General features: G+C 64.5%; 50 protein-coding genes and 1 tRNA gene. 41 read left to right on the forward strand and 10 right to left on the reverse strand.

Annotation, left to right across the window (positions count from 1 at the left end; all coding sequences use genetic code 11):
• The 20 genes from ABWO90_RS13295 to ABWO90_RS13390 form a co-directional block, all read left to right on the forward strand.
• On the forward strand, window positions 1-309 hold a 309-nt coding region (locus ABWO90_RS13295; RefSeq protein WP_353191711.1), incomplete at its 5' end, for a citrate/2-methylcitrate synthase.
• 281 nt (window positions 310-590) lie between these two features.
• Entirely contained in the window at window positions 591-2,000 is a 1,410-nt protein-coding gene (gene leuC / locus ABWO90_RS13300) for a 3-isopropylmalate dehydratase large subunit (RefSeq protein ID WP_353191712.1), read from the forward strand.
• Window positions 2,001-2,055: 55 nt separating this feature from the next.
• A complete protein-coding gene (locus ABWO90_RS13305; RefSeq protein WP_023596599.1) occupies window positions 2,056-2,184 on the forward strand; it encodes an entericidin A/B family lipoprotein in 129 nt (42 codons plus the stop codon).
• 120 nt (window positions 2,185-2,304) lie between these two features.
• A complete protein-coding gene (leuD, locus tag ABWO90_RS13310) occupies window positions 2,305-2,955 on the forward strand; it encodes a 3-isopropylmalate dehydratase small subunit (RefSeq protein ID WP_353191713.1) in 651 nt (216 codons plus the stop codon).
• A gap of 35 nt (window positions 2,956-2,990) precedes the next feature.
• Complete coding sequence (gene leuB / locus ABWO90_RS13315) at window positions 2,991-4,058, forward strand: 3-isopropylmalate dehydrogenase (RefSeq protein ID WP_353191714.1); 1,068 nt, start codon at window positions 2,991-2,993, stop codon at window positions 4,056-4,058.
• 60 nt (window positions 4,059-4,118) lie between these two features.
• Window positions 4,119-5,249 carry an aspartate-semialdehyde dehydrogenase gene (asd, locus tag ABWO90_RS13320; RefSeq protein ID WP_353191715.1) on the forward strand — a complete coding sequence of 377 codons (1,131 nt, stop codon included), beginning with the start codon at window positions 4,119-4,121 and terminating at the stop codon, window positions 5,247-5,249.
• Between the two features lie 201 nt (window positions 5,250-5,450).
• Window positions 5,451-8,399: a motility hub landmark protein FimV gene (locus tag ABWO90_RS13325; RefSeq protein ID WP_353191716.1), complete on the forward strand. Its 2,949-nt coding sequence runs from the start codon at window positions 5,451-5,453 to the stop codon at window positions 8,397-8,399.
• 83 nt (window positions 8,400-8,482) lie between these two features.
• The gene (truA, locus tag ABWO90_RS13330; protein WP_353191717.1) at window positions 8,483-9,283 is read left to right on the forward strand and encodes a tRNA pseudouridine(38-40) synthase TruA; all 801 of its coding nucleotides are present in this window, start codon (window positions 8,483-8,485) and stop codon (window positions 9,281-9,283) included.
• On the forward strand, window positions 9,250-9,945 hold the full coding sequence (locus ABWO90_RS13335; RefSeq protein WP_353191718.1) for a phosphoribosylanthranilate isomerase: 696 nt from the start codon (window positions 9,250-9,252) through the stop codon (window positions 9,943-9,945). Before truA ends, ABWO90_RS13335 begins: the two co-directional genes overlap by 34 nt.
• A 55-nt stretch (window positions 9,946-10,000) precedes the next feature.
• Window positions 10,001-11,203, forward strand: a complete 1,203-nt coding sequence (gene trpB, locus ABWO90_RS13340) for a tryptophan synthase subunit beta (RefSeq protein WP_353191719.1) — start codon at window positions 10,001-10,003, stop codon at window positions 11,201-11,203.
• Between the two features lie 76 nt (window positions 11,204-11,279).
• The gene (locus tag ABWO90_RS13345) at window positions 11,280-12,209 is read left to right on the forward strand and encodes a DNA-methyltransferase (protein WP_353191720.1); all 930 of its coding nucleotides are present in this window, start codon (window positions 11,280-11,282) and stop codon (window positions 12,207-12,209) included.
• Window positions 12,163-12,987 (forward strand): tryptophan synthase subunit alpha, encoded by an 825-nt coding sequence (trpA, locus tag ABWO90_RS13350; protein ID WP_353191721.1) that lies wholly within the window; start codon window positions 12,163-12,165, stop codon window positions 12,985-12,987. The genes ABWO90_RS13345 and trpA overlap by 47 nt, the downstream gene beginning before the upstream one ends.
• 193 nt (window positions 12,988-13,180) lie before the next feature.
• Window positions 13,181-14,056: an acetyl-CoA carboxylase, carboxyltransferase subunit beta gene (gene accD, locus ABWO90_RS13355; protein WP_353191722.1), complete on the forward strand. Its 876-nt coding sequence runs from the start codon at window positions 13,181-13,183 to the stop codon at window positions 14,054-14,056.
• Between the two features lie 188 nt (window positions 14,057-14,244).
• Window positions 14,245-15,543 (forward strand): bifunctional tetrahydrofolate synthase/dihydrofolate synthase, encoded by a 1,299-nt coding sequence (gene folC / locus ABWO90_RS13360; RefSeq protein ID WP_353191723.1) that lies wholly within the window; start codon window positions 14,245-14,247, stop codon window positions 15,541-15,543.
• A 114-nt stretch (window positions 15,544-15,657) separates the two neighbouring features.
• Window positions 15,658-16,629 carry an SPOR domain-containing protein gene (locus ABWO90_RS13365; protein ID WP_353191724.1) on the forward strand — a complete coding sequence of 324 codons (972 nt, stop codon included), beginning with the start codon at window positions 15,658-15,660 and terminating at the stop codon, window positions 16,627-16,629.
• Window position 16,630: 1 nt separating this feature from the next.
• On the forward strand, window positions 16,631-17,572 hold the full coding sequence (locus ABWO90_RS13370; protein ID WP_353191725.1) for a CvpA family protein: 942 nt from the start codon (window positions 16,631-16,633) through the stop codon (window positions 17,570-17,572).
• Between the two features lie 55 nt (window positions 17,573-17,627).
• A complete protein-coding gene (purF, locus tag ABWO90_RS13375) occupies window positions 17,628-19,151 on the forward strand; it encodes an amidophosphoribosyltransferase (RefSeq protein ID WP_353191726.1) in 1,524 nt (507 codons plus the stop codon).
• A 288-nt stretch (window positions 19,152-19,439) separates the two neighbouring features.
• Complete coding sequence (locus tag ABWO90_RS13380) at window positions 19,440-20,630, forward strand: O-succinylhomoserine sulfhydrylase (protein WP_353191727.1); 1,191 nt, start codon at window positions 19,440-19,442, stop codon at window positions 20,628-20,630.
• Between the two features lie 14 nt (window positions 20,631-20,644).
• On the forward strand, window positions 20,645-21,718 hold the full coding sequence (gene hisC / locus ABWO90_RS13385; RefSeq protein WP_353191728.1) for a histidinol-phosphate transaminase: 1,074 nt from the start codon (window positions 20,645-20,647) through the stop codon (window positions 21,716-21,718).
• 175 nt (window positions 21,719-21,893) lie between these two features.
• Complete coding sequence (locus ABWO90_RS13390) at window positions 21,894-23,327, forward strand: NAD-dependent succinate-semialdehyde dehydrogenase (RefSeq protein ID WP_353191729.1); 1,434 nt, start codon at window positions 21,894-21,896, stop codon at window positions 23,325-23,327.
• A gap of 205 nt (window positions 23,328-23,532) precedes the next feature.
• Here ABWO90_RS13390 and ABWO90_RS13395 read toward each other — a convergent pair whose 3' ends face one another.
• From ABWO90_RS13395 to ABWO90_RS13410, 4 genes are all read right to left on the reverse strand, one after another.
• Window positions 23,533-24,834 carry an MFS transporter gene (locus ABWO90_RS13395; protein ID WP_353191730.1) on the reverse strand — a complete coding sequence of 434 codons (1,302 nt, stop codon included), beginning with the start codon at window positions 24,832-24,834 and terminating at the stop codon, window positions 23,533-23,535.
• A 111-nt stretch (window positions 24,835-24,945) separates the two neighbouring features.
• Complete coding sequence (locus ABWO90_RS13400; RefSeq protein WP_353191731.1) at window positions 24,946-26,598, reverse strand: phosphoethanolamine transferase; 1,653 nt, start codon at window positions 26,596-26,598, stop codon at window positions 24,946-24,948.
• 214 nt (window positions 26,599-26,812) lie between these two features.
• Entirely contained in the window at window positions 26,813-27,151 is a 339-nt protein-coding gene (locus ABWO90_RS13405) for a tRNA-binding protein (RefSeq protein ID WP_353191732.1), read from the reverse strand.
• A gap of 98 nt (window positions 27,152-27,249) precedes the next feature.
• Window positions 27,250-28,029 carry a helix-turn-helix domain-containing protein gene (locus ABWO90_RS13410; protein ID WP_353191733.1) on the reverse strand — a complete coding sequence of 260 codons (780 nt, stop codon included), beginning with the start codon at window positions 28,027-28,029 and terminating at the stop codon, window positions 27,250-27,252.
• A gap of 351 nt (window positions 28,030-28,380) precedes the next feature.
• On the opposite strand from ABWO90_RS13410, the gene ssuE reads away from it, so the two are divergent.
• From ssuE to gltX, 6 genes are all read left to right on the forward strand, one after another.
• Entirely contained in the window at window positions 28,381-28,983 is a 603-nt protein-coding gene (ssuE, locus tag ABWO90_RS13415; protein WP_353191734.1) for an NADPH-dependent FMN reductase, read from the forward strand.
• 14 nt (window positions 28,984-28,997) lie between these two features.
• Window positions 28,998-30,149 carry an FMNH2-dependent alkanesulfonate monooxygenase gene (gene ssuD, locus ABWO90_RS13420; protein ID WP_353191735.1) on the forward strand — a complete coding sequence of 384 codons (1,152 nt, stop codon included), beginning with the start codon at window positions 28,998-29,000 and terminating at the stop codon, window positions 30,147-30,149.
• Between the two features lie 112 nt (window positions 30,150-30,261).
• Entirely contained in the window at window positions 30,262-31,137 is an 876-nt protein-coding gene (gene ssuC, locus ABWO90_RS13425) for an aliphatic sulfonate ABC transporter permease SsuC (RefSeq protein ID WP_353191736.1), read from the forward strand.
• Complete coding sequence (locus tag ABWO90_RS13430) at window positions 31,134-32,183, forward strand: ATP-binding cassette domain-containing protein (RefSeq protein ID WP_353191737.1); 1,050 nt, start codon at window positions 31,134-31,136, stop codon at window positions 32,181-32,183. The genes ssuC and ABWO90_RS13430 overlap by 4 nt, the downstream gene beginning before the upstream one ends.
• 49 nt (window positions 32,184-32,232) lie before the next feature.
• Window positions 32,233-32,448, forward strand: coding sequence for a TOBE domain-containing protein (locus ABWO90_RS13435; protein ID WP_010807342.1), 216 nt, complete (start codon window positions 32,233-32,235; stop codon window positions 32,446-32,448).
• A 275-nt stretch (window positions 32,449-32,723) separates the two neighbouring features.
• Window positions 32,724-34,115 carry a glutamate--tRNA ligase gene (gene gltX, locus ABWO90_RS13440; RefSeq protein WP_353191738.1) on the forward strand — a complete coding sequence of 464 codons (1,392 nt, stop codon included), beginning with the start codon at window positions 32,724-32,726 and terminating at the stop codon, window positions 34,113-34,115.
• A 180-nt stretch (window positions 34,116-34,295) separates the two neighbouring features.
• Here the strand turns inward: gltX and ABWO90_RS13445 are convergent, their stop codons facing one another.
• Window positions 34,296-35,150 carry an inositol monophosphatase family protein gene (locus ABWO90_RS13445; protein WP_353191739.1) on the reverse strand — a complete coding sequence of 285 codons (855 nt, stop codon included), beginning with the start codon at window positions 35,148-35,150 and terminating at the stop codon, window positions 34,296-34,298.
• A 384-nt stretch (window positions 35,151-35,534) separates the two neighbouring features.
• On the opposite strand from ABWO90_RS13445, the gene ABWO90_RS13450 reads away from it, so the two are divergent.
• A complete protein-coding gene (locus ABWO90_RS13450; RefSeq protein WP_353191740.1) occupies window positions 35,535-36,365 on the forward strand; it encodes an RNA methyltransferase in 831 nt (276 codons plus the stop codon).
• A gap of 299 nt (window positions 36,366-36,664) precedes the next feature.
• Window positions 36,665-37,441 carry a serine O-acetyltransferase gene (gene cysE, locus ABWO90_RS13455; RefSeq protein ID WP_353191741.1) on the forward strand — a complete coding sequence of 259 codons (777 nt, stop codon included), beginning with the start codon at window positions 36,665-36,667 and terminating at the stop codon, window positions 37,439-37,441.
• 80 nt (window positions 37,442-37,521) lie between these two features.
• On the opposite strand, the gene ABWO90_RS13460 is transcribed toward cysE, so the two are convergent.
• The 4 genes from ABWO90_RS13460 to ABWO90_RS13475 form a co-directional block, all read right to left on the reverse strand.
• A complete protein-coding gene (locus ABWO90_RS13460; RefSeq protein WP_353191742.1) occupies window positions 37,522-38,358 on the reverse strand; it encodes a UDP-2,3-diacylglucosamine diphosphatase in 837 nt (278 codons plus the stop codon).
• Between the two features lie 59 nt (window positions 38,359-38,417).
• Window positions 38,418-38,912: a peptidylprolyl isomerase gene (locus ABWO90_RS13465; RefSeq protein WP_353191743.1), complete on the reverse strand. Its 495-nt coding sequence runs from the start codon at window positions 38,910-38,912 to the stop codon at window positions 38,418-38,420.
• Window positions 38,913-38,956: 44 nt separating this feature from the next.
• A complete protein-coding gene (locus ABWO90_RS13470; protein WP_502922610.1) occupies window positions 38,957-39,544 on the reverse strand; it encodes a peptidylprolyl isomerase in 588 nt (195 codons plus the stop codon).
• Window positions 39,545-39,627: 83 nt separating this feature from the next.
• The gene (locus ABWO90_RS13475; RefSeq protein ID WP_353191745.1) at window positions 39,628-40,332 is read right to left on the reverse strand and encodes a tetratricopeptide repeat protein; all 705 of its coding nucleotides are present in this window, start codon (window positions 40,330-40,332) and stop codon (window positions 39,628-39,630) included.
• A gap of 292 nt (window positions 40,333-40,624) precedes the next feature.
• On the opposite strand from ABWO90_RS13475, the gene cysS reads away from it, so the two are divergent.
• From cysS to ABWO90_RS13515, 8 genes are all read left to right on the forward strand, one after another.
• Window positions 40,625-42,028 (forward strand): cysteine--tRNA ligase, encoded by a 1,404-nt coding sequence (gene cysS, locus ABWO90_RS13480; protein WP_353191845.1) that lies wholly within the window; start codon window positions 40,625-40,627, stop codon window positions 42,026-42,028.
• 24 nt (window positions 42,029-42,052) lie between these two features.
• Window positions 42,053-43,132: a DNA-3-methyladenine glycosylase family protein gene (locus ABWO90_RS13485; RefSeq protein WP_353191746.1), complete on the forward strand. Its 1,080-nt coding sequence runs from the start codon at window positions 42,053-42,055 to the stop codon at window positions 43,130-43,132.
• 154 nt (window positions 43,133-43,286) lie between these two features.
• The gene (locus tag ABWO90_RS13490; RefSeq protein ID WP_353191747.1) at window positions 43,287-44,255 is read left to right on the forward strand and encodes an acetyl-CoA carboxylase carboxyltransferase subunit alpha; all 969 of its coding nucleotides are present in this window, start codon (window positions 43,287-43,289) and stop codon (window positions 44,253-44,255) included.
• Window positions 44,256-44,370: 115 nt separating this feature from the next.
• On the forward strand, window positions 44,371-45,837 hold the full coding sequence (gene tilS / locus ABWO90_RS13495; protein ID WP_353191748.1) for a tRNA lysidine(34) synthetase TilS: 1,467 nt from the start codon (window positions 44,371-44,373) through the stop codon (window positions 45,835-45,837).
• A 239-nt stretch (window positions 45,838-46,076) separates the two neighbouring features.
• Window positions 46,077-47,327 carry an aspartate kinase gene (locus ABWO90_RS13500; protein ID WP_353191749.1) on the forward strand — a complete coding sequence of 417 codons (1,251 nt, stop codon included), beginning with the start codon at window positions 46,077-46,079 and terminating at the stop codon, window positions 47,325-47,327.
• Between the two features lie 237 nt (window positions 47,328-47,564).
• Window positions 47,565-47,658 (forward strand) — tRNA-Ser (locus ABWO90_RS13505).
• Window positions 47,659-47,787: 129 nt separating this feature from the next.
• Complete coding sequence (locus ABWO90_RS13510; RefSeq protein WP_353191750.1) at window positions 47,788-48,129, forward strand: FKBP-type peptidyl-prolyl cis-trans isomerase; 342 nt, start codon at window positions 47,788-47,790, stop codon at window positions 48,127-48,129.
• A gap of 132 nt (window positions 48,130-48,261) precedes the next feature.
• On the forward strand, window positions 48,262-49,491 hold the full coding sequence (locus ABWO90_RS13515) for an MFS transporter (RefSeq protein WP_353191751.1): 1,230 nt from the start codon (window positions 48,262-48,264) through the stop codon (window positions 49,489-49,491).
• 105 nt (window positions 49,492-49,596) lie between these two features.
• On the opposite strand, the gene ABWO90_RS13520 is transcribed toward ABWO90_RS13515, so the two are convergent.
• Window positions 49,597-50,460: an aspartyl/asparaginyl beta-hydroxylase domain-containing protein gene (locus tag ABWO90_RS13520; protein ID WP_353191752.1), complete on the reverse strand. Its 864-nt coding sequence runs from the start codon at window positions 50,458-50,460 to the stop codon at window positions 49,597-49,599.
• 257 nt (window positions 50,461-50,717) lie between these two features.
• On the opposite strand from ABWO90_RS13520, the gene ABWO90_RS13525 reads away from it, so the two are divergent.
• From ABWO90_RS13525 to ABWO90_RS13545, 5 genes are all read left to right on the forward strand, one after another.
• Complete coding sequence (locus tag ABWO90_RS13525; protein WP_502922607.1) at window positions 50,718-52,742, forward strand: extracellular solute-binding protein; 2,025 nt, start codon at window positions 50,718-50,720, stop codon at window positions 52,740-52,742.
• 49 nt (window positions 52,743-52,791) lie between these two features.
• Window positions 52,792-53,850, forward strand: coding sequence for a microcin C ABC transporter permease YejB (locus ABWO90_RS13530; protein WP_353191753.1), 1,059 nt, complete (start codon window positions 52,792-52,794; stop codon window positions 53,848-53,850).
• 1 nt (window position 53,851) lies between these two features.
• Window positions 53,852-54,961, forward strand: coding sequence for an ABC transporter permease (locus tag ABWO90_RS13535; RefSeq protein WP_353191754.1), 1,110 nt, complete (start codon window positions 53,852-53,854; stop codon window positions 54,959-54,961).
• Window positions 54,958-56,553 carry an ABC transporter ATP-binding protein gene (locus ABWO90_RS13540; RefSeq protein WP_353191755.1) on the forward strand — a complete coding sequence of 532 codons (1,596 nt, stop codon included), beginning with the start codon at window positions 54,958-54,960 and terminating at the stop codon, window positions 56,551-56,553. The genes ABWO90_RS13535 and ABWO90_RS13540 overlap by 4 nt, the downstream gene beginning before the upstream one ends.
• Window positions 56,554-56,861: 308 nt before the next feature.
• Window positions 56,862-57,572, forward strand: coding sequence for a C40 family peptidase (locus ABWO90_RS13545; RefSeq protein ID WP_353191756.1), 711 nt, complete (start codon window positions 56,862-56,864; stop codon window positions 57,570-57,572).
• The last annotated feature ends 99 nt before the right edge of the window (window positions 57,573-57,671 follow it).

Genomic DNA, 57,671 nt, shown 5'->3' on the forward strand with positions numbered 1-57,671 from the left:
AACGAACTGGGCCTGCACGACGACCCGCTGTTCAAGCTGGCCATGCAGCTCGAGAAGATCGCACTGGAAGACGAATACTTCGTGTCGCGCAAGCTGTACCCGAACGTCGACTTCTACTCGGGTATCGTTCAGCGCGCGCTGGGCATCCCGACCTCGATGTTCACCTGCATCTTCGCACTGGCTCGTACCGTGGGCTGGATCGCGCAGTGGAACGAGATGATCGGCGAGCCGGATCAGAAGATCGGTCGTCCGCGTCAGTTGTTCATCGGCGAAACGCCGCGCGACGTGACGGCAATCGACAAGCGCTAAGCCTGTCGAGGCACCCGGCACGGCCCCCGCTTGCCGTGCCGGCACCGCAACCTTGCTGAAACGGCAAGGCGGTGCGCCCCGCAACGAGCCTTCGTTGCGCTATATTCGAACTCACGGCACAAGCTGCCGTGATTCGCACAAATCCCCGGTTGATCGTGCGTTTACCGCCCGGTTTCCCGGGGATTTCGTATTCCGCCGGCGCGAAAGCGCTATGGCATAATCAAAAGTTCACAGAACGATAGTCTTGTTCTCAGAACGATATATAGCCCCGCGTTTTTATCATGGCCAAGACCCTGTATGACAAATTGTGGGATGCACACGTTGTGCATACCGAGGACGATGGCACCACGTTGCTCTACATCGACCGCCACCTGCTGCACGAGGTGACCAGTCCGCAGGCGTTCGAGGGGCTAAAAATCGCGCAGCGTCCGGTCTGGCGTTTGTCCGCCAACCTCGCGGTGTCGGACCACAATGTGCCGACCACCGACCGTACACAAGGCATCGCCGATCCGATTTCGCGTCTGCAGGTCGATACGCTCGACAGCAACTGCGACAAGTTCGGCATCACCCAATTCAAGATGAACGATCTCCGTCAGGGCATCGTGCACGTGATCGGCCCGGAGCAGGGCGCCACGTTGCCCGGCATGACGGTGGTGTGCGGTGACTCGCACACGTCGACGCACGGCGCATTCGGTGCGCTGGCCTTCGGCATCGGCACGTCCGAGGTCGAGCACACGCTCGCCACGCAGACGCTGCTCATGAAGAAGAGCAAGAACATGCTCGTGAAGGTCGAGGGCACGCTGCCGCGCGGCTGTTCCGCCAAGGACATCGTGCTCGCCGTCATCGGCAAGATCGGCACGGCAGGCGGCACGGGCTACACGATCGAGTTCGCCGGCTCGGCGATCCGTTCGCTCACGATGGAAGGTCGCATGACGGTGTGCAACATGGCGATCGAGGCGGGCGCACGCGCCGGTCTGGTCGCCGTGGACGACACCACGATCAACTACGTGAAGGGCCGTCCGTTCGCGCCGACCGGCGTGGAATTCCAGCAGGCGGAAGCCTACTGGCGCCAGTTCCACACCGACGCCGGTGCCGCGTTCGATCACGTCGTGGAAATCGACGCCAACACGCTGCGCCCGCAAGTGAGCTGGGGCACGTCGCCGGAAATGGTGGTGAGCATCGAAGACCGCGTGCCCGATCCCGAGAAGGAAAAGGACCCGGTCAAGCGCAGCGCCATGGAGCGCGCGCTGGAGTACATGGCGCTCACGCCGGATACGCCGATGGCCAGCATCAACGTCGACAAGGTGTTCATCGGCTCGTGCACCAATTCGCGCATCGAGGATATCCGCGCAGCCGCCTACGTCGTGAAGAAGCTCGGTCGCCGCGTGGCGTCGAACGTGCGTCTGGCGATGGTGGTGCCGGGTTCGGGGCTCGTGAAGCATCAGGCCGAGCAGGAAGGGCTGGATCAGGTCTTCAAGGCCGCCGGCTTCGAATGGCGCGAACCGGGCTGCTCGATGTGCCTGGCGATGAACGCCGACCGTCTGGAGCCGGGCGAGCGCTGCGCATCGACCTCGAACCGCAACTTCGAAGGCCGACAGGGCGCGGGTGGCCGTACGCACCTGGTGAGCCCGGCAATGGCGGCCGCAGCTGCCATCGAAGGCCATTTCGTCGACGTGCGACGCCTGGTCTGAGACCCACGCATCGATTTATCCGTCGTTTGACACTTTCTTTGATAGAGACAAGACCATGAAGAAACTGTGGATGCTGATCGGTGCGGTGCTGCTGTTGGGCGTGGCGGGTTGCAACACGATGGCGGGCCTCGGCAAGGATACGCAAGCCGCTGGCTCGGCGCTCGAAAACGCCGCGAAGAAGTGATGCGACGGTGCGTGTGCCCGGACGATGTCCCGGCACGCGCACCCACGAAATTTCCGGTTTTCGCGATTGTGGCTCCCGAGAGCCGGTCGCAGCCGAACTGTTTTGATCAGGTGGTTCGTGATGGAAAAATTTACTGTCCATACGGGGTTGGTGGCACCGCTGGATCGCGAAAACGTCGATACCGACGCGATCATCCCCAAGCAATTCCTGAAGTCGATCAAGCGCACGGGTTTCGGCCCGAACCTGTTCGACGAGTGGCGTTACCTCGATGTCGGCCAGCCGGGCCAGGATTGCAGCACGCGTCCGCTCAACCCGAACTTCGTGCTCAACCAGCCGCGCTATCAAGGCGCGACGGTGTTGCTCGCACGCAAGAACTTCGGCTGCGGCAGCTCGCGTGAGCATGCGCCGTGGGCCTTGCAGCAATACGGCTTTCGCGCCGTGATTGCGCCGAGCTTCGCCGACATCTTCTTCAACAACTGCTACAAGAATGGGCTGCTGCCGATCGCATTGAGCGAAATGCAGGTCGATCACCTGTTCAACGAGACGGCCGCGTTCAATGGCTATCAGTTGACGATCGATCTCGACAAGCAGGCCGTGATTACCTCGGACGGCCGTGCTTATGAGTTCGATATCGCGCCGTTCCGCAAGTACTGCCTGTTGAATGGTTTCGACGACATCGGCCTGACGCTGCGTCACGCCGACAAGATTCGCGCCTACGAGGCCGAGCGGCTGACCAAGCAGCCGTGGCTCGCAACGCGCCTGCCGGGCTGAGCCCCGCGCATCGAAGGCACATCCAAGGAGATTGCATGAAAATCGCTGTGTTGCCGGGTGACGGCATTGGTCCGGAAATCGTCGCGGAAGCCGTGAATGTGCTGAACGCGCTCGGCGAGACGTTCGAGCTCGAAGAAGCGCCCGTGGGCGGGGCCGGCTATGAGGCGGCGGGCCACCCGCTGCCCGAGGCCACGCTCAAGCTCGCCAAGGAAGCCGACGCTATCCTGTTCGGCGCCGTGGGCGACTGGAAGTACGATTCGCTCGAGCGCGCGCTGCGTCCCGAGCAGGCGATTCTGGGCCTGCGCAAGCACCTGCAGCTGTTCGCCAACTTCCGTCCGGCCATCCTCTACAAGGAACTGGCCGCTGCGTCGAGCCTGAAGCCGGAAATCGTGGCAGGGTTGGATATCCTGATCATCCGCGAGCTGAACGGCGACATTTATTTCGGCCAGCCGAAGGGTTTCCGCCAGTCGCCGGACGGGGCTTTCGAGGGCGCACGCGAAGGTTTTGATACCATGCGTTATAGCGTGCCCGAAGTGGAGCGCATCGCACACGTGGCATTTCAGGCGGCAGCCAAGCGCGACAAGCGTTTGTGCTCGGTCGACAAGGCCAACGTGCTCGAGACTTCGCAGCTCTGGCGCGACACGATGATCGAGGTTGCCAAGCAGTATCCGGAGGTCGAGCTGTCGCATATGTACGTCGACAATGCCGCGATGCAACTGGTCAAGGCACCGAAGAACTTCGACGTGGTGGTGACTGGCAACATGTTCGGCGATATTCTGTCGGACGAGGCCGCCATGCTGACCGGTTCGATCGGCATGCTGCCGTCGGCGTCGCTGGATGCCAACAACAAGGGGCTGTACGAGCCGTCGCACGGTTCGGCCCCCGACATCGCCGGCAAGGGCGTGGCCAATCCGTTGGCAACGATCCTGTCGGCTGCCATGATGCTGCGTTACACGCTGGGCCGCGCTGAACAGGCCGACCGCGTGGAAAACGCAGTCAAGAAGGTGCTGGCGCAGGGGTTGCGCACGCCCGACATCTGGCAGGAAGGCGCGACCAAGGTCGGTACGCGCGACATGGGCGCGGCGGTGGTTGCCGCGCTATAACGTCAACGGGGCGTCGTGAGACGCCCCTTGGCGCAATTGCAACGATAAGAGAGTGGATAAATGAAAACCGTAGGTCTGGTAGGTTGGCGGGGCATGGTCGGTTCGGTTCTGATGCAGCGCATGCAGCAGGAGAACGACTTTGCCTTGATCGAGCCGGTGTTTTTCAGCACCAGCAACGCGGGCGGCAAAGCCCCGTCGATGGCGAAGAACGAGACTTCGCTGAAAGACGCCAATGATGTCAATGAGCTGAAAAAATGCGACATCATCATTACCTGCCAGGGCGGTGATTACACCACTGAGATCTTCCCGAAGCTGCGTGCTGCGGGATGGAACGGTTACTGGATCGATGCCGCTTCGACGCTGCGCATGAAGGACGATGCCATCATCGTGCTCGATCCGGTCAACCTCGACGTGATCAAGAACTCGCTCACGAAGGGCACGAAGAACTTCGTCGGCGGCAACTGCACCGTGAGCTGCATGCTGATGGGCCTGGGCGGTCTGTTCCAGCACGGTCTGGTGGACTGGCTGACGTCGATGACGTATCAGGCGGCATCGGGCGGTGGCGCGCAGCACATGCGTGAGCTGCTCACGCAGTTCGGCAGCATCAACGCCGAAGTCAAGGCGTTGCTCGACGATCCGCATTCGGCCATTCTGGAAATCGACCGCAAGGTGCTGGCCAAGCAGCACGCCCTCACGGCCGACGAGACCAAGCAATTCGGCGTGCCGCTCGGCGGCAACCTGATTCCCTGGATCGACAAGGATCTGGGCAACGGCCAGTCGAAGGAAGAGTGGAAGGGCGGTGCCGAGACCAACAAGATTCTGGGTCTGGGCGACGGCTTCCCGGGCACCCGTGCCATTCCGGTGGACGGTCTGTGCGTGCGTATCGGTGCGATGCGTTGCCACAGCCAGGCGCTCACTATCAAGCTTACGAAGGATGTGCCGTTAGATGAACTGACCGACATCATCGGCCAGGCAAACGACTGGGTGAAGGTGGTGCCGAACACGCGCGAGGCGTCGATGACCGATTTGACGCCTGCGGCCGTGACCGGCACGATGACGATTCCGGTGGGTCGCCTGCGCAAGATGTCGATGGGTCCGGAGTACCTGTCGGCATTCACGGTGGGCGATCAACTGTTGTGGGGCGCGGCGGAACCGCTGCGCCGCATGCTGCGCATCCTGCTCGACGCTTGAGCGTCGCAGCGCATCGGTAAGGCGTGAAGAAACGGCGGCCCGCGAGGCCGCCGTCCGCGCTTTGGGAGGCGCTCCTCGTACGAGGGGCCGCCAGTGACAAACGACTGACAGGCTAGACAAGACACAGTGCGGAAATACTCGACCGGCAAGCGCGCAAATTCGTCCCGTAATTCGTTTCGCTTGAGCGCGGCAGCGGCTGTCTTGTGGAGCCTCGGGCTTCTCAACGCCGGCGCCGCCGAGTTCGGCCCGCAACAGGTGCGCTCGGGTCCTGGCCAGCCGTTGCGAGCGGTGATCGTGCTGGGCAACGTGTCGCAAGCCGAAGCCGACGGATTGTCGGTGAAGCTCGCGCCGCGCGATGCCTTCAAGCAAGCCGGTCTGCGCTACGATCCCACGCTCGAGAAGCTCTCCGTGTCGGTCTCGCCGACGGGCGGCCGCGAGCCGGGCTACAGCGGCACGTATCTCGTGCATGTCGATTCGGCCGAACCGGTCAGCACGTCGTTCCTCGATCTGTTGCTTGTCGTCGAATGGCGCACTGGCCGTCAGTCCAATGCCGTGACGCTCTCGGCCATTCCTGAAGCCAGTCTGGCGCAGCCGCAGGCCGTCGTGCCTGCTGCGACGGCGGATAGCACTGTGTCGGCGGCGCCCGCCGCGACGGCAAGCGCGCCTGCACCTGCCGCGTCTGAGGCAACCGCCACCCCGGCGGCCAATGCAGAAGGGGCGCGCAAGGTCGGGCGCGGTGACTCGCTGTCGTCGATTGCTCGCGAATTCACGGGCGGCGAAGGCGGCACGACGCTGGCACAGATGATGACCGCGCTGTTCGAGGCGAACCGCTCGGCGTTCATTGGCAACGATCCGAACCGTTTGCGTCAGGGGGCAACGCTGGCACGCCCGGCCGATGCACAGGTGCAAAGTATTCCTCCCGCGCAGGCACGCAAGTTCGTGTCGGCCGCACGGGAGCAGTTTGACGCGTATCGCGCGCGGCTGGCCGATTCGACGGCGCAGCAGGCAGCACCGGCCGGTGGCCGCAGTGCACAGGGCGCGATCGAAGCGGGCAAGGCGCCGGAAGCCGCCGCCCCCGCCACGCGCGATGAATTGAAGCTGTCGCGACCCGGCAAGGGGGCAGCGGGCGGCACAGCCGCACGCGCCGGCGGCAGTGAGGAAGAGCAAATCGCTCAGGGCAAGGCGCAAGCCGAGGCTCAGGGCAGGGTGAATGAGTTGCAGAAGAACGTAGCAGATCTCCAGAAGCTGTTGGCGATGAAGAATCAGGCCGCAGCCAAGCTGGAGGAGCAGGCCGCCACCGCTTCCGGGGTGCCTGCGCAAGACCAACCGGCGAAATCCGCCGAAGGCAAGACGACCGCGCCGGCAGCCGCCGCCACTTCGGCCCCTGCGCCGACGCAGGACGCGACCGCCAAGGAAGCGGACGCGACAGCCAGCGCCGCGACGACGGCGGTGGCGTCTGATGCCGCCGCCGAGACGGCTTCTGCGGCGCCGGCTGCATCGGCAGGCGCCTCCGAAGCCATCGCCGCAGCGGCACCGGTCAGCGAGGCGGCTGCAGCCGCCCCGGCCAGTGCAGCGGCCGCCGATGTGAAGACGCCGAACGCCGGGATGAACTGGCGTGCCGTTTCCCAGAATCCGTATGTGCTGCCCGGTGCGGGTGTGCTCGTGGTGCTGCTTGGTCTGTGGTGGCTGATGCGCCGCCGCCGTGCCGAACCGCCGGTGGGGCAGCCCGGACCGTATGACGACGGTCATGATGGCCGAAGCGAGCCGCAAGGCGAGCCGGCATCGCATGGCGCGACTGCCGCTGGCGTGGCGGGCGTGGTGGGCGCCTCTGCGGCTGGCGCAGCCGGTGCGGCAGCGATGTACGCCGCCCATCAGGCCGAAGCCGACGAGCATCTGCATCCTGCTGCCGACGACGCCTGGCAGACGCCGAACGACGGCGTGGCGGCGCTCGACGCGGCAGCCTCGTCTCCCGCAGCGGCAGAAGCCGACGACGCGTGGAATGCGGAGCAAGACGATCTGACCGGCGAACTGGCCGACACGGCGCACGCCGAAGGACTCGGCGAGCCGCCGGTCGTCGAGCACGCCGCTGAAGCCGTCGCCGAACCGCTTGCGGACGATGCGGCAGCCCAGCCTGTGCACGCCACCGAGGAAGCCGCCAGCGAGCCGGAAATCGACTGGGATGCCGCATTTGCCGAGCAGGCCGGGGAAGTGGCGCCGACGGTCGCCCTCGGTGACGCGCCCGCTGCGCACGAGGACCCGGCGGCGGCCAGCCTGGCGTCGCTCGAAGCCTTGAGCGCGGCAGCGGCCGTTGGTGGCATCGCTGCCGGGCAAGCCGAGGCCTCCGAGTCGCACACCGAGCCGACCGAGACCACCGATCACGCACAGCCCGACGCCCCCGTGGCCGAGCCGGTCGTCGAACCGCAAGCGGGCGCCACGCCCGATGGCGGTGTGGCGGGCATGCTGGGCGATCTGGATCTCGGCATTCCGGGACAGCCGTCTCATGTCGGCACGATTGCGAGCGATGCCTTGCCGTCGTTGACGAAGGGCATCGGCTCCGTGCAGTTCACGATGGCGCCGCCGGGCGATCCGCTGCATCAGCAAGCCGATCAAGAATCGGATGCCGACCTAGACGGGGAACTGAGCGACGCCGATTTCGACGCCGCCATGCAGCAGGTGGCGAGCGCTTCGGAAGCGCCGCGCAGCTACACGGACGCCGCACACGAGGCACCGTCGCTCAAGCCGATGTCGTTCGACTTGTCGGACTTCAGTCTCGACCTGAAGGGCGACGATACGCCGAGCGCGCCAGCCTCCGCGAGCGCACCGGTACTGCCCGCCGCCACCGGCGTGGAAGCGCTGGTCGAACACGAAACGCTGGCATCGCCCGCACCGTCGACGCCGTTCGCCGCCGAGCCTGCTGCGCCTCAGGTGCCGGCAGTGGCACCGGTAGCCTCGGCCGAACCGATCGCTCCGCGCCCCGCAGGCGGGGCCGAAGTGCCGGACGAGTTCCATACGAAGCTCGAACTGGCCGCGGCGTACCAGACCATCGGCGACGATGATGGCGCGCGCGAACTGCTCGAGGAAGTGATCGCCGGCGGCGACGCCGCACAGCAATCGGTCGCACGTACGCGACTGGCCGAGCTGGGCAAGTGACGCGACGGTACACCGGCGAACACACCACAGATTGACCGTAGTTTGGGGCGCTCGTAGGTTGGGCGCCCGTTTTTCTTTTTCATATGCGAATTGCACTGGGCATCCATTACGACGGTACGGCGTTCTCCGGCTGGCAGTCGCAGCCGCACGGCAACACCGTGCAACAGGCGCTCGAGTCCGCCATGCGCGAGTTCGGCGGCGTAGCGCTGCCGACCACGGTGGCGGGGCGGACCGACACCGGCGTGCATGGCATCGGTCAGGTCGTGCATTTCGACACCGAGCTGGACCGGGCCATGTTCTCGTGGGTGCGCGGCGTGAACGCCTTCCTGCCGAAGACCGTGGCAGTCCAGTGGGCGCAGGCGATGCCGGACGATTTCCACGCCCGGTTCACGGCCTTCGAGCGCACGTATTTCTACGTGCTGTATGTCCACCCGGTGCGCTCGCCGCTGCTCGACGGCCGCTGCGGCTGGTTGCACACGCCGCTCGATCTGGAGGCGATGCGCACCGCAGGCCAGGTGCTTGTCGGCGAGCACGACTTTTCGGCGTTCCGTTCGTCCGAGTGCCAGGCGAAGACACCGGTCAAGCACCTGTACGCCATCGACATCGAGCAGCAGGGCCACTTCTTCGTGTTCCGTTTCCGCGCGAGCGCCTTCCTGCATCACATGGTGCGCAACATCATGGGCTGTCTGGTGGCGATCGGCCGGGGCCGTCAGCCCGCGAGCTGGATGACGGACGTGCTCGCGAGTCTCGATCGTCGAGAGGCCGCGCCGACGTTCATGCCGGACGGGCTGTATCTGGCCCGCGTGGGGTATCCTGAGCGTTTCGCCGTGCCCGAGCCCAACTGGGCCGCATGGCCGTTTCCGATGCCGTGGGCAAGTTCATGAAATCCCCTCAAACGCGTACGCGAATCAAGATCTGCGGTCTCTCGCAGGCAGCCGACATCGATCACGCCGTGGCGCTGGGTGTCGACGCCATCGGACTCGTCTTCTACCCGCCGAGCCCGCGCTACGTCGATCTGGCACGTGCGGCCGAGCTGGCCCGCCGGGTGCCGCCCTATGTGAGCCTGGTCGGGCTGTTCGTGAACGCCACGGCCGACGAGATCGCCCGCACCGTCGAGGCCGTGCCCCTGACCACGCTTCAGTTCCACGGCGACGAAAGCCCCGAGCAATGTGCGGCCTTGTCGGCCGCCGCCGGGAACCGTCCTTACATGCGCGCCATGCGTATCGGCCCTGAGACGAAAGACAGTGGCGATTTGCTACAATTCGCTAACGCATACACCGCCGCGCAAGGCATCTTGCTCGATGCCCTGGTCGAGGGCTACGGGGGTGGAGGAAAGGTTTTCGATTGGTCACTTATTCCAAAAGACATCGCGCGTCGGGCCGTTTTGAGTGGTGGCTTGAACGCACACAACGTTGCTGAAGCCATCGGCCGGGTGACGCCATACGCCGTCGACGTGTCGAGCGGTGTGGAGGCGTCGCGGGGCGTGAAGGATCCCGCCCGCATGACGGCGTTCGTGCACGCAGTGCGTGCCGCCGACGCCGAATAGCAACCTGCCGGAGCGCCCGCACGGGCTGTCTCCGGTACTGCGAAGAGTGACGACCATGTACGATTTGCCTGACGCCCGTGGCCATTTCGGCCCGTACGGCGGTATTTTTGTGGCCGAGACGCTGATTCACGCGCTCGAAGAACTGCGTGAAAACTACGAGAAGTATCAGCAGGATCCGGCCTTCCTCGAAGAATTCCATTACGAACTGAAGCACTACGTCGGCCGTCCGTCGCCGATCTATCACGCCAAGCGCTGGAGCCAGGAGTTGGGCGGCGCGCAGGTGTACCTCAAGCGCGAAGACCTGAATCACACGGGCGCGCACAAGGTCAATAACGTGATCGGTCAGGCGCTGCTCGCGCGTCGCATGGGCAAACGCCGTGTGATTGCCGAAACCGGTGCGGGCCAGCACGGTGTGGCCACGGCGACCATTGCCGCGCGTTTCGGCATGGAGTGCGTGGTCTACATGGGCGCCGAAGACGTCAAGCGTCAGGCGGCGAACGTGTACCGCATGCAATTGCTGGGCGCGACCGTGATTCCCGTGGAATCCGGCTCGAAAACCCTCAAGGACGCCCTGAACGAAGCCATGCGCGACTGGGTGACGAACGTCGAGAACACGTTCTACATCATCGGCACGGTCGCGGGCCCGCACCCGTACCCGATGCTCGTGCGCGACTTCCAGAGCGTGATCGGCGAGGAGTGCAAGGTGCAGATGCCCGAGCTTGCCGGCCGTCAGCCGGACTACGTGCTTGCGTGCGTGGGCGGCGGATCGAACGCGATGGGCATCTTCTATCCGTATATCGATGTGCCCGACGTGAAGCTCGTGGGCGTGGAAGCGGCGGGCGACGGTATCGAAACCGGTCGCCACGCGGCGTCGATCATCGGTGGCACGCCCGGCGTGCTGCACGGCAACCGCACGTATCTGCTGCAGGACGCGAACGGTCAGATCACCGAGACGCATTCGATCTCGGCCGGTCTGGACTACCCGGGCGTCGGCCCCGAGCACGCCTGGCTGCACGACATCAAGCGCGCGGAATATGTGGGCATTACCGATGCCGAAGCGCTCAAGGCGTTCCATGATTGCTGCCGGATCGAAGGCATCATTCCGGCACTGGAGTCGAGCCATGCGCTCGCTTACGCGTGCAAGCTTGCGCCGACGCTGCCGAGCGACCAGATCGTGCTGGTCAACCTCTCGGGGCGCGGCGACAAGGACATGCATACCGTGATGGCGCTGGCCGAACAGGCGCCCGCAGGCACGTAAGCATCGCAGGCGTTGCCGCGGCAACGCGAGGCACCACGGATTCCCTGATCCACTTTGACACTGACACAGAACCAGCATGACCGATCTGACTGATCGCAAGGCACAGAATGACGCCCTCGGGACCGAGCGTCCCGTGGACGCCACCGAAGCTGCCGCCGCACGTCTCGAGGCCCTGGAAGCGGCCGGCGAGCTGCGCGCGCGTTGGGCGCCGGGCGACATCGTTTTGCGTCATGCTGATTTCCTGCAGCACCTGCACGAACTGGAAGACGGCAGCGTCGACCTGATCCTCGCCGATCCGCCTTACGGGCTCGGCAAGGACTACGGCAACGATTCCGACAAGCGCTCCGGCGAGGACTTTCTCGGCTGGACGTATGGCTGGCTCGAAGCGGCCATTCCGAAGCTGGCGCCGCGCGGCTCGCTCTACCTGTTCTGTACGTGGCAGTACGCCCCCGAGCTCTTCGTGTTTCTGAAGCAGCGCATGTTGATGATCAACGAGATCATCTGGGATCGCCGCGTGCCCAGTATGGGCGGCAGCACCCGACGATTCTCGTCCGTTCACGACAACATCGGCTTTTTCGCGGTCTCGAAGGACTATTACTTCGACCTCGACGCCGTGCGCGTGCCGTATGACGCCGCAACGAAGAAGGCGCGCTCGCGCCGCATCTTCGAGGGCAGCAAGTGGCTGGAGCTGGGCTACAACCCCAAGGATCTGTGGTCGATCTCGCGATTGCACCGGCAAGACCCCGAGCGCGTCGATCATCCGACGCAGAAACCGCTGCATATCATTGAGCGCATGGTGCTGGCCAGTTGCCCGCCCGGCGGTCTCGTGCTCGACCCGTTCATGGGCAGCGGCACGACTGCCGTGGCTTGTGCGCTGCACGGCCGACGCTTCGTCGGCTACGAGCTGAATGCGCATTACCACGCGCTCGCCAACCAACGACTTCAGAGACTTTCCGATCATGTCCCGCATTCAAGCGACGTTCCAAGCCTTGCAAGCGCAGGGTAAGAAGGGCCTCATTCCATTCATCACCGCCGGCGATCCCGAGCCGGGCTGGACGGTCAAGCTCATGCATGCGCTGGCCGATAACGGCGCCGACGTCATCGAGCTTGGCGTGCCGTTCTCCGACCCGATGGCCGACGGCCCCGTCATTCAACGCGCTTCCGAGCGTGCGCTGGAGCGAGGCGTGAGCCTGGCCGACGTGCTCGGCTATGTCGCCGCGTTCCGCCAGACCAACGACCGCACGCCGGTCGTGCTCATGGGCTACGCCAACCCGATCGAGGCGATGGGCCTCGAGGCTTTCGCCGAGCGTGCCGCCAAGGCCGGCGTGGACGGCGTGCTGGTCGTCGACTATCCGCCCGAGGAGGCCGAGGCCTACGCGGGTGCCATGCGCGCCCACGCGATCGATCCGATCTTCCTGCTGGCGCCGACCTCGACCGACGAGCGCATTGCGGCTGTGGCCCGTCAGGCGAGCGGTTACCTGTACTACGTCTCGCTCAAGGGCGTGACCGGGGCCGCCAGTCTGGACCTGGACAGCGTGGCCTCCAGGATCCCCCAGATCAAGGCCGTAGCGGCCCTGCCGGTGGGCGTAGGCTTCGGGATTCGCGACGCCGAAACGGCTCGCGCCATCTCGGGTGTGGCCGATGCCGTGGTCATCGGTAGCGCCATCATTCAGCGACTGGAAAACACGCCGCGTGATCCGGAAGGCCAGAACGCGGTAAAATCGCTGGCTGAATTCATCGGCGGTATCCGTCAGGCGCTCGACGAGGGCGCCAAATCAGCGTAAATTCGCGGCGTAAATTTGCGGCGCAAGTTCTCGCTGTTAGTTCGCGGCGTGGATGAATCGCCGAGCGGGCGAGCGCGTCAGAGCGCCCGCCCGGGGCCGAACCGTCCGGTGAAACGCTGAATTGAAACGACCGTGTCATGCGGTCGCCAGAAACGCCCGCTCCCCCGGAGCGGGCGTTTGCCAAGGAGAAACTATGAGCTGGCTCGATAAGCTGCTGCCCCCGAAGATCAAGCAAACCGATCCGACGCAGCGCAACAAGAGCATCCCGGAAGGGCTGTGGATCAAGTGCCCGTCGTGCGAAGCGGTGTTGTATCGCAACGACGTGGAAGCGAATCTGCATGTTTGCCCGAAGTGCGACCATCACATGCGCATCGGCGCGCGCGCGCGTCTCGACGCACTGCTCGATCCGGAAGGCCGCTACGAACTGGGTCAGGAAATCGTGCCGGTCGATGCCCTGAAGTTCAAGGACAGCCGCAAGTATCCGGATCGCATCAAGGAAGCGATGGACGACAGCGGCGAGACCGATGCCATGGTCGTCATGGGCGGTGCCATCCACACGCTGCCGGTCGTGGTCGCGTGCTTCGAATTCTCGTTCATGGCCGGCTCGATGGGCTCGGTGGTCGGCGAGCGCTTCGTGCGCGGTGCACAGAACGCGCTGGAGCAGGGCGTGCCGTTCATCTGCGTGACCGCTTCGGGCGGTGCGCGTATGCAGGAAAGCCTGCTCTCGCTCATGCAGATGGCCAAGACGACGGCCATGCTCACGAAGCTGGCCGACGCCAAGCTGCCGTTCATCTCCGTGCTGACCGACCCGACGATGGGTGGCGTGTCCGCCAGCTTCGCCTTCCTCGGCGACGTGGTGATGGCCGAGCCCAAGGCGCTCATCGGCTTTGCCGGGCCGCGCGTGATCGAGCAGACCGTGCGCGAAAAGCTGCCGGAAGGCTTCCAGCGTTCGGAGTTCCTGTTGCAGAAGGGCGCGATCGACATGATCGTCGACCGTCGCAACATGCGCGACGAGATCGCTCGCCTGATCGCATTGATGCAGCGCCAGCCGGCCGACGCGGTCGCCTGAGGGCGATCGTGAGCCGGGTGCGGGCGATGCGTCGCACACGCGGTTGCGTTGCCCCAAAGGGCGGCCCAACGGCGTAGAATGACGCAACGCCACGCCGTGCCGCGCCAGCGGCACCGAAATGCATCACTTCGCAGCAAGCAGCGCGGACGTTAACGACGTCCGCGTTTTTGTTTTCTGCCTGTAAATTCATGCCGACATATTCCACTCTCGACGCCTGGCTCGCCCATCTCGAAACCGCTCACCCCGTGGGCATCGACATGGGCCTCACGCGCATTGGCCGTGTGAAAGAAGCCCTCGGCCTGCAATTCCCGTGCCCCGTCTTCACGGTGGGCGGCACCAACGGCAAGGGCTCGACCTGCGCCATCATCGAAGCGATTCTGCTCTCGGCCGGTTATCGCGTCGGTTGCCACACGTCGCCGCACCTGATCACGTTCAACGAGCGCGCGCGCCTGAACGGCGAAATCGTCGACGACGCCACGCTGCTGCCGCACTTCGAGGCCGTCGAGAAGGCCCGCACGAGTTTCGACACACCCGTCTCGCTGACTTACTTCGAATTCACCACGCTAGCGATCATGCACATGTTCGCCACCGCGGGGCTCGACGCCGTGATTCTCGAAGTCGGGCTGGGCGGGCGTCTGGACGCCGTGAACATCGTCGATGCCGACTGCGCGGTCATCACCAGCATCGACATCGATCACGCGCAGTATCTGGGCAACACGCGCGAGGCGATCGCCATCGAGAAGGCGGGCATCTTCCGCGCCGGAAAGCCGGCCATCTGCGGCGATCCGATGCCGCCGGCCACCTTGTTGGCCGAGGCCGAGCGCATCGGCGCCGACCTGTGGCTGTTCGGGCGTGACTTCAACTACCAGGGCGACAAGCAACAATGGAGCTATGGCGGACGCCAGATGCGTCGTCCCGCGCTCGCCTATCCGGCACTGCGCGGCGCGAACCAGTTGCTCAACGCCTCGGCGGCGCTCGCAGCGCTTGAATCGATGCGCGACGTGCTGCCGGTCTCGGCGCAGGACATTCGTCTGGGGCTCGCGTCGGTCGAATTGCCGGGGCGTTTTCAGGTGCTGCCGGGGCGTCCGGCCGTGGTGCTCGACGTGGCGCACAATCCGCACGCGGCCGCCGCACTGGGCCACAACCTCGACGGCATGGGCTTCTTTCCGTACACCTACGCCGTGTTCGGCGCGATGGCCGACAAGGATATCGAGGGCGTGCTGCGGCATCTCGTCGACAAGGTCGATCACTGGCGCCTGTGCGCGCTGCCGACCGAGCGCGCGGCGAGTCCGGCGGTGCTCGAAGAGAAGTTGCGTGCCGTGGGGTTCGTCGAAGATGCCGATCATTCGGTCGAAACCTTCGAATCCCCTGAGAAAGCCTATGCCGCCGCGCTCGAGCAGTGCGGCGAGAATGATAGAATCGTGGTTTTTGGATCGTTCTTTACCGTGGCCGGTGTGATGACGCACCGCAAGTTGCAACGCCACTGACGTGCGAAGGTGTCTGTGTCGTGACATTTGCTTACGAGAAATGTCATGTGCGCGACGCACCAGATGCGCGATGATCAGTCCAATGACGCGAGTTACGACCTGAGCCAAGGGCCTATGGGATTGTTTTCCTTCCGCAAGAAAGACGCCGAAGCCGTTCCCCCGAAGCGCGGTAGCCGCAAGAGCGGCCGCACCGGCACCCGTACGGCGGGAGGGGGGGAGTACAGCGAGCACGAGCAACTCGACCCGCTGCTGCCTGAGAAGCAACGCGCGCGCCGCCGTCTGGTCGGTGCGCTGGCGCTGGTGCTCGCTGCCGTCATCATCTTGCCGATGGTGCTCGCGCCCGAACCCAAACCGGCCGCCGACGACATCGCCATCCAGATTCCCGGGAAAGACGCCAACTCGCCGCCCGTGCGCGTGAAGCCGCAGGCGGCGACGCCGCCGTCCGACGCGTCGCTCGACAAGGGCGAAGAGGCCGTCGACAGCAGCACGCTCGCCAACTCGGGCAGCACGGCCAAGCCGGCGCCTGCGCCGAGCGGCGTGCCGCCGTCGGCAGCTGTCGCACCGGTGACGCCGGCGCCCGCACCGAGCGCGGTGCCGGAACCGCAGGTCGCCCAGGCGAAGCCCGATACGCACAAGGCCGACGCCAAGTCTGATGCGAAGAAGCCGGAACAGCATGCCGACGCGAAGCCTGCTGCCAAGCCTGATACGCACGACACCGCCAAGGCACAGGCCAAGCCGCAGCCGAACAACAATGCGGCCGATCCGATCGCGCAGTTCGCACAGAACAACACGACGACCAAGCCCGCCAAGCCGGCGGACAACCACGACACCGCACAGAAGCCGGCCGCCTCGGGCGGCAAGTATCTCGTGCGCATCGGGGCATTTTCGACGCAGGATCGCGCGCAGGCCTGGCTCGTCAAACTCAAGCTCGTGAATGTGCCGAGCTACATGGTCAAGAGCTCGGTCGACGGGCGTGAGCTTTACCTGCTGCGCGCGGGCCCGTTCCCCGATCGCAACAGCGCGGAAGCGGCGGGCAAGAAGATTCGCGACGCCGGCCTGACGGCGCAGGTCGCCGAGGCGGGTTGAGTTGGGCGATTCGGTGCATGGCGGTTTGCTGACCGTGGTGGATTACGCTGCCATCGCGATCCTGATCGGCTCGATGCTGCTCGGCATGCTGCGCGGTCTGGTGCGTGAGCTGTTCAATCTGGTCGGCTGGGTGGTGGCGTTCTTCGTCGCACGCGCATTCGGACCGTCGGTGGCGCACTGGTTGCCCGCCGATCTGCCCGGCGGCGAGATGACGCAGGGCGCACTGGGCTTCCTGCTGGTGCTGGTCGCCGTGGTGTTCGGTGCCGGTATCGTCAGCGCGCTGGTAGGCCGCATGACCGACATGATCGGGCTGCGTCCGGCCGATCGCGGGCTGGGCATGTTATTTGGCATCGTTCGCGGTGTGTTGCTCTTGATGTTGTTGATGGTCGCCGCCAAGTTAACGGCGTTGCCACAGGAACCGGTCTGGCAGAAGTCCCTGGTCCGCCCGTGGGTCGAAGCGGGCATGGAACGGCTCATGCCGTACCTGCCGGAGCCGGTGCAGCACTATCTGCGCAAGCCCGAAGCCGCTGTGCCGAACGTCAATCCGCTGGGTACGCCGATTCCCTTGCCACAGTTGGAACCCCATCGCGGCCTGACGCCGCCGGGTGGGCAGGGTGAATCGACGGTGCCGGGTGCACCGCAGGACGGTGGCAACAACCAGGGTTATCGCAACGGAGACGGTCAGCGCGGGCAGTCCAGCCAGTCGATCGAGCCGGTGCGCAGCGTAACGTCGAGCCGTCTGTCGAACCTCATGGGGGGAACGACGACCGTGGTCGGTGGTACGGCAAACGCCGTGGCGGGCCGCAGCGCTGCGGGCCTGATGGGCGATGGCCTGACGGGTGGGCAGGGCGCAGGCGATCCCTCGCAGGGATGGGGCATGCGCAGTGGTGGAACGGGCGGATCGTCCACACCATCGACCGGCCTGCAGAAGGTTTCCGAATGACGGATAATACTGTCCGTTTGAAGCAGATTTCGATGTTTTTTGAAGGATTCATGCCATGTGTGGCATCGTCGGTGTAGTCTCCAAATCCCCGGTCAACCAGTTCATCTACGATAGCCTGCTGCTGCTGCAGCACCGCGGCCAGGACGCCGCCGGCATCGCGACGACGGACGGCCAGTCCTTCTACATGCACAAGGGCAACGGCATGGTGCGCGACGTGTTCCGCACGCGCAACATGCGCGATTTGCCGGGCACCGTCGGTATCGGTCAGGTGCGTTACCCGACGGCAGGTTCGTCGAGTGCAGCACAAGCCCAGCCGTTCTACGTGAACGCCCCGTACGGCATCGTGCTCGCCCACAACGGCAACCTGACCAACTGGGAACAGCTCAAGGACGAGATGTTCCGCGTGGATCGCCGCCACATCAACACGACCTCCGACTCCGAAGTGCTGCTCAACGTGCTCGCGCACGAACTGGAGCAGAGCTCGCGCGACGGCCTGACCGTCAAGTCGCTGTTCGAAGCCGTCGTCAACGTGCATGGCCGCCTGCGCGGCTCGTACGCAATCGTCTCGATCATCTCCGGCTTCGGCCTGCTCGCGTTCCGCGACCCGCACGGCATTCGCCCGCTCTGCATCGGTAGCTCGGAAGGCCCGAACGGTACGGAATGGATGATTGCATCGGAATCGGTGGCGCTCGAAGGCATGGGTTTCTCGTTCGTGCGCGACGTGAAGCCGGGTGAGGCTGTCTTCATCAGCAACGACGGCAATCTCGAGTCGCGCGAATGCGCGGAAGGCGCTTCGATGCACCCCTGCATTTTCGAGCTCGTGTATCTGGCGCGTCCGGATTCCGTGCTCGACGGCGTGCCCGTCTACGACGCACGTCTGCGCATGGGCGACTACCTGGCCGAGAAGATCCGCCGCGAGATCGACTACAAGGACATCGATGTCGTGATGCCGATTCCGGACTCCAGCCGTCCGGCGGCCATGCAGGTGGCCAAGCGCCTGGGCCTGAACTATCGCGAAGGTTTCTTCAAGAACCGCTACGTCGGCCGTACTTTCATCATGCCCGGCCAGGCGATGCGCAAGAAGTCGGTGCGTCAGAAGCTCAACGCCATGCGCGTCGAGTTCAAGGACAAGAACGTGCTGATCGTCGACGACTCGATCGTGCGCGGCACCACCAGCCAGGAAATCGTGCAGATGGCGCGCGACGCCGGTGCCCGCAAGGTGATTTTCGCGTCGGCCGCGCCGCCCGTGAAGTTCCCGAACGTGTACGGCATCGACATGCCCACGCGCAGCGAGCTGGTCGCCCACGATCGCACCGACGAGGAAGTGGCACGCATCATCGGTGCGGACGAACTGATTTATCAGGACGTCGAGGACATGAAGGCCGCGGTGCGCGACATCAATCCGGCACTGACCGATTTCGACGCTTCGTGCTTTGACGGTAACTACGTAACGGGCGATGTCACGGTGGAATACCTGAATCGTCTGGAGCAGCAGCGCAAGGCGGCGCCCAAAGCCCCGGTCGCGGAAGCCAGCGAGGGCGACGATGCCGAGCCGCGCGGCGCCCAGCTTGGCCTCTGAGCCAGTCGCGGCAGGGCGGCTTGACCGTCCTGCCGGAACTCATAGCACGGGAAGCGGCCGGCACTCGGCGCAACCCGTCGCCGGGCGGCGGGGAATTACCAGCGCCGTCGGCAACGTGCTACACTGCATCTCACGTCGATTTGATTTCAGCTTGCGGACGTGGGGGAATTTCCCCGAAACAGCTAAAGCGAGGCCTAGACAGATGGATTTCGAGCCCGTTTTGCTGACCAGCGAAACGGGCTTTTCTTTTTTTGGCCGGCGGTCGTGCCAGAACCAATGACGAGACACATGATGGACTCCTTCGATTTCGATACCCTGGCGGTGCGCGCGGGCACGCAGCGCTCCGAGTTTGGTGAGCATTCCGAGGCGCTTTACCTGACCTCGAGCTTCGTATTCAAGAGCGCGGCCGAGGCGGCCGAGCGCTTTGCGCATTCGGAGGAAGGCTTCACGTACTCGCGCTTCACCAACCCGACCGTGTCGATGTTCCAGGACCGTCTGGCGGCGCTCGAAGGCGGCGAAGCCTGCATGGCGACCGCTTCGGGCATGAGCGCGATCGTCTCCGTCGTGATGACGGCCCTCTCGGCCGGCGACCATCTTGTGAGCTCGCGCAGCATCTTCGGCTCCACGCTCAACGTCTTCTCCACGATCTTCAATCGCTTCGGTGTCGAGACGACCTTCGTCGACCCGACCGATCTCGACGCCTGGCGCGCCGCGATTCGTCCGAACACGAAGATGTTCTTCCTGGAAACGCCGTCGAATCCGCTCACGGACATCGCCGACATTACCGCCATCGGCAAGATCGCGAAGGAAGCGGGCGCGCTGTTCGTCGTCGACAACTGCTTCTGTACGCCTGCGCTGCAGCGTCCGATCGAGTACGGCGCTGATGTCGTCGTGCACTCGGCCACCAAATACCTCGATGGACAGGGGCGCGTGCTGGGCGGTGCGATTGTCGGCACGAAGGAATTCATCATGGGCAAGGTCTTCCCGTTCGTGCGCAGCGCGGGCCCGACCCTCTCGGCGTTCAACGCCTGGGTGCTGCTCAAGGGCATGGAGACGCTGTCGCTGCGTGTCGAGAAGCAATCGGACAATGCGCTGGCGATCGCCCAATGGCTGGAGCAACAGCCGCAGGTCGGCCGCGTGTATTACCCGGGCCTGCCGTCGCACCCGCAGTACGAACTTGCGCAGCGTCAGCAGAAGTCGGGCGGCGCCATCGTGGCCTTCGAGCTGAAGGGCGCGACGCCCGCCGAGCAGCGTGAGAACGCATGGCGCGTGATCGACAGCACGAAGGTGTGCTCGATCACCGGCAACCTCGGCGACACGCGTACGACGATCACGCATCCGGCGAGCACCACGCACGGTCGCATCACGCCGGAAGCGCGCGCTGCGGCGGGCATCACCGAAGGGCTGATTCGTCTGGCGGTGGGGCTTGAGTCGCCGGCCGACATTCAGGCGGATCTGGCACGCGGTTTCGCGAAGTGAGCGGGGCGGCAGTCATGAGTCGATTCTGGAGTGAGGGCGTGGCAGCGCTGACGCCCTATGTCCCGGGCGAGCAGCCGCAGATGCAGCGGCTCATCAAGCTCAACACCAACGAGAACCCGTACGGTCCGTCGCCGCGCGTGCTCGCGGCGATTCGCGAAGCGCTCGGCAGCGACGCCGACGCGCTCAAGCTGTACCCCGATCCCGATGCACGCCGCTTCAAGCAGGCCATTGCGCGACGCTTCGGTCTCGAGGTGGCGAACGTGCACGTGGGCAACGGTTCCGACGAAGTGCTGGCCAACGTGTTTCAGGGCCTGCTCAAGCACGACAAGCCGATCCTGTATCCGGACATCACGTACAGCTTCTATCCGGTGTACTGCGGCTTGTACGGCGTGGCGTTCGAGAACGTACCGCTGACCGAGACGTTCGAGATTCGTGTCGACGACTACCTCAAGCCCAACGGCGGCATCATCTTCCCGAATCCGAATGCGCCGACCGGACGCGTGCTGGCGTCGGGCGAGATCGAGCGATTGCTGGCGGGCAATCCGGATTCGGTCGTCGTGATCGACGAGGCCTACATCGATTTCGGCGGCGAGAGCGCGGCGGGACTGATCGCGAAGTATCCGAATCTGCTGGTCGTGCAGACGCTTTCGAAGTCGCGTTCGCTCGCGGGGTTGCGTCTGGGTTTTGCCATCGGGCACCCCGACCTGATCGAAGCGCTGGAGCGCGTGAAGAACAGCTTCAACTCGTATCCGCTCGACCGTCTGGCTCAGGCGGCCGGTGTGGCGGCGATCGAGGACGAGGCATATTTCGACGAAACGCGTCACGCCGTGATCGCGAGCCGCGAGGCATTGGTCGAACGTCTGACGACGCTCGGTTTCGACGTCTTGCCGTCGACGGCGAATTTCGTGTTCGCGCGTCACCCGTCGCACGACGCCGCACAGTTGTCCGCGGCATTGCGCGAGCGCTCGATCATCGTGCGTCACTTCAAGCACGCGCGTATCGCACAGTACCTGCGCATCACCGTGGGCACGGAAAGCGAGTGTCAGGCGCTCACCGACGCGCTGCGCGAGATGCTGCAAGCCGCGTAACCCGCCCGGCGGGATGACGTCGATCCGGCGTCGTCCCGCGAGATCGATCCCCCTTGCGGCGCCTCGCCATGACGTCAGGCTTTTGTTGCATGAGGTGATGATTTTTCATCGCCAACGCAGTTGCGCAGACTGCGTTATGCTTGCCAATTCCCCCAGCGGTCATCGGAGACGTCGCATGTCGCATAACGTAGAACTGTTTATCAACGGGCAGTGGAAGGCGGGCGTGGAAGGCCTGACGCTGCCGATCGAAAATCCCGCCACGGGCGAGACCATCGGTACGGTGGCACGCGCCACGCAGCCGGATCTGGACGCTGCCCTGGCCGCTGCCGAAGTCGGCTTCGCCAAGTGGCGCGAAATCGCGCCGTTCGAGCGCGCCAAGCTCATGCGCAAGGCTGCCGGCCTGCTGCGCGAGCGCGTGGGCGACATTGCCCGTCAAATGACGATGGAGCAGGGCAAGCCCATCGGCGAGGCCAAGGGCGAACTGCTGTCGGCCGCCGACATCATCGAATTCTTCGCCGAGGAAGGCAAACGCGCCTACGGCCGCCTCGTCCCGGCGCGTGTGCCGAACGTCTATCAGATGGTGATCCAGTCGCCGGTTGGCCCGGTCGCCGCCTTTACGCCGTGGAACTTCCCGGTCAATCAGGTCGTGCGCAAGGTGTCCGCCGCGCTGGCTGCCGGCTGCTCGGTGATCGTCAAGGCGCCGGAAGAGACGCCCGCCTCGCCGGCCGGCTTGATCCGTGCGTTCGCCGACGCCGGCCTGCCCGATGGCGTGCTTCAGCTCGTGTACGGTGTGCCGGCCGAAATTTCCTCGTATCTGGTGCCGCACCCGACCATCCGCAAAGTGTCGTTCACCGGTTCGACGCCGGTGGGCAAGCAGCTGGCTGCGATGGCCGGTCTGCACATGAAGCGCGCGACGATGGAACTCGGCGGCCACGCTCCGGTGCTGATCTTCAACGACGCCGACATTGCCGCTGCCGTGCGCAATCTGGCCGCGGGCAAGTTCCGTAACGCCGGTCAGGTGTGTATCGCGCCGACGCGTTTCCTCGTGCAACGCGGCGTGTACGATCAGTTCGTCGATGCCTTCGTCAAGGCGGCTCAAGCCGTGCGCGTGGGCAACGGTCTGGACCCGGAAACGACGATGGGCCCGCTGGTCAATCGCAAGCGTTTCGACGCGATCAGCGCCATCGTGGACGATGCCGTGGCCAATGGCGCCCAGCTCAAGACGGGGGGCAAGCGTGCGGCCGAAGGCGGGCACTTCTATGCGCCGACGGTGCTGTGCAACGTGCCGATGAGCGCGAAGATCATGCATGAAGAGCCGTTCGGTCCTGTGGCGATCATCAATCCGTTCGATACGGAAGACGAGGCGATTGCCGAGGCGAACCGTCTGCCGTACGGGCTGGCAGCCTATGCCTATACGACGTCGCAAGGCACGGCACATCGCCTGGCCGCTCGCGTCGAGAGCGGCATGCTCACGATCAACCACTCGGGTCTGGCGCTGCCGGAAGTGCCGTTCGGCGGCGTGAAGGACAGCGGTTACGGGTCCGAGGGCGGTCCGGAAGCGCTCGAAGCCTATCTGCAACCGAAGTTCGTGTCGCGTCTGGAGGTTTAAGGCACGCCGGGCTTCGTTGCGTCGTGCGTCATGACGCGCGGTACGCGAAGCCGGCGAACCACGACATCCATTGGCGTTGCGTCGCGATCGTTCACTGACGCTCACTGAAGCTCACGTGACGATTGGCGCGATGCGAAGACGGCCGGCACCCTGCGAGGGGATGCCGGCCGTTGTCTTTTTGCGTGGCGGTTGTACGGCAGCGAACTCACGCGTCACGCGCCGCTTCCAGCGACGCCAGCCGTGCGGCGCGTGACCGGGCGATGATGGCGAGTTGCGTCGCGAAGCCTGCCGTCATGGCAAAGAGACAGGCCTTCACGCCGAACGCCGACGCGATCCACGCCCCGAGGAATGCCCCTAATGGACGCGCCCCGAACGTAGCCGTCATCGTGACGGCGGATACGCGAGCGACCATGCCGCCGGGCGTGACGATCTGGCGCAGCGACGTCGTCGAGATCGTCCACACGATCGGCCCGAAGCCGAACAGAAAGAACGCCGCGAAGATAACGACGTATGCCGGACCACCGCCGGTGAGTGTCGTTGTTGCGGCCATCAGCAGTGCTGCCACGGCGGCGCAGACCGGACCGAGCAGCACCTGGCGTCCGAACCGAAGCCGCTGCGCCACGCGCGCATAGCCCATGGCACCGCAGACCATGCCGAACCCGTAAGCGCCCAGTGCGGCACCCACGGCCTGCGGCGAGAACGCCAGCGCATCGATCGCGTAATACGCAAAGATCGCCAGCAGCAAATACCACGACGTATTGAAGACGAATGCCGTCGCCACGATGGCGCGCAGGTACCGGTTGTGCACGATGAAGCGTACACCCTCGCCGAGTTCGTGGAAAAAGCGCCGTTTCGACGCGGCGCGAGGCGCTTCCGTCGGCAGCCGCGACAGCCAGAAGGCGCTACCCAGCGATAACGCGAAGGCCGCCGCGAAGGCGAACAGGCCGGAGGCCACGCCTGCCAGCACGCCGCCGATGGCCGGGCCAGCGGTGAACGCAATGCTGCGGGCGGTTTCCAGTCGCCGATTCGCAGTGAGCAGGTGGGCCGGGCCGACCAGCGTCGCCACCAGCGATGGTGCTGCCGCGCCGAAAACGACCGTCCCTGTCGCCATTGCGAAGCCCAGCGCACCCAGTGCCGTGAGCGTCAGCCAATGCATCTGGAACAGGGCGAAGAGCATCAGCAACGCTACGGCGCGCAACAGTTCCGTCGCGATCATCAGAGGTTTGCGGCGATAGCGGTCGGCAAGCACGCCCGCAGGCAGCGAGAGCAGGAGGAAGGGCAGGGTCGTCGCGGCTTGCAGCGATGCCGTCTGCTCGGCCGACGCCCGCAGCGCGATCACGGCGACAATCGGGATGACGGCCAACGTCATCTGCTCGCTGAACTGCGCGGCGAGATTCGCGCGTGAGAGCGACGTGACGAGCGCATGCATCGACGACGCGTCTTGCGACGTCTCGGGGGCAGCGTCTTGCGGCATGGGGGAAGCGAACGGCGGACGGGCGTCTGGCATCGGGAGTCCCTTCGAATCGGTGATCTCGAAAGGAGTCTAGGCACTTCGCCGAACCCCGGCGCTCCGTTTCTTGCGATTGAATTCGCGCAGGGTACGGGGCAGTGATCCGCGTCAGCCCGCGTTCTCGGGGCGTTCGCCGTCCGATGTCACGGGCGGGTAAGCGGTGCCGTTGATTCGCCTTGTCGCAGGCCGGAACGCGTCGCTGAACACGTCGTGCGACGCGTCGTAATACGCCGAGTCGATATCGAGCAGGCCAAGCATCGTATGCTCGATGCGGTCGGTCTGGTACGGCCGGGATTCGAACGCGGCGCGCGTGCTCGGGTCGAGGCTCTCGCGCTTCCACGCCAGCATCGGGATCTCGTAGCCCGACGTGTCGGCCACCGACTGCCCCGTGTGGTTGCGCGTGTGACCGACTTCCTGCGCGTGATCCGAAGCGTACAGCAGGCTCGCGTCAGACGATTTGTCGAGCGCCATCGTCTTGCGGACCAGATTCGCGACGACATAGTCGTGGTACGCGACGGCATTGTCGTATTCGTTGCGCAGACGGCGCACCCAGCGCGAGCGCCCTTGCGCTTCGAGATCGCGCATCACGATGTCGTCGGTATTGTCGAAGCGCTCGAAGGTCTCCGGATAGCGCATGTCGTAGGTCGGGTGCGCGCCGAGCAAATGCACGACGATCAGCTTGCGCGGGGCGTCGCTTGCCAGTGCGGTGTCGAAGGCCGGCAGCAGATCGCCATCGAAATTATTCTCGCCGCGTCCGAAGCCCTTGTTGATGAACACGCGTTCGTCGGCACGATTGGCGACGAGCCCCAGCCAGCCGTCGTTGGGCACCTGATTCGAGAGCCAGTAGGTGCGATAGCCCGCTTCCCTGGCGAGCATCATGAGATCGGGATGACGTGTCCAGGCCTGCGGATCGTCGAGGCTCGCGGGTGTGAGCATTTTCATGAGCGAGGCCATCGTCGCCGGTTCGGACGACACGACGTCTCGAAACACCGTGAGATAGCCACGCAGGGTGCCGAGCATGGGCGTGGTATTGCGCGCGTAACCGTAGAGCGACATGTTGTTGCGGTTCAGGCTCTCGCCAATGATCCAGACGACCGTCTTGCGCTCGGGGCCGTGGTACTGCACTTGCCACGCGTCGCGCTGCGCCATCGTCGTGGCGAGCTTGCGCTGGAGTTCGTCGGCGTACGCGAGTTGTCCCTTGTAGTCGAGATAGCGCAACGGCCAGTACAGCAGCGGGTTCTCCTTGGCCATTGTGGGATTCAGGTGCAGCACGAGAAAGCCGGTGAGCAAGGTCGCCACGGCGATCTGGCTGCGGCGTTGCATCGGTTGCGGCCCGCGTGCGGCTTCGCGGCGAGACAGGCGGCGCTCCATCGCCACGACCCCGGCGAAGATGACGGCGAACGCGCCGCTGGCGCCGGCGATATCCCGCCAGTTGTGGAGGAAGAACTCGCCCGTCTCGGACGGATTGGTATTGAATACCGCCTGCAAGACCAGCAGATGATTCGGACGTAATCCGAAGTAGTCGCGCAGAAAGCCCTTGATGGCGGCGTCGAGGAAGAAGAGGGCGATGACCCCGAGCGTCGTGGCGCTCAACCAGCCGGGTCTAGCACGCAGCAGGAGGCAAAGCCCCGCGAGGCCGGGCAGGGCCGTGATCATCAGCGCGGCGCTTTTGCCGAATTCGTTGGCGCTGAGCATGCCCAGTGCCCAGAAAGTCCCAAGCCCGAGCAACGCAAGGCCGAGCCGGTGCAGCAGTGATTTCAAGTCGGTGTCCCCTCAATGCCTCTGGCACGTCGATGCGTGTCTGTCGAGTCTTGCGGCGCCGATGTCGGCGCGGCGTTGCCAGTCTCGCGCGGCGGTGCGCGGTGGCATCGCGCTTCGACAGAGGATTGGGGGATTAGTGTCGCACTGCTCAATTTTTGGGACAAACGCCATTCGGTATTCCGAACGTTTCGAAGGCGGTCCCGGTCGCGGCGCGTCAGTGCAGACGCGCGCCGTTGGGCACCGGGCGTTCGACGCCCGCCAGCACGATGGCGCCGCTCGCGTCTGCAAACCCGGTGACGAGGACTTCGGACGCGACGCCCGCGATTCGCTTGGGCGCGAAGTTGCACACACACAGCACCTGCCGCCCCACGAGCGATTCCGGCGTGTAGTGCACGGTGATCTGCGCGCTGGACGTCTTCACGCCTAGTTCGCCGAGATCGACTTCCAGCACGTACGCGGGCTTCCTGGCTTTCTCGTTGACGCGTGCTGCGACGATCGTTCCCACGCGCAGCTCGATCTTCTCGAAGTCCTGCCACTCGATGGTTTCCGCCATGCTCTGCTTCCTGAAGTTGTCGAATGAATCCACAAGCCTAGCGCGCGGCACGCCTGCGTGGCTTGTGAAATACGGCAGGCAGCGGGCGAGCCGGGACGTCAGTTCGACGCCGTCTCCAGCGCCGCGCGTTCGCGCCGCCAGGCGGCGGGCGTGCGTCCGAAGTGCTGGCGAAACGCGTGGGTGAGGGCGCTCTGGTCGTTGAAGCCGACGTCCAGCGCGATATCCGCGAGCGTCGCATCGTTCTCGGCGAGCAGCAGTGCGGCGCGTGCGAGCCGCAGTCGCATGAGATGGCGGTGGGGCGTCTCGCCGGTCATCGCCACGAAGCAGTCGTGAAAGTGCCGCACGCTCATGCCCGCCTCATGGGCCAGCGTGGCGTTGTCGGGCGGGATGGCAAGATCGGCTTGCAGGCGGGCGTCGATCTGCGCCAGATCGAGCCGCAGGGTGCGCGATGCGGGGCGCGTCGGCGCCAGACGCGCCGTCAGTGCCGTGAGCCATTCGCGTACGACGGGGTCGTGCTCGTTGAGCGGCTGTCCGTCGTCTACGCTCGCACTCACGCGCCGGGCCAGCGCCAGCAGCGACGTGTCCAGCGCGAAGAACGCTTCATGCGCGAACGCGCGCGCGGCGCCGGTCACGGTGGCGACACGGGCGGGGACATCCAGCACCACCTGTCGGTTGGGGCCGTCGCCCCGGTAGTCGTGACGCACCCCGGCCGGAATGACCACGCCGTTACGCGCGCCCACTCGGCCGAACTGCGAGGTATCGCCCTCCAGCGACAACGACATGCGCCCGGACAGCCCGATCACGACCTGATGAAAGTCGTGGGTGTCGGTGCTGTCGGTCGGACAGTACTCGCGCAGTTCGAGGATCGGGGCGGACATGAGGCGGAGGCGATGTGGCAGCGGTAGCAGGACGCGACGCAATAAGAGAATCAGTTCAGTAAATCAGACGTTATCACCTTCGTGGGGAATAAGGCACGAAAGGTGCATGACTCCAGGTTATGAGAAATCGCGCAAAGCAATCCCGGATTCATTGGTTCGGGCACGCGGGACGCGTCGCTACACTGGATCTCCAGTGGCCGGAATCCTCCGGCCGGCACGGTGCGGCGGCCGGATTCGCCAGGTTTGGCATCTGATGCGAAGCCTGACCCGATGGGATGCGCTGCCGGGTGCGCTTTGATTTCTCATGGCCGGCGGCATGTGTCGCGCGGGCCGCTTCTTTGGCAGGGAAGTATGACATACGCCGTCACGATTTCGGGCAGCCCGTCGGGCGCCTCGCGCAGCGCCCGGTTGCTGCGTTTCGTCGAATCCGAACTGGCTGCGGCCGGTGTCGCGGTGCGGCGTATCGACCTCCGCGCGCTGTCGCCCGCCGCGCTGCTCGCGGCCGATACGTCGCACGACGATCTGCGCCACGCGCTGGCGCAGGTCGCGGGTGCGCAGGCGGTGGTCGTTGCCACGCCGGTCTACAAGGCGGCGTACAGCGGCCTGCTCAAGGCGTTTCTCGACGTCTTGCCGCAGGACGGTCTCGCCGACAAGCTCGTCGCACCGTTCGCGACGGGGGGCAGTCCCGCCCATTTGCTGGCGCTCGACTACGCGCTCAAGCCCGTGCTGTCCGCGCTCGGCGCGCAGCACATTCTGCGAGGCGTGTTTGCCGTCGACCAGCAAGTGCCGAAGGAAGAGGGGGCCGTGCTCGACGCGACGATTGCCGAGCGCCTCGGCGCGACCGTCGATCAACTCTCGCAGTGGTTGCACGAGCGCGAGGTCATCCGTCAGTGGCCGGGCAAGGCCATCGGTGCGACGCGTACGAGCGTTGCTCGCGCCACGTTGGCCGCGTGAGTGCCGGAGTTCGCATGCAAGTTTTCTGGTTCATTCCCACGCATGGCGATACGCGCTACCTGGGCACGTCGGACGGCGGGCGCGTATTCGACTTCGACTACGCCCGCCAGATCGCCAGCGCCGTCGATGCGCTCGGTTACGAAGGCGTGCTGCTGCCGACAGGGCGCTCGTGCGAAGACGCCTGGGTCACCGCGTCGAGTCTGATCGGCGCTACGCGACGGCTGAAATTTCTCGTTGCCATACGCCCCGGTATTGCCTCACCCGCGCTGACCGCGCGCATGGCCGCGACCTTCGATCGGCTGTCGGGCGGACGGTTGCTGATCAACGTGGTCACCGGAGGCGACGCGGGGGAACTGGAGGGGGACGGCTTCTTCGCCGATCACGCCGAACGCTACGCGGTGACCGACGAATTCCTGCGTATCTGGCGCGGTGTCTTCGAGAAGTCGCACAGCGGCGAGAGTCTCGATTTCGACGGCAAGCACCTGCGCGCGAAGGGCGCAAAGCTGTTCTTCCCGCCGGTGCAGGCACCGTATCCGCCGCTGTATTTCGGTGGGTCGTCGGAGGCGGCACGTCAGATCGCCGCCGAGCAGCTCGACGTCTATCTGACCTGGGGAGAGCCGTTGGCCGACGTGGCGGAGAAGATCGCGGACGTGCGTGCACGCGCCGCGAAACTCGGGCGCACATTGCGTTTCGGGCTGCGTTTGCATGTCATCGTGCGGGAGACCGAAGACGAGGCCTGGCGCGCAGCCGATGCCCTCATCAGCAAGCTCGACGACGCGACCATCGACCGGGTGCAGGCGCAGTTCGCGAAGATGGATTCGGAAGGTCAGCGACGCATGGCGGCGCTGCATGGTGGACGGCGCGACAAGCTCGTGATCGCACCGAACCTCTGGGCGGGCGTGGGCCTCGTGCGAGGCGGCGCAGGCACGGCACTCGTCGGCGATGGCCCGACGGTGGCGCAACGGCTGCGCGAATACGCCGATCTGGGCATCGACACGTTCATCTTGTCGGGATACCCGCATCTCGAAGAGGCGTACCGCTTCGCCGAGCTTGTGTTCCCGCATCTGCCGCGCGAGGTGCGTGAGCGCCTGGGCAACGTCTCGCTGTCCGGTCCGATCGGCGAAGTCATGGCCAACAACCTCGTGCCGCAGGCGTCGCAAAGCTGAGTGACTCGCCGGGCCGCACCGGGCCGCTCCGGGCGCCATCGACGGCTCGCTCCTCACCGAGTACGGCATTGATGAAAAGCACGGGGTCGCCAGGTCCCGGGGAGAAATTCGCATGACGCAAACGACTTTGACGGATGCCGCCATTGGCGGCACGTTCCACGCAACGCCCGGGCCGGGCGGATTGCCTGCCGCGCAACGCTATCGGCGCTTTTCGCGCAACGTCGCACGACGGCTGGCACCGTGGGTTGTCCCCGTTGTCCTCGTGGCCCTCTGGCAACTCGCGGCGCGTCAGGGTTGGTTGTCGACGCGGGTGCTGCCCGCGCCCTCCGCCGTGGTCGATGCCGCGTGGCAACTCGCCGTGAGCGGACAGATCTGGCGCGACATCGGTGTCTCGACGGGCCGTGCGGTCGCCGGTTTCGTGATCGGCGGCGGTCTCGGGCTGCTGCTCGGCATGGTGACAGGCTTGTCGCGCTTCGCGGAAACGGCACTCGATTCGTCGTTCCAGATGCTGCGCAACATTCCACATCTGGCGCTCATTCCGTTGGTGATCCTGTGGTTCGGCATCGACGAAAAGGCCAAGCTGTTTCTCGTGTCCATCGGTGTGTTCTTTCCGATGTACCTGAACACCTACGCCGGCATTCGCGCCGTCGATCCGCAACTCGTGGAAATGGCGCGCAGCTACGGCTTGCGAGGCTGGGCGCTGTATCGCGACGTCATTTTGCCGGGCGCGTTGCCATCGATTCTCGTGGGCGTTCGCTTCTCGCTCGGCTTGATGTGGGTGACGCTGATCGTCGCGGAAACGATCTCCGCGCAGTCGGGCATCGGTTACCTGACGATGAATGCCCGCGAATTCCTGCAGACCGACATCGTGCTCGTGGGCATTCTGCTGTACGCATTGCTTGGCAAGCTGGCCGACGTGCTGGCCAAGGAACTGGAATTCCGCTGGTTGCGCTGGCATCCGGCCTTTCAACGAGGAGCCGCCGCATGAGCGCACAACAACTGGCCCCGGTCGCCGGGGTGGACATCGAAGCCGAATGGACGGCCGAGCAGCGCGCCACCGGGCATTCCCGACCTCTCGCGCTCGACCCGCAGGCCGATCCGTTCGGCACGCAGTTGCCGGTGAATCTGCCGCGAAGTGCGAACGGTCACACGCCGGCCTTGCCGCGTACGTCATCGGTCTCGGCGGGGACGAATCTTAAAGTGGTGCATCCGGCGAGTGACGAGGCCCCGGCTGCAACGCCGGCATCGGCAGGGTTGCGCGTGGACGCCGTCGGCAAACGTTACGGCGAGCGCTCGGTCCTCTCGGACTTCTCGCTGACGATTCCGCGCGGCGGATTCGCCGCAATCGTCGGTCGCAGCGGATGCGGCAAGTCGACATTGCTGCGGCTGATCGCCGGGCTCGAATCACCCGATGCCGGTCGCATCACGCTCGATGGTCATGCGCTCGGCGATGCCGCGGGCCAGGTATCGACGCGCATCATGTTTCAGGACGCTCGCCTGCTGCCGTGGCGCACGGTGCTCGAGAACGTCGCGATCGGACTGCCGAAATCGTCGCATGCTCAGGCGCTCGACGTACTGGGCGAGGTCGGTCTGGCCGAACGCGCCAACGACTGGCCCAGCCGGTTGTCCGGCGGTCAGCGTCAACGGGTGGCACTGGCGCGCGCATTGGTCCACCAGCCCGACTTGCTGTTGCTCGACGAACCACTGGGTGCGCTCGACGCGCTCACGCGCATCGAAATGCACGCCCTCATCGAACGTCTGTGGCGCACCCACGGCTTCACGGCGCTGCTCGTGACGCATGACGTGCAGGAGGCAGTCGCGCTTGCCGATCGCGTGGTGCTCATCGAGCAGGGACAGCTTGGCCTCGATCAGCCGGTGTCGCTCGCGCGGCCTCGGGCGCGCGGCAGCGTGGCGTTCGCCGAGCTGGAGTCGCAGGTCCTCGCTCGCGTGCTGCAAACCGAAGCGGCGCCTGCGGCGCAGGTTGCTGCCCCGGAACCGTTGTGGCCCGCCGCGACGGTGCGCTGGGCCGTCTGAGCGCTACCGATTTCAATTCACTCTCGCATTTCGAACACAGGAGTTCATCATGGGTATCACCGCCATCAACGTCCGTAACCAGTTCAAGGGCCGCATTCGCGAAATCCTGCGTGGCCCCGTGCTCTCCGAGGTCGATGTGGAAACGCCGAGCGGCATCGTTACGTCGGTCATCACCACGCGCTCTATCGACGAGCTGCGCCTGGATGTCGGCTCCGAAGTGGTCGCGCTCGTCAAAGCCACCGAAGTCTCGCTCGCAAAACTCTGACGTCGGGGCCGGGCGGTGCCCGGCGGTCGTCCCGGTTGCCAGGTACTGCCCGGTGTCACCCGGTATTGCCCGACTGTTCGCCCGTCCTGACCGAGTGTCCGGGCGACTTCCGAGACGGGACGCGGGAAATTCCGATGCCGGTCTCGGACTGTGCCGCGAATGCACGCACTCGGCTGATATAATGACGGCTTCCCAATGTTGGCGACCCGCCTGCGCGAGACCTTCCGCCGCGGGCGTTTTTGTTTGTTGCCGACGCGATGCACCGAAGCCAAACCATGACCACTGTCCGCACCCGCTTTGCGCCTAGCCCGACCGGATTCATCCATCTGGGCAACATTCGTTCCGCTCTCTATCCGTGGGCGTTCGCGCGTCACAATCAAGGCGCGTTCGTGCTGCGCATCGAAGACACCGATCTCGAGCGCTCGACCCCGGAAGCCGTGCAGGTCATTCTCGAAGGCATGGAATGGCTCGGCCTCGACTATGACGAAGGCCCGTTCTATCAGATGCAGCGCATGGATCGCTATCGCGAGGTGCTCGAGCAACTGAAGACGGCGGGTCACGTGTATCCGTGCTACATGAGCGTGGAAGAGCTCGATGCACTGCGCGAGCAGCAGCGTGAGCGTGGCGAGAAGCCGCGTTACGACGGCCGCTGGCGTCCGGAACCGGGCAAGGTGTTGCCCGAGCCGCCGGCGGGCGTGCAGCCCGTGCTGCGTTTCAAGAATCCGCTGACCGGCAGCGTGGTGTGGGAAGACGCCGTCAAGGGCCGCATCGAAATCTCCAACGAAGAGCTCGACGATCTGGTGATCGCGCGCCCGGACGGCACGCCGACGTATAACTTCTGCGTGGTCGTCGACGACATCGACATGGACATCACGCATGTGATTCGCGGCGACGATCACGTGAACAACACGCCGCGTCAGATCAACATCTTCGAAGCGCTCGGCAAGCAGCCGCCGGTGTACGCGCATTTGCCCACGGTGCTCAACGACCAGGGCGAGAAGATGTCCAAGCGCAACGGCGCCATGAGCGTGGTGCAGTACCGCGAGGAGGGCTTCCTGCCGGAGGCCGTGGTGAACTATCTGGCGCGTCTTGGCTGGGCGCACGGCGACGCCGAAGTCTTCACCCGCGAGCAGTTCGTGGCGTGGTTCGACCTCGACCATCTGGGCAAGTCGCCTGCACAGCACAATCCGGAAAAGCTGCTGTGGTTGAACAACCAGTATCTGAAGCAGGCCGACAATGAACGTCTGGCCGGGCTGACGGAGCCGTTCCTGCAAAAGGCGGACGTGTCGATCGAAGGCGGGCCGTCGCTCGCCGGTGTGGTCGCGCTGTTCAAGGACCGCGCGAACACGATCAAGGACATCGCTGCCAGCGCCGAGATGTTCTATCGCAAGCCGGTGCCGTCGGAAGCGGACGTGGCGCAGCATATGACGGACGTGGCCCGTGCCGCGGTGAAGGATCTCGCCACGGGGCTCGCCGCGCTGCCCGAGTGGAAGAAGGAAGCCATCTCGCCGGTGTTCAAGGCTACCCTCGCGCAGCACGGCATGAAGATGCCGCAGTTGGCGATGCCGGTGCGCCTGCTGGTCGTCGGCACGACGCACACGCCAGCCATCGACGCCGTGCTCGAATTGCTCGGCCGCGATACGGTGCTGGCCCGTCTGGGCGCCTGAACGGGCAAAGCAGACGTGCCGCAACGCCGGCGGCCGAGATATTCGGCCGCGCGGTAACGTGGCACCGTTCGCGCATTGGCAGCACTGAGCAACAAAAAACCCCGGGATGCGTTGGCATCGCCGGGGTTTTTTGTTCGGGGCGCGACAGTGCGTCGCGACCCTTGCGTTGTGCGTCGTCGCTTACGACTGCGCGCCGTCTTCCGCGGCTGCGGCACGCTTCGCGGGCGAGACCGGGCGTTGCGTGCGCGAATAGCCTTCGAGCAGGTGCACCATCTGCACGTAGATCTTCGGGTTGCCTGCGAGGATTTCGCCTTCGAACAGGAAGTTCGATTCGCCGGTGTAGTTGCCGACCAGACCACCAGCTTCCGTGATCAGCAGGCTGCCTGCGGCCATGTCCCACGCGTTCAGGCCTTGTTCGAAGAAGCCGTCCATGCGACCGGCAGCCACGTTTGCCAGATCGAGCGCGGCAGCGCCCGGACGGCGGATACCTGCGCAGTGTTCGGTCATCGTGCCGAACATCTTCAGGTAGTTTTCCACCCCTTGCAGATCGCGGAACGGGAAGCCCGTGCCGATCAGGCCGTCGGCCAGACGGTCGCGGCGCGACACACGAATCCGCTTGCCGTCGAGGAACGCGCCGCGGCCGCGCGACGCCGTGAAGAGTTCGTTGCGGGTCGGGTCGTAGATCACCGCTTGCGTGACGACACCCTTGTGCGCGAGCGCGATCGAGGTGCAGTAGTAGGGCAGGCCGTGGATGAAGTTGGTGGTGCCGTCGAGCGGATCGATGATCCACTGGAATTCCGAGTCCGAGTTGCCGTGCGCTTCGCCCGATTCTTCGGCGAGGATGGCGTGGTCGGGATAGGCCTGGAGGAGGGTCTCGATGATCGCTTGCTCAGCCGCTTTGTCCACTTCCGTCACGAAGTCGTTGTGCTGCTTCTTGCTGACCTTGACGGTATCGATGTCGAGGGAGGCACGGCTGATGATGTTGCCGGCGCGGCGCGCGGCTTTCACCGCGATATTGAGCATGGGATGCTGCATGACAGATTCCTGTTAAGGCCATCGCCGACGGTACGCACAACCCCACATGGGATCGGCCGGCAGGCGTGGCAGACAAAGCGAACGAATTGAGCAAGAACGATGCCCGGCAAGTGCCGTACCGGATTCCGGCGGCTCGATTGCGGGGCGAAAACGCGCATTTTATCAAAAATACGTGTCGTGCGCTGGAGTGTCTGCGCCTTCTGACCCTTTTTCGATTCCGGCGCAACCGGGTCGTCTCCATGTCGTGTCGGCCCGCAGCAGGCGCGATTCAGGGCAAAATAGCGACAGTTGCCGCCGCAGTGCCGCTTTACGGCCCATGCGTGGCGACGGGTTCGCTCGCTTTCCTCGTTTTCTTCTCTTCGTTTTCGCCATCGTCGCTGTCTCATGTCCCAGTCTGCTGCTCATTCGTCGTCGTTGTTCGATCAAGTGCGTTTCGTGCTCAACGAGACCAGCCATCCGGGGAATGTCGGATCGGCGGCTCGTGCCATCAAGACGATGGGATTCGGACGGCTGGTCCTTGCCGCGCCGCGTGCCGGGGCCGACGTGCTGCGCGATCCCGAGGCGGTAGCGCTCGCGAGCGGGGCGGACGATGTGCTGGCCAACGCGCTGGTCGTGCCCGATCTCGACACGGCGTTGCAGGGCGTGAGCTGGGCGGTGGCGCTTTCCGCGCGGTCGCGCGAGTACGGCCCGCCCAACGCGGAGCCGCGTGAGAGCGCCGCGATTGCCGTGCAGCATGCCGGGCAGGGCGAGGCGGTGGCGTTTCTGTTCGGCAGCGAGCGCACCGGCTTGTCGAACGCCGACGTGGAGCGCTGCAACGCCCTCGTGCACATTCCGGCCAATCCGGTCTACAGCTCGCTCAATCTGTCGCAGGCGGTGCAGTTGATCGCGTGGGAAGTGCGCATGGCGTGTCTGGCGCGCGAGCGCGGCGAAGTGCTGACCGTTGCGCCGGTTCGCGCGACGTCGTCCGACAGCGGCGCAGCGAATGGGGCATCTGCGGCCGGACACGAAGCGCTCGCCACGCGAGACGACGTCGAGGGCATGCTCGCGCATCTGGAAAGCGCACTCGTCGCCCTCGACTTCCTTGATCCGGACAATCCAAAGAAGCTCATGACGCGCCTGCGTCGGCTCTTTGCCAAGAGTCATCTGGAGCGCGAGGAAGTGAACATCCTGCGCGGCATCGCGAAACATATTCTCGAGCGCAAGGTGCGCCGCTGATGGGGAGCGTCGGCACGTGCGAGCACGTGTCGCGAAAAGGCCATACAATTCCCAGTCACATGCTTATCAGCCTTTCGCGGATATGACCCGTTTGCGCCAGCGTTGCGCTGCCTCCCTGCCTTATCACGTGCACTGTTAACCCTGCACCGACCTGCATGACGCGTCACGCGTCATCGCTTCGCAACGCGCCGCCGCCTTTGGCCGGCGTTCACCGTTTCCAGATCTTCAAGGTCATGTCGCGACTTCCCGCCCGCCGCAGGCGAATGGGGGATGCGCATTTCAGGATCGACTCAAGGCCCATGTTCACTCGTCTTCGCGAAGATATCGCCGCCATTCGGCAAAAGGACCCCGCTGCCCGTAGCAACTGGGAAGTGCTGACATGCTATCCCGGCCTGCACGCCGTGATGCTGCATCGCGTCGCCCACGGCTGCTGGCGCTCGGGATTCAAATGGCTCGGGCGCTATATCTCGCAATACGCGCGCTTTCTGACGGGCATCGAAATCCATCCGGGCGCCACGCTGGGGCGCCGCGTCTTCATCGACCACGGCATGGGTGTCGTGATCGGCGAGACGGCCGTCGTCGGCGACGACTGCACCATCTATCAGGGGGTGACCCTTGGGGGCACGTCGCTCACGCGGGGAGCAAAGCGTCACCCGACGCTCGCGCCGGGCGTAATCGTGGGGGCAGGGGCGAAGGTGCTCGGCGGCTTCACGGTCGGTGAGGGCGCGAAGATCGGCTCAAACGCCGTGGTCGTCAAGGAAGTGCCTGCCGGCGGGACGGCCGTGGGCAATCCTGCGCGCATCATTCGCCCGGATGCACCGAAGGCGGATGCCCAGGCCAAGCCGGGCAACGGCCGCAAGCCGGAGTTCTCCGCTTACGGGATTGCGCCGAATGCCGACGATCCGGTGTCCCTCGCCTTTCACGGGCTGATCGAGAACGCGACGGATCAGTCGCACAAGATCGACGTGATGGTGGCGGCGCTCAATCAACTCGGCGCGCATCTCGAAGCGCTCGGTGCGAGCAAGATCGATACCGCCGAACTGCGCAAGCTCGGCAAGGAAATTCAGGACATGTAAGGCGTCGCGCGCCAGTGTGCGCCGGATGGCAAAACGGCCCGTCGTTCGTGCGGGCCGTTTTGCATGGTGACGAGGAAAGCTTACGCGCTTCCCGGCGTTCCGGACGGGGGCGTGGTGGCCGGCGCCGATGGTGCAAGGTCGACGGCGCGCAAGCCGTGGCTGTCCCATTGCAGGTACCCGCCGCGTGGCGGATCGATGTCGAACTCCCAATCGGGCAAGACCCAGCGCACGCGGCGCCCGTCGGCGTGACGCGCCGGGCGGTGCGTATGCCCATGCACCAGCGTGCGCTCGCCCGCTGCGTCGAGCAGCGCTGCGATGGCGCCGGCGTTCGCGTCGGCATAGGCCATGCGATGCGCCCCCTTGGCGGCGCTGCGGCGGCGGATGCGATCGGCGATGGCCATGCGCAGCCGCAATGGCAACGTCAGAAAGAAGGCCTTGCCGAGCGGCGAATGGGCAATGCGGCGAAAACGCTGATAGCCGACATCGTCGGTGCACAACTGATCGCCGTGACTGAGCACGAGCGCCTGCCCGAGAAATGAAAAGACGCACGGATCGTCGAGCATGACCGCGCCGGCGGCCCGGGCAAAGCGCTTGCCGAGGAGGAAATCGCGATTGCCGCGCATTACGGCGATGGGGACACCGCTGGCGGACAACTCGGCCATCGCCGCCGTCATGCGTCGCGCGAAGGCGCCGAGCGGTTCGGGGGCGGCGGTGTCGGGGGCGTTCGCCGTCGGGTCCGCGTCAAGCATGTCGTCGCCGATCCAGTATTCGAACAGATCGCCGAGGATGAAAAGGACGGATGCTTCACGCGCGGGGCCGCGCAGGAAGTCCTCGAAGACTTGCACCGTGCGCGGCAGCGCCGGCGAGAGGTGAAGGTCGGAAATGAAAAGCGCGGGCCCGTCGCCCCGTGGTGTCACGGGGCACTGCGGGCACCGCGCAGTCGATACTGGCATCGATTGTCGCTTGGCGCTGAGACTTAGGCGACGATGACGGCCTTCTCGATGACGACGTCGTCAACCGGCACGTCCTGGTGGAAGCCCTTCGAACCGGTCTTCACGCCCTTGATCTGGTCGACGATGTCCTGGCCTTCGACAACACGGCCGAACACGGCGTAGCCCCAGCCTTGCGGCGTCGGTGCGCTGTGATTCAGGAAGTCGTTGTCGCTCACGTTGATGAAGAACTGTGCCGTGGCCGAGTGCGGATCGTTCGTGCGCGCCATCGCCAGGGTGTACTTGTCGTTCTTCAGGCCGTTGTTGGCCTCGTTCTCGACCGGCGCTTCCGTCGGCTTTTGCTTCATGCCCGGCTCGAAACCGCCGCCCTGGATCATGAAGCCGTTGATCACGCGGTGGAACACCGTGTTGTCGTAGAACCCGTTCTTGACGTAGTTCAGGAAGTTTTCGACCGTCTTCGGTGCTTTGGCCGCGTCGAGTTCGATGCGAATGACGCCGTGATTCGTTTGAAGTTCAACCATGATGCTTTCCTTCTGATGAAATGGTCCCTGTGGGCCGGAGGATTTCAGCGCTTGACGACGCTGGCCGATTCAATCACGACCGTCGTCGCAGGCACGTCCGAGTACATGCCCTTGCGGGTCGTGGCAACACCCTTGATTTTCTCCACGGTGTCCATGCCGGAGACCACCTTGCCGAATACCGTATAGCCGAAGCCGTCCGGATTCGGGTAGTCCAGTGACGCATTATCCTTCACATTGATGAAGAATTGCGCGGTCGCGGAATTCGGGTCGGAAGTGCGCGCCATCGCGATCGTGCCGGCGAGATTCTTCAGGCCGTTCTTCGATTCGATGGGCACCGGGTCGCGCGTGGGCTTTTGCTGCATGTCGGGCGTGAAACCGCCGCCCTGGATCATGAAGTTATTGATCACGCGGTGGAAAATCGTGCCGTTGTAGAAGCCGCTGTTGACGTATTGAAGGAAGTTGTCGACCGTTTTCGGTGCGGCCTTCGGGTTGAGTTCCACCACGAAGTTGCCGACCGACGTCTTGAACTGCACCTGCGGTTGCGCCGTCTGCGCGATCGCGCTCAGGCTGGTGCCCGACAGGGCGGCGGCGGCGATGAGCGTGCCGGCGCTGCCGAGCAGCGCGCGACGCAGGCGATTCGGAAAGGACATGCGAGTCTCCGTTGCGATGAAGGATCGATCGAGGTCGATTCGATTCGTGAAAGGACGCCGGGTTCTCAGTTGCCCGACTTGCCGATGTTCTTGAGCGTGCTTTGCTCGTTCGACTTGGCCGGCGACGGGGTCTGGCTCACGGGCTTGGCGCGTTGCGGCGCGAGCATGTCCGAGAGCAGCTTCTCGCGGGCCGAGACGCGCGCCGTCGGCGCGAGCTTCAGTGATTTCTGATAAGCCTGTTGTGCCAGCTTCGCGTAGATGTCGCCGAGGTTCGAATACGCCACGGCGAAACTCGGATTGTTGCGAATGGCGTTTTCCAGTGCGGCACGCGCCTTGTCGTACTCGCCGGCCTGCGCATAGAGGGCGGCGAGGTTGTTGTACGGCTCGGGCAGTTCCGGGAAGTCCTGGGTCAGGGCGGTGAAGTCGTCGATGGCTTCTGCATTACGGCCCATTTCCATGAGCACGCGACCCCGGGTGAAGCGTACCTGCGCGTCGCGCGGGTATTGCTTCAGGTGCTCGTCGATCTTGGCGAGCGCTTCTTGCGTCTTGCCGGCGTCGACCAATTTGTTGATGGCCGACTCGCTCGCTTGCTGCGGCGTTTGCAGCGGGGCGGGCGGGGGCGGATCGATGATCGCCTGCGCGCCGGCGGGCAGGGCGAACAGCGCGCCTGCGAGGCCGAGCGTGGCGCCGGCGAGCGTCAGGGCGCGGGCGCTGCGAGCGGCTGCGGCAGCCGGATGGACACGGCACAGGAGGCGCGTTGCGGGGGACAAAATTGACCGGCTTCGTTGCGTCATAGTGGGTGCTTGGGATACCTGAGAGGTGCACAAGAGATGCTATACTCGGCCGCATTCTAACAAAACGCCTGCGCTCGTCCCGCGCCATTTCCCGGTTCCTGTTCTGGAAGTGGCGGTGGATACGGTTCGCAGGTTCGTTTTTTCTACCGCACGGCGCGCAGCCCGCCTCGCGATGTCGCTCTCGTCACGATCGATGACGTACCGGGCGGCATCGTCGCAGCGTCCGGCGCTGCTGCCGCTCGCTGCGACGATGGTCAAGCGCTTATCTATGGATTCACTCCGCGTCTACAACTCGCTCGCGCGAGACAAACAGCCGTTCGTACCCCTCGTTTCCGGCGAAGTCCGCATGTATGTCTGCGGCATGACGGTGTACGACTACTGTCACATTGGTCATGCGCGCGTGATGGTGGTGTTCGACATGGTGCAGCGCTGGCTGCGCACGCTCGGCTATCGCGTGACCTATGTGCGCAACATCACCGACATCGACGACAAGATCATCAAGCGTGCCGTCGAAAATGGCGAGACGATGCGCGAGCTGACGACGCGTTTCATTGCGGCCATGCACGAAGACGCCGATGCCCTCGGCGTGCAGCGTCCCGATCAGGAGCCGCGCGCGACCGACTTCATCCCGCAGATGGTGGACATGATCGGCACGCTGCAACGCAACGGCTATGCCTATCAGGCCGACGACGGCGACGTGAATTACGCCGTGCGCAAGTTCGCGAGCTACGGTCAACTGTCCGGCAAGTCCATCGAAGACCTGCGCGCCGGTGAGCGCGTGGCGGCCAATGCCGCCAAGCAGGATCCGCTCGACTTCGTGCTGTGGAAGCGCGCCAAGGACACCGAGCCGGAAGAGTCGAAGTGGGCTTCGCCCTGGGGCGCGGGTCGTCCGGGCTGGCACATCGAATGCTCGGCCATGAGCTGCCAGTTGCTGGGCAACCATTTCGACATTCACGGCGGCGGGGCCGATTTGCAGTTCCCCCATCACGAGAACGAAATCGCCCAGAGCGAAGGCGCCACGGGCGAGACCTTCGTGAACTACTGGATGCACAACGGCTTCGTGCGGGTGGACAACGAGAAGATGTCCAAGTCGCTCGGCAACTTCTTCACCATTCGCGAAGTGCTCGCGAAGTTCGATGCGGAAGTCGTGCGCTTCTTCATTCTGCGCGCGCAGTATCGCAGCCCGCTCAACTACAGCGATGCCCATCTGGACGATGCGCGTGGCGGCCTGACGCGCCTGTACACCGCGCTCAAGGACGCCACCGGCGATGGCGCCGCGCTCGACTGGAACGAGCCGTTCGCGCAGCGCTTCGCTGCCGCCATGAACGACGACTTCAATACGCCGGTTGCCATCTCCGTGCTGTTCGAACTCGCGGGCGAAATCAACAAGCAACGCGATCCGGTGCTGGTGCGTCAGTTGCAAGGGCTGGCGGCAACGCTCGGTTTGCTCGAGCGCGATCCGCAGACGTTCCTGCAAGGGGCGACGGGCGCCGACGACGCCGGCGATGGCGACGCGCTGCGTGCGTCTGTCGAGGCGCGCATCGAAGCGCGGGCCCAGGCCAAGCGCGATCGCAACTTTGCTGAAGCCGACCGCATCCGTGCCGAATTGCTGGCCGAAGGTATCGTGTTGGAAGACCGTCCCGGAGGCGCCACCGAATGGCGTCGTGCCTGAGCGCGACGCATCGAGGCAAAACGCATGGTGACCCGTAAATCCGTGGCTGCGAAGGTGGCAGCCAAGAAGACTCCCGCCAAGAGCGCGGCCAAGGCCGCGAGGCCGGCGGCCACGCCCCGCGCGCCCCTGAAGGCCGAGAAGGTCGAGAAGGCCGTGGCGGCCAAATCCGGCAGCAAGACGCCTGCCGTCAAGACGGCGGCAAAGACCACCCGGTCCACGACCGCTGGCACCACCGGCGTTGCCCGCAAGGCGGCCGCACCGGTCGCGAAACCGGCAGCACCGAAGGCCGGCGCCAAGGTGCCGGCCAAGGTTGCCGGCAAGACGCCCGCGAAGTCCGGTGCGTCGAACGCCGGCACCACGCGGCGGGTGATTGCCAAACGCGACGGCGAGACACGGATCGTCACGCCCGAAATCGCGCGCATCGAGCACGATGTCGTCGAGCAGGCCGTGACGGGCGTGGTGCCGCTACCGGTTGCGCCGGGCGCGACGCGTCCCGACTTCTGGGATCAGGCCTGCGCCGATCTGATGAAGCGCGACCGCATCCTCAAAAAGCTCATTCCGCAGTTCGGTCCGGCGCATCTGACGGGCCGCGGCGAGCCGTTCGTCACGCTTGCTCGTTCGATCGTCGGCCAGCAGATCTCCGTGAAGGCCGCGCAGTCCGTGTGGGAGCGCGTGCTGGCGATCTGCCCGAAGCTCACGCCCGCCCAGTTCATGAAGGCCGGACACGATGCACTCGCCGGTTGCGGGCTGTCGCGCCGCAAGGCCGAGTACATTCTCGACCTCGCCACGCATTTCAAGTCGGGTGCGTTGCACGTCGACGGCTGGGCGAGCATGGACGACGAGGCCGTGATCGCCGAGTTGACCGGCATTCGCGGCATCGGCCGCTGGACCGCCGAGATGTTCCTGATGTTCAATCTGATGCGTCCCGATGTGCTGCCGCTCGACGATGTCGGGCTGATCAACGCCATCAGCGTCAACTATTTCAGCGGCGAACCCGTCACGCGCAGCGAAGCGCGCGAAGTGGCCGCCAACTGGGAGCCCTGGCGCTCCGTGGCCACCTGGTACATGTGGCGGAGCCTCGAACCGGTGCCAGTCGTCTATTGATTGTTCCGCTGAGGACGTATAATCCGCGTCCATTCCGTCCCATTCAGTCATTATTTGCGTCTATTGCGGGTTGCGAGGCGATGAAAGTTGCCTATCTCGATCGGGTAGACGTTGCCGGCGGTACAATACGCTGCCGCATTTCCGGGGAAACCTGATGAAGAACACCTTTTTGGATTTTGAACAGCCGATCGCCGAACTCGAAGCGAAGATTGAAGAGCTGCGCTTCGTGCAAGACGATTCCGCCGTCGATATTTCCGAAGAGATCGAGCGCCTCTCCAAGAAGAGCCAGCAGCTCACCAAGGACATCTACACGAACCTGTCCCCGTGGCAGGTTTCGCAAATCTCGCGTCATCCGCAGCGTCCCTACACGCTCGACTATGTGCGCGACATCTTTACCGACTTCCACGAACTGCACGGCGACCGTAACTTTTCGGACGACCATGCCATCGTGGGCGGCATGGCACGTTTCAACGGCCAGGCCTGCATGGTGATCGGTCACCAGAAGGGCCGCGACACGAAGGAGCGCGCCATGCGCAACTTCGGCATGCCGCGTCCCGAGGGTTATCGCAAGGCCATGCGCCTGATGAAGCTGGCCGAGAAGTTCGGTTTGCCGATCTTCACGTTCGTCGATACGCCGGGGGCCTACCCGGGCATCGACGCCGAAGAGCGCGGTCAGTCCGAAGCCATCGGTCACAACCTGTTCGTGATGACCGAGCTCAAGACGCCGCTGATCACCACGATCATTGGTGAGGGCGGTTCGGGCGGTGCCCTGGCTGTGGCGGTTGCCGATACGGTCATGATGCTGCAGTTCTCGACGTACTCGGTCATCTCGCCCGAGGGTTGCGCTTCCATTCTGTGGAAGAGTGCGGCCAAGGCCCCCGAGGCCGCCGAAGCGCTGGGTCTGACGGCTCACCGTTTGAAGGCCCTTGGCCTGATCGACAAGATCATCAACGAGCCGTTGGGTGGTGCGCATCGCGATCCGCTCGGCATGGCCGGCATGCTCAAGCGTGCGCTGGCCGACTCGCTGCGCCAGTTCCAGGGCATGAGCCACAAGGAACTGCAGGAGCGTCGCTTCGAGCGCCTGATGAGCTATGGCAAATTCAAGGAAGCCGGCGCGAAGTAATGCGTCATCCGGTGCGTCGTCGCCCGTGGTGGCGATGACGCCGAATCCGATGCCTCATCACGATTCCTCTGCTGCCGCGTTCGCATCTGCCCGATGCGACGCGGCAGTTGTACATGTGGACGTCGCGTTGCGACTCGCGCTGACGACCCACGTCGTGGCGCGTCGCGCCGACGACGCGTCATCCTCCGCGCACACCGCCGACGTTCCGCGTCTCGCACTCGCCTTGAGTGGCGGGCTCGACTCGATGGTGCTGCTCGACGCGCTCGCGCACTGGGTGCAGATGCGCCGCGAGGCCGGTCAGCCGGTCGCGCCGCCGCTCGCCATTCATGTCCATCACGGATTGTCCGAACACGCCGACGACTGGCTCGTCGCGTGCGAGCGCGAGTCGCGTTTGCGTGGCTTCGCGTTCGAAGCGCATCGTGTCGACGTGCCGCGCGACGCGCGTCAGGGCATCGAAGGCGCCGCACGCGCCGCGCGCTACGAGGCCCTTGCGGCGAGTTGTCGGGCGCGCGGCGTCGACTGGCTGCTGAGCGCGCATCACGCGAACGATCAGGCGGAAACCGTGCTGCTGCAGATGCTGCGCGGTGCGGGGTTGCCGGGCGTGGCGGCGATGGCGATGGAGGGGGCGTTGCCGACGGTGGGAAGCGGGGCGGGCGAGACGCCTCATGCGCGCTTGCTGCGTCCGTTGCTCGATGTCTCGCGCGAGACGATGCATGCCTACGCGAAGGCGCGCTCGCTGTCGTGGGTCGACGATCCGTCGAACGAGGACCGTCACTATTTGCGCAATGCGCTGCGTCACGATGTCATGCCAGCGATTGCGCGTCATGTGCCGGCGTATCGCGAGACGCTGGCGCGATTCGCGCGTCACGCCGCGCAGGCGCAATCGTTGCTCGATCAGTTGGCGCAACTCGACTTCGAGATGGCGCAAGTCGTTCGCGAGTCGCCTGCGGCGGGTGACGAGCGATTGCAGCGCAGTCGGTTGCAGGCGCTCGATGCTTCGCGTCTTGCGAACTTGCTGCGGTACTGGACGGCCCGACGCGGACTGCCGACACCGCCCGAGGCGCGGCTCGACGAGTGGGTGCGACAGATTCGCGACGCGCAGGCCGAGGCGTCGCTCGAACTGCCGCATGGCGACGCCGTCTTGCGTTTGTACCGCGATACATTGCAATGGACGGCGGTGTACGAATCGGCCGATCCTGACGATGTGGCGTCGGACGTCACGTTGCGTTGGTCGGGCGAACGAGAGTGGCGCCTGCCCGCATGGAATGGGCGCGTCGTCTTCACACCTGTGACGAACGACGAGGACGCCGAAGCGAGTGTCGACGAGCGTGTGTTGCGCGCGCGCGTGCTCGTGGCGAAGGCGAGGGCGGGCGGTGAACGATGGCGAGAACATGCCGAAGGGCATTCGCGGTCGTTGAAGCATTGGTACCAGAGCCGGGGGATTGCGGCGTGGTTGCGAAACGTGCCGATTGTCTGGCAAGGCGAAGCGATTCTGTTCGTACCGCGTTTGGGGATCGACGGCGCGGCGCAGCGGGAAGCGGGCGACATGCGTTGGCAGATGGCGTGGCACGACGACGTGTGAAACGGGATTCGGAAAACGACCGAAGCATTCCGTATCAAGACCGCTGCAAATATCGGCACAATCTGCTGTCCTGTGCGGCCCTCGGGGGCGTCGGCAGCGCAATCTGCGCCAAACTGCCTCAGGCGCGATACATTCGTGCGATAATCAAAAGTTCCGCGAATCGAAACGTCATCGATACCCAGTTGAGGGTATCCGCGCAGGATTCATAAACGGTTTTAAATCAATGTGTTAGCAATGTTATGGCTCTGATCGTACACAAATACGGCGGCACGTCGATGGGCTCGGTGGAGCGCATCAAGAATGTCGCCAAGCGCGTGGCCAAGTGGCATAAGGCCGGTCACAAGATGGTGGTGGTGCCTTCGGCAATGTCCGGCGAGACCAACCGTCTGCTGGGCCTGGCCAAAGAGATTTCGGCCCATCCCGATCCGCGCGAACTCGACGCCATTGCCGCCACGGGCGAGCAGGTGAGCGTCGGCCTGCTGGCGATGGCCCTCAAAGAGGCTGGCGTCGATGCCGTGAGCTATGCCGGCTGGCAAGTACCGATCAAGACCGACAGTGCTTTCACCAAAGCCCGTATTTCGGAGATCGACGACAAGCGCGTCATGGCGGATCTGAACGCCGGGCGTGTCGTTGTCATCACCGGCTTCCAGGGGATCGATCCGAACGGCAATGTGACCACGCTCGGTCGTGGCGGTTCGGACACGTCGGCCGTGGCAGTCGCCGCGGCGCTCAAGGCCGACGAATGCCTCATCTACACCGATGTCGATGGCGTGTACACGACCGACCCGCGTGTGGTCGACGACGCGCGTCGTCTGGACAAGGTCACCTTCGAAGAGATGCTGGAAATGGCCAGCCTCGGCTCCAAGGTGCTGCAGATCCGCTCGGTGGAATTCGCCGGTAAGTACCAGGTCAAGACGCGAGTGCTCTCGAGCCTGACCGATCCGATGATCGCGCTCGACGAAGAAGCGCGCTCGGGCACGCTGATTACTTTTGAGGAAGACGAACAAATGGAAAAGGCCATCATCTCGGGTATCGCATTCCAGCGCGACGAGGCCAAGATCACCGTGCGCGGCGTGCCGGATCGCCCGGGCATCGCTTATCAGATCCTCGGCCCGATCGCCGACGCGAATATCGATGTCGACATGATCATCCAGAACCTGAGCGTCGACGGCAAGACCGACTTCACGTTCACCGTGCCGCGCGGCGACTACCAGCGCGCCATGACGCTGCTGCAGAACGACGTGCAAGGTCACATCGGTGCCGCAGAACTCGTGGGCGACCCGAAGGTCTCGAAGGTGTCGATCGTCGGCGTGGGCATGCGCTCGCACGTCGGTATCGCCAGCAAGGCGTTCCGCACGCTGTCGGAAGAGGGCATCAACATCCAGTTGATCTCGACGTCGGAAATCAAGATCTCCGTGCTCATCGACGAGAAGTACATGGAGCTGGCCGTGCGCGCGCTGCACAAGGCCTTCGAACTCGATCAGGCGTAATCGACCGGGTCGATGTGAAAAAAACGTGCCGCAGGCGTGTGTGATGCGTGCGGCACGAAGCGCGAAATTCGCGCCGCGAAGTCGGGTAATGCGTGGAAAAATCCCGGAACGTGTCGAGTGCATGACACGCCCGCAAAAAAAGTTGGATTTTGATGCGCATAATGTTTGACGGCATCGCGAACAGTAGGTAATATCACGCCTTCGTTACATCACCTCCCTGATGTGACGACAAGTTTGGGAGACGTGGCCGAGAGGTCGAAGGCACTCCCCTGCTAAGGGAGCATCTGGGCCAAAACCTGGATCGAGGGTTCGAATCCCTCCGTCTCCGCCAAGTCGCCTTGGCGGAACACCCCCGGCTCTTCGCGGAGAGCCGGGGGTTTTTTCTTTCTCGAGTTCGCGCGTTGGCGATACCTCGCGCACCGATTCCATCTCTTCATTTCCGTTCCGAGCGAGGACCCACATGTCGACGATCACTACCGAATCCGGCCTGCAATACGAAGAACTGCAAGTGGGCGATGGCGCCGAAGCCACGCCGGGCAACACCGTCACCGTGCACTACACGGGCTGGCTCACCGACGGCAAGAAGTTCGATTCCAGCAAGGACCGTAACGACCCGTTCGCCTTCGTGCTCGGCGGCGGCATGGTCATTCGCGGTTGGGACGAAGGCGTTGCCGGCATGAAGGTCGGCGGCAAGCGCAAGCTGATTATTCCGGCCGAGCTCGGCTATGGCGCACGCGGCGCCGGCGGCGTGATTCCGCCCAACGCCACGCTCGTCTTCGAGGTTGAACTGTTGGAAGTCTGAACCATCGAATGCCGTAACCCCACGGCTTAACCGATGCAACAGACACCCCCGGTGCCTCGCAGGCACCGGGGGTGTTGTTTTTTACGTGTGCCATCGTCACGAGCGTTGCGCGCACAAAGGAGCTTTAACGAGGTGTCTCACTCAGCAAAGGCTGTCTCCAGATTCTGGTTTCCGTTCTCGCTCGTTCTGTTCGAATTCGCGGTCTACATTTCGAACGACATGATCATGCCGGGCATGCCGCTCGTCACGCGCGAATTCGGCGCGACACCCGACATGATTACGCTTGCCCTCACGGCCGCCATGCTCGGCAATGCCAGTCTGCAATGGTTGCTCGGGCCGCTTGCCGATCGCTACGGGCGTCGTCGTGTGCTGCTCTGCGGCCTCGTCATGTTCATCGTCGCCTGTCTGGCGATGCACTACGTGCAGACGATGCCGCAATTCATCCTGTTGCGATTCCTGCAGGGCATGGGTTGCTGCTTCGTGCTGACGGTCGGCTATCCGACCGTGCATGAAGCGTTCGAAGAAAAGACTGCCGTGCGGGTCATGGCGCTGATGGCAAACGTCTCGCTGCTTTCGCCGATGTTCGGCCCGCTCGCGGGCGCTGCCGTGGTCTCGTACATGTCGTGGCGCACCATCTTCTGGCTGATCGCCATCGTGGCGGTAGTCGCGTTCGTCGGGCTGTATCGCACCATGCCGGAACTTTCGCGTCATGATCGCGGCGCGTTGAACGCACGCACGCTGTGGGAAGGCTACAAGCTGCCGCTCTCGAGCACGCGGTTCTGGCGCGGCGCCGTGCTCACCGGGCTGGCCGTCACGCCGCTGCTCACATGGATTGCGCTCGGCCCGGTGTTCCTGATCGAACGCGCCGGCATGTCGCAGATGCAATACGCGTTGCTGCAGTTGCCGGTGTTCGCCGCACTGATTCTGGGCAATCTGCTGCTCTCGCGTCAGGTCGGGCGTTGGTCGAACGGACGTGTGCTCGCCACCGGCGTCGCCGCAATGCTCATCGGGGCAGCGGTGTCGCTTGTCGGCACGGCGATCCTGGCGCCGGGCTATCCGGCGCTGCTCGTGGGCACGTCGCTGCATGCGTTCGGCATGGGCATGTGCTACGGCGTGGTCTATCGCCAGTCGCTGTTCGCCGTCGACAGCCCGAACCGCGCTACGGTCGCGGGCATGCTCAGCATGATCACCATCGTGGTCGCGGTGATCGTGATCGAGGCGATGAAGCTGGCGTATCTGCACTTCGGCGATGCGGCGCTCGGGATCGGCGCGATGATGGCCGCGGCGCTCGTGGCCGTGCTCGCGGCGAACTTTGTGCCGCCGCCCGCACAAGATGCGCTTGCGCACCCCGCGCGTCAGTAAGGCAATGCGATTGACGTAAATAAAAAACGCCAGCGAAGTTCGCTGGCGTTTTTTTATGCGCAGTCCGTCACCCGGGGCGTCGGCCGGATGTCCGGCAATCGCTCGTCACCCGTGCGCGCGCTCGTCGGTGACGGCATCGGTGTGATGCGCCTCGTGCGGCGCTTGCACCGGTGCGGCAGGAGGGGCAGCTTGCGGCGCGGGGGCTGCCGACGGGCTTTGCGGCGCGGCAGGCGTCGCATAGTAGTCGCGCTCCCACTTTTCGTGATTCGCTTTCGCCTGCTGCAACTCGGGCGTGAGCGGCGCGAACGAGAGCAGCAGCCTGTTGAGCCACGACACCGGCGCCTTGCAAGGGCGTTCGAAATCGACGAACAGCACCACGCGAGTCTCGTCGGTATCGTTGTGGACCTCGTGCGGATAGGCGTCGTCGAAGATCACCGCGCGATCGGCTTGCCAGACATACCGTTGACCGTCGACTTCGATCCAGCACTTCTCGCGCTCGCGCGGCACCTTGAGCGCCAGATGCAGACGCAGCACGCCGTTATACGGGCCGCTGTGCAACGGGATGCGCTTGCCGGGCGAGAGAATGGAGAAGAACGCCGTGCGCAGACCCGGAATGCCGTCGAGCGCGGCAGCGGTCGCCGGACATCGTGCAAGATTGCGCTCGGCGCGCATGCCGTAGCCCAGGAAGACGAATGTCTGCCACTGATGGTCCTGCGTGATGGTGGCGACGTCGGGCGAGATTTCGTGAAACGCGGGCAGACGCCCTGGCGTGGCCAGCACGGCATCGAGTTCCCGGGCGATGGCGGGGGCCTGCGCTTCGATGGCTTCGACCCACGGGAACTGCGCGTTGTCGAAGATCGGCTTGTCGCCGACCAGCGAGCCGCGGGCAATACGACGTTGCGCCGCTTCAACACACTGAAAGAAAAATTTCGCAAGCCAGCGGGGAAGAGTACGGTTGGGGTTCTGCACGGGGGATCGTGTAGCACTCAACGTCGGCCTCCAGGGCGGAAATGAGGGAACCGGGCCGGCGAGGGTATGTCTCTTTCAGTGCGGTGAACGCCGGGCTTTTGGGTACAATTGTCGCGCGGTCCGGCCGTGCCGCCAAGTCTCATGCGGGAAATGTGCGTGAGCTTCGCGTTACGAGGTGTTTCGGCCGGCCGAAGGGGAGGGGCTGGATGCGTCCGGGCCCTGGCAGGCCAAGGCTCGCCGACAAGTACAGGAGACGCATGAAAGCGCGCACCACACGGCATCCACACGCTTCGCGAGACGCGCGACGAGTCTCGCGGCGTTTCGGACAATTCGCGCAATTCGCGCGATTTGCAGATTCTGCGCACTTCTCTGCGGGCGCCGCGATCCGCAGGGCCGCCGGTGCCTGGATCGTCTCGTTCGCCGTCGCGGGCCTTGCCGTGCTGATGCCGGTGACCGTGGCCCATGCGAAACACGCCATCGCGCAGTACGGCGAGCCGAAGTACCCGCCTGGGTTCACCCATTTCGATTACGTCAATCCCGATGCGCCGCGCGGCGGCACGCTCACGCTTGCGAATCCCGACCGGCGCACCAGTTTCGACAAATTCAACCCGTTCACGCTGCGCGGCACGTCGCCGCCGGGCGTAGCCGGCCTGATGTTCGAGTCCCTCGGCATCGGCAGCGCCGACGAACCGGCCACGGTGTATGGCCTGTTGGCCGACGATATCGTCGTGGCGCCGGACGGCGCCTCCGTCACCTTCCACCTGAACCCTGCCGCGCGATTCAACAACGGCGATCCGGTGACCGCGCAGGACGTCAAATACTCGTTCGATACGCTCATGAGCCCGCAGGCAGCCCCGGGCTACAAGGTCATGCTCGCCGACGTGAAGGGGGTGACCGCGCTCGACAGTCGACGCGTGCGCTTCGACTTCGGGCGCGTGAGTCCCGACCTGCCGTTGCTGGTGGCGTCGGTGCCGGTGTTCTCGCCAAAGTGGGGCGTGGGTGCCGACGGCAAGCGCAAGGCGTTCGATGCGATCACGTTCGAGCGGCCGATCGCGAGTGGCCCGTATCTCATCGAGTCCTACGACGGCGGACGCCGCATCGCCTTCCGGCGCGACCCCAAATACTGGGGCAATAACCTTGCGGTGCGGCGCGGCACGTACAACTTCGAGCGCGTCGTCTACAAGATGTATGCCGACGACATCGTGCGGCTCGAAGGCTTCAAGGCAGGCGAGTTCGACGCGATCACCGAATACCGTGCCCGCAGTTGGGTGCGCAGCTATGTCGGCAAGCGCTTCCGTAACGGCGAATTGATCAAGCGCGAGTTCGCGCATCACAACGCGGCTGGCATGCAAGGGTTCATCGTGAACATCCGCCGTCCGATGTTCCGCGATGTTCGTGTGCGCCAGGCGCTCGACCTCGCCCTCGATTTCGAGTGGCTCAATCGTCAGCTGTTCTACAACCAGTATCAGCGCATCTACAGCTACTTCACGAACGGCGACCTCGCGGCGCGGGGCATGCCGAGTGCGGCCGAGCTGAAGCTGCTCGAACCGTTGCGCGGCAAGCTCGACCCGGCGGTGTTTGGTCCGATGGTGGTGCAGCCGACGACGACGCCGCCCGCGAGTCTGCGCGATAACCTGCGTCAGGCGCGCGAGCTGCTCGCACAGGCCGGGTGGACGTATCGCGACGGTGCGCTGCGCAATGCCAAGGGCGAGCCGTTCGTCTTCGAGTTTCTCGACGACGGCGGCGCCATGGGGCCTGTCGCCACGGCCTACGCACGCAATCTCGCGAAGCTCGGCATCACGCTGAACTTCCGGCAGAGCGATTTCGCGCTGTATCAGAAGCGTCTCGAGGCGTTCGACTTCGACATGATCTCGCTTCGCTATCCCGATTCGCAGATTCCCGGTACCGAACTGATCGACCGCTTCGGCAGCCGCTCGGCCGACGTGGAGGGCTCGGACAACGTGATCGGGCTCAAGGACCCGGCCGTCGATGCGCTGCTCGCCGATCTCGTGCGCGCGAAGACCTACGACGACCTCGTGGCGGCTGCGCGTGCACTCGATCGCGTGCTGATGCACGGGTACTACATCGTGCCGCACTGGTTCTCGTCGGTACACCGCATGGCGTTCAAGTCGCACCTGCACTTCCCGGACAAGCTGCCGCTGTACTTCACCTCCGAAGGCTGGCTGGTGTCGACGTGGTGGGACGCGCGGCTGGGGCAGGGCAACGCACCGGCGAGCGCCGCGCCCGGGCCTGCCAAACCTGCATCCGACACCTCCCGATAGCCATCGATCTCCCTGAGCGCCGGATACCGGCAGGAGCCGCCCCCCAACCATGTGGTCCTACATACTCAAACGATTGCTGATCATGATCCCGACGCTGCTCGGCGTGATCACGCTGACCTTCGCGGTCATCCAGTTCGTGCCCGGCGGCCCGGTCGAGCAGGTGATGCTCGAACTCAAGGGCCGCGCCGGCGGCGGCGGTGAAGCGAGCGGCGGCGGGGGCGGCAGCGAATATCGCGGCCGACGCGGCATCGATCCGCAGCAACTCGCACAGATCAAGGCGTTGTACGGCTTCGACAAAACGCCGCTCGAGCGCTACTGGCTCATGCTCAAGCGCTTCGCGAAGTTCGATCTTGGCCAGAGTTATTTTCATCATCAGAGCGTGTGGTCGCTGATCGTCTCCAAGCTGCCCGTGTCGATTTCGCTCGGCCTCTGGACGTTCTTCCTCACTTACCTGATATCGGTGCCGTTGGGCATCGCCAAGGCGGTGCGCAACGGGTCTCGCTTCGATACGCTCACGAGCATGGTCGTGCTCGTCGGATATGCCATTCCGGGCTTCGTGCTCGGGGTGCTGTTGCTGGTGCTCTTCGGTGGCGGCACGTTCTGGCAGTTGTTCCCGCTGCGCGAGCTTGTCTCCGACAACTGGAGCGACCTGTCGTGGCCGGCGAAGATCGCCGACTACCTGTGGCACATCACGCTGCCCGTGACGGCATCGGTGGTCGGGAGTTTCGCCGTCATCACGATGCTCACGAAGAACGCCTTCCTGGAAGAGATCCGTCGCCAATACGTGCTCACCGCGCGGGCGAAAGGGCTGTCCGAACGCACGGTGCTGTTCAAGCACGTGTTCCGTAACGCACTCATCCCGCTGATTACCGGATTCCCGGCGGCATTCATCGGCGCGTTCTTCGCGAGCAGCCTGCTGATCGAGACGCTGTTCTCGCTCGACGGGCTCGGCCGTCTGTCGTTCGAATCGGTGCAGCGACGCGACTATCCGGTCGTGCTCGGTTCGCTGTACCTGTTCACGCTCATCGGCCTGGTGACCAAACTCATCTCCGACCTGTGCTACGTGCTGGTCGACCCGCGCATTCAATTCGATCGACTGGAGCACTGACGTGACCCAATCCGCCACGCCATCGCCTCGCGCGTCGTCTGCCGCTTCGTCGTCCTCGTACCCGTCACGCTCGCCACGCTGGCGCGTCTGGCGGCGCTTTCGCAACCAGCGGCTCGGCTACTGGAGCCTGGTCGCCTTCGTCGTGCTGTTCGGCTTCAGCCTCTTCGCCGAGGTGATCGCCAACGACAAGCCGTGGGTCGTGCGTTACGAAGGGAACTGGTATTTCCCGCTCCTGAAGACGTATCCCGAATCGACCTTCGGCGGTGACTTCCCGACGCCGACGGACTTTCTCGATCCGTTCATTGAAGGCCGTATCCGCTCGGGCAGCAACTTCGCGATCTACCCGCCCGTGCGCTACAGCTACGACACCATCAACTACTTCGCGAAGGTGCCCAACCCGGCACCGCCGTCGGCGGAGAACTGGCTCGGCACCGACGACCGCGGGCGCGACGTGTTCGCGCGTCTGCTGTACGGCTTCCGGCTGTCGGTGATCTTTGCGCTGGCGCTCACGATCTCCGGCACGCTGCTCGGCATGCTCGCCGGCGCCGTGCAGGGCTTCTATGGCGGACGCATCGACCTCACGTGCCAGCGCCTGATCGAGATCTGGGGTTCCTTGCCTGAGCTGTATCTGCTCATCATCTTCGCGTCGATCTTCGAGCCGCACCTGTGGCTGCTGTTCGTGCTGCTCTCGCTGTTCGGCTGGATCGGGTTGTCCGATTACGTGCGCGCCGAGTTCCTGCGCAACCGTCAGCTCGATTACGTGCGCGCGGCGCGGGCGATGGGGCTGTCGAACTGGCAGATCATTCGCCGTCACGTGCTGCCCAACAGCATGACGCCGGTCATCACGTTCCTGCCGTTCCGCATGAGCGGCGCCATTCTCTCGCTCACGAGTCTCGACTTCCTCGGTCTCGGCGTGCCGCCACCTACGCCGAGCCTGGGCGAACTACTCAATCAGGGCAAGGCGAATCTCGATGCGTGGTGGATTTCGCTGGCGACGTTCGTTGTGCTCGTGCTGACGTTGTTGTTGCTCACGTTCATGGGCGACGCCTTGCGCAATGCACTGGATACGCGTGTTGCCGACAAGCAGGCGGCAGCCGGGGGGGTAATGTGAACGCTCCGCTGCTCAGTATCGAAAACCTGTCGGTGACATTTGGCGACACGCAAGCGGTCAAGCAGGTGAGTTTCGCCATCGAACGTGGTGAGCGCGTGGCGCTGGTCGGTGAGTCCGGTTCCGGCAAGAGCGTGACGGCGCTGGCGATTCTGCGGCTGTTGCAGGACGCGCAGATTCAGGGGCGGGTGATGCTCGATGGCGTCGACCTCGCGTCTGTCAGCGAGCGCGAGATGCGCGGCATTCGCGGCAACGACGTCGCCATGATCTTTCAGGAGCCGATGACCGCGCTCAATCCGCTCTATCCGATCGGCGAACAGATCGCCGAGGCGCTCGAGTTGCATGAGGGGCTCTCGGCCAGGGAGGCGAAGGCGCGCGCCGTCGAGCTGCTGCGGCGCACGGGCATCCCGGAGCCGGAGCGACGCGTGTCGCACTTCCCGCACGAACTGTCGGGCGGGCAGCGTCAGCGCGCCATGATTGCGATGGCGCTCGCGTGCCGTCCGAAGCTGCTGCTGGCCGACGAACCGACCACTGCGCTCGACGTCACCATTCGCGCCCAGATCATCGAACTGCTGCTCGAGTTGCAGCGCGATGCCGCCGAGAAGCGGGGCATGGCCGTGCTGCTCATCACGCACGACCTGAATCTCGTGCGGCGGTTTGCGCAACGTGTGGCCGTCATGGAAAAAGGGGTACTCGTCGAGTGCGCCGACACCGAGACGCTTTTCACGAATCCTCAGCATCCGTACACGCGCAAGCTGATCGACAGCCGTCCGCAGCGCGAGATTCATCCCGTGCTGCCGATCGCGCCGGTGCTGCTCGAGGCGCGTGGCGTGGCGGTCGACTATGCGACGTCGCAGCCCGGCGTGCGGGGATGGTTCCAGCGCGGCCGCTTCCGGGCCGTGTATCCGGTCGATCTCGCCCTGCGTCAGGGGGAGACGCTGGGTGTCGTCGGCGAATCCGGCTCCGGCAAGTCGACGCTCGCGATGGCGCTGCTCGGCCTTCAGCACACGAGTGCCGGACAGATCGAATTTCACGGTGAGCCGCTGGCGTCGTATCGCGGCGAGGCGCAGCGCAAGTTGCGCTCGCGCATGCAGATCGTGTTTCAGGATCCGTTCGGCTCGCTCTCGCCGCGCATGACGGTCGAAGAGATCGTGGGGGAGGGGTTGGCGCTGCATCGACCGCAATTGACGGAAGACGAGCGTCGCACCCGGGTGGCCGACGTGCTGCGCGAAGTCGGCATCGACGCGCGCGCGATGTCACGCTACCCGCACGAGTTCTCCGGCGGCCAACGGCAACGGATTGCGATTGCGCGTGCCCTCGTGGTCGACCCGCAGATTCTCGTGCTCGACGAGCCGACCAGCGCACTCGACGTCTCGATCCAGCAGCAGGTGCTCCATCTGCTGGCGCAGTTACAGATCAAGTACAACCTCAGTTACCTCTTCATCAGTCACGATCTGGCGGTCATGCGGGCCATGGCGCACCGCGTGCTGGTGTTCAAGGACGGGCACCTGGTGGAGCAGGGGGATACGGAATCGGTATTTTTTGATCCGCAAAACGACTACACCCGGGAACTGGTCTCGGCGGCCATGTTATAGGTCCGTGACATCGGGGTGAAACGTCACATAACGTCGGGAAACGTCGGCTAAATCGCAAAGGCTTGATTGTTAATGAGAATTTCTCGATTGCACTGATTGTTTTTTTCTATTACCTTTTGACATCATGTGACGTTCACATTACTATCGCGTACCAATTAAGTTGAAAATTCAACGAGTTAACAGGTCAGTTCAGACAACGGTCGGCGGCGGGTTTGCCGGGCGTGACTCGAAGGTCTTCAACACGGCAGCATCCTGTTGCACCTGACGAGCTACCCATCGGCCATCCGACTCAATCAACCCGGCGACCAATGCAGACGATCCCTAAGCGCACCCGCAAGACTCTCCTTCTCGCGTTCACTGCCGCTGGGCTCGTTACCGCCTCGTTGACGGCAAAGGCTGACGACTACAACACCGGCCCCACGGCCGCTGCCCGCGCTGCTGCGGAGGCCATTCAGGCCAGCAAGGCGCCCAATACCCAGAATGCTTCTGCCAGCCTCATCAGCGTGGCGACCGACGCGCCGCAGGCGGCCGTCGAAGAGTCGCGCGTGCAACGCGCGCAGAAGCTGTTGTCGAATGTGACGGACAAGGCATCGGATGTCGTACTGGGGGCGTTGAACTACATTGGCGTGCGCTACAAGTACGGTGGCAATACGCCGGACAGCGGCCTGGATTGCAGCGGTTTCGTGCGCTACGTGTTCCAGGACACGCTCAATTTCATGCTGCCGCGCCGCTCGGAAGAGATGAGCCAGGTCGGTGAGCGCATCGCCAAGACCGACCTCAAGCCGGGCGATCTGGTGTTCTTCAATACGATGCGCCGCAGCTTCTCGCACGTCGGCATCTATATCGGCGGTGACAAATTCGTGCACGCGCCGGCCACCGGCGGCAAGATCCGTGTGGAAGATCTGCGTGAGTCGTACTGGTCGGCCCGTTACAACGGCGCCCGCCGCGTCGAAACGCTCAAGGCCAGCGCCGAGCTGACCCGCGTCGAGCAACTCTTCAAGAACGACCACTCGATGTAAGTTGCCGATGTCCGAGGACATCGCAACCAACGAAAAAGCCGCCCAAGGGCGGCTTTTTTCATTGCGTGTGCTGCGAACGGCAGATCACCCGGCGCTCGT

The sequence above is a fragment of the Pandoraea pnomenusa genome (genome assembly GCF_040391475.1).
GTDB classification, from domain to species: domain Bacteria; phylum Pseudomonadota; class Gammaproteobacteria; order Burkholderiales; family Burkholderiaceae; genus Pandoraea; species Pandoraea pnomenusa_C.

Bases quoted from the DNA above. Each gene is read 5' to 3' on its own strand.
- leuC (WP_353191712.1), top strand. From the start codon at position 591: ATGGCCAAGACCCTGTATGACAAATTGTGGGATGCACACGTTGTGCAT.
- ABWO90_RS13305 (WP_023596599.1), top strand. From the start codon at position 2,056: ATGAAGAAACTGTGGATGCTGATCGGTGCGGTGCTGCTGTTGGGCGTG.
- leuD (WP_353191713.1), top strand. From the start codon at position 2,305: ATGGAAAAATTTACTGTCCATACGGGGTTGGTGGCACCGCTGGATCGC.
- leuB (WP_353191714.1), top strand. From the start codon at position 2,991: ATGAAAATCGCTGTGTTGCCGGGTGACGGCATTGGTCCGGAAATCGTC.
- asd (WP_353191715.1), top strand. From the start codon at position 4,119: ATGAAAACCGTAGGTCTGGTAGGTTGGCGGGGCATGGTCGGTTCGGTT.
- truA (WP_353191717.1), top strand. From the start codon at position 8,483: ATGCGAATTGCACTGGGCATCCATTACGACGGTACGGCGTTCTCCGGC.
- ABWO90_RS13335 (WP_353191718.1), top strand. From the start codon at position 9,250: ATGGCCGTTTCCGATGCCGTGGGCAAGTTCATGAAATCCCCTCAAACG.
- trpB (WP_353191719.1), top strand. From the start codon at position 10,001: ATGTACGATTTGCCTGACGCCCGTGGCCATTTCGGCCCGTACGGCGGT.
- ABWO90_RS13345 (WP_353191720.1), top strand. From the start codon at position 11,280: ATGACCGATCTGACTGATCGCAAGGCACAGAATGACGCCCTCGGGACC.
- trpA (WP_353191721.1), top strand. From the start codon at position 12,163: ATGTCCCGCATTCAAGCGACGTTCCAAGCCTTGCAAGCGCAGGGTAAG.
- accD (WP_353191722.1), top strand. From the start codon at position 13,181: ATGAGCTGGCTCGATAAGCTGCTGCCCCCGAAGATCAAGCAAACCGAT.
- folC (WP_353191723.1), top strand. From the start codon at position 14,245: ATGCCGACATATTCCACTCTCGACGCCTGGCTCGCCCATCTCGAAACC.
- ABWO90_RS13365 (WP_353191724.1), top strand. From the start codon at position 15,658: ATGGGATTGTTTTCCTTCCGCAAGAAAGACGCCGAAGCCGTTCCCCCG.
- purF (WP_353191726.1), top strand. From the start codon at position 17,628: ATGTGTGGCATCGTCGGTGTAGTCTCCAAATCCCCGGTCAACCAGTTC.
- ABWO90_RS13380 (WP_353191727.1), top strand. From the start codon at position 19,440: ATGATGGACTCCTTCGATTTCGATACCCTGGCGGTGCGCGCGGGCACG.
- hisC (WP_353191728.1), top strand. From the start codon at position 20,645: ATGAGTCGATTCTGGAGTGAGGGCGTGGCAGCGCTGACGCCCTATGTC.
- ABWO90_RS13390 (WP_353191729.1), top strand. From the start codon at position 21,894: ATGTCGCATAACGTAGAACTGTTTATCAACGGGCAGTGGAAGGCGGGC.
- ABWO90_RS13395 (WP_353191730.1), bottom strand. From the start codon at position 24,834: ATGCCAGACGCCCGTCCGCCGTTCGCTTCCCCCATGCCGCAAGACGCT.
- ABWO90_RS13405 (WP_353191732.1), bottom strand. From the start codon at position 27,151: ATGGCGGAAACCATCGAGTGGCAGGACTTCGAGAAGATCGAGCTGCGC.
- ABWO90_RS13410 (WP_353191733.1), bottom strand. From the start codon at position 28,029: ATGTCCGCCCCGATCCTCGAACTGCGCGAGTACTGTCCGACCGACAGC.
- ssuE (WP_353191734.1), top strand. From the start codon at position 28,381: ATGACATACGCCGTCACGATTTCGGGCAGCCCGTCGGGCGCCTCGCGC.
- ssuD (WP_353191735.1), top strand. From the start codon at position 28,998: ATGCAAGTTTTCTGGTTCATTCCCACGCATGGCGATACGCGCTACCTG.
- ssuC (WP_353191736.1), top strand. From the start codon at position 30,262: ATGACGCAAACGACTTTGACGGATGCCGCCATTGGCGGCACGTTCCAC.
- ABWO90_RS13430 (WP_353191737.1), top strand. From the start codon at position 31,134: ATGAGCGCACAACAACTGGCCCCGGTCGCCGGGGTGGACATCGAAGCC.
- ABWO90_RS13435 (WP_010807342.1), top strand. From the start codon at position 32,233: ATGGGTATCACCGCCATCAACGTCCGTAACCAGTTCAAGGGCCGCATT.
- gltX (WP_353191738.1), top strand. From the start codon at position 32,724: ATGACCACTGTCCGCACCCGCTTTGCGCCTAGCCCGACCGGATTCATC.
- ABWO90_RS13445 (WP_353191739.1), bottom strand. From the start codon at position 35,150: ATGCAGCATCCCATGCTCAATATCGCGGTGAAAGCCGCGCGCCGCGCC.
- ABWO90_RS13450 (WP_353191740.1), top strand. From the start codon at position 35,535: ATGTCCCAGTCTGCTGCTCATTCGTCGTCGTTGTTCGATCAAGTGCGT.
- cysE (WP_353191741.1), top strand. From the start codon at position 36,665: ATGTTCACTCGTCTTCGCGAAGATATCGCCGCCATTCGGCAAAAGGAC.
- ABWO90_RS13465 (WP_353191743.1), bottom strand. From the start codon at position 38,912: ATGGTTGAACTTCAAACGAATCACGGCGTCATTCGCATCGAACTCGAC.
- cysS (WP_353191845.1), top strand. From the start codon at position 40,625: ATGGATTCACTCCGCGTCTACAACTCGCTCGCGCGAGACAAACAGCCG.
- ABWO90_RS13485 (WP_353191746.1), top strand. From the start codon at position 42,053: ATGGTGACCCGTAAATCCGTGGCTGCGAAGGTGGCAGCCAAGAAGACT.
- ABWO90_RS13490 (WP_353191747.1), top strand. From the start codon at position 43,287: ATGAAGAACACCTTTTTGGATTTTGAACAGCCGATCGCCGAACTCGAA.
- ABWO90_RS13500 (WP_353191749.1), top strand. From the start codon at position 46,077: ATGGCTCTGATCGTACACAAATACGGCGGCACGTCGATGGGCTCGGTG.
- ABWO90_RS13510 (WP_353191750.1), top strand. From the start codon at position 47,788: ATGTCGACGATCACTACCGAATCCGGCCTGCAATACGAAGAACTGCAA.
- ABWO90_RS13525 (WP_502922607.1), top strand. From the start codon at position 50,718: ATGAAAGCGCGCACCACACGGCATCCACACGCTTCGCGAGACGCGCGA.
- ABWO90_RS13530 (WP_353191753.1), top strand. From the start codon at position 52,792: ATGTGGTCCTACATACTCAAACGATTGCTGATCATGATCCCGACGCTG.
- ABWO90_RS13545 (WP_353191756.1), top strand. From the start codon at position 56,862: ATGCAGACGATCCCTAAGCGCACCCGCAAGACTCTCCTTCTCGCGTTC.